Origin of the sequence: Hymenobacter sp. 102, assembly GCF_049949205.1 — a bacterium.
Classification (GTDB): Bacteria; Bacteroidota; Bacteroidia; order Cytophagales; family Hymenobacteraceae; genus Hymenobacter.
Window position 1 is genome coordinate 286,821 of sequence record NZ_CP188172.1, and the last position, 56,915, is coordinate 343,735.

A 56,915-nucleotide genomic window follows, 5' to 3' on the forward strand; every position below is an offset into this window, starting at 1 on the left:
GATTTTGTTGATGGCATCAGCAATGTTATAGAGCAAGTCCAAGTCGTGCGGCCGCAGAATATTGGCTCCATCCGGCCCGAGCCAGCCGCCGGGCATGGCCATGTACCCGATGGGGTAAATAGCCCAGCCCACCAGAATAAACCACGCCAGTGCCCGTACCCCTTTCTGTACCGATACCGAGTTGGACGCCGCGGCCAGCTGCGCCACTTCGCCCATCCAGGCCGCGTACAGAATATACACATAGCCCAGCGTAGATAAGGAGCCCCACAGCACCGAGTGGCGCATCGACCCATCGGTAAAGGCCTCGCCGATATAGCCGAACACCAGCATGATGAAGGCCGCCAGAATCAGTTTCCAGAGCAGGGAGGCCTTGGCCCCGGCCGCCCGCACCAGCAGGTAAAATTCTACTACCATCAGCGGCACGGTCAGGGTCCAGTCGATGTAGCGGAGGGCAATGGGAGTTTCGTGGGTGGTCACGTAGTAGTCGCGCATGTAGTAGTAGTGCACGGCTGCAATACCCGTAATCAGGCCCGAAACCAGGAGGGAGGTTTTCCATTTGTCGGCCACCGTACTCCGCTCAAACAGGAAGAATACGGAGGCTGCCGCCATGGCCATGTACCCCGTGAAGAACGTAAAAGCTACTGGGTCGTCAACCGGAATGCGCATGACGTCGAGTGTTAGCGTTTGCATGAGATAAGTGGTTGATGGTGAGAGAAAAAACCTTACTGCATTAATAGAATACTATGTTAAAATGTTTAAGATTTGATGACAAAAGATTAAACAGAATAATTGTTCAGTATCGAGGGTGGCCCCTCCTGTATTCTTCGTCCATCAACCGGCTAACCTGGTGCAAAAGGAAGCGGGGTCGGAACCAGGCAGCAGACTGGTTCCGACCCCGCGGAGGAGGAGAAATAGTTCGACTACCGTAGTCGATAACCCCTGAGCGAGTAATACAATAGATAGGCGTAGCACAGGGCCGGCAGTACAAAGGCTACCCGCAGGCCCCCGGCGTAGGTGGAAACAGCTCCCATCAGGAAAGGAATAAGGGCCCCACCCACAATGGCCATAATCAGGTAAGAGGAGCCCTGCTTGGTAAGCGGCCCCAGCCCTTTGATGGCCAGGGGGAAGATAACGGGCCACATAATGGAGTTGCACAGGCCGCAGAGTACCACCAGCCACAAGGCCGCTTCGCCGCGCACCAGCACCGCCGCCACCACGCTCAGCAGCGCCACGGCGCACACCAGCACCAGGGCCAGCCGGGCATTGATGCGGCTAAGCAGCGGAATACCTACCACCCGCCCAATCAGGGAGCCAAACCAATACGATGATACCAGCACCGCGCCAACGGCCTTGGTGAAACCCGCCGTGGTATCAATGGGGGCTGGCGCCTGTCCGAACAGGGCTGCGCCCCAGTTGGTAGCCACGCTCAGGCTGCGTACCAGGGCCTGAGTAAAGCCCGACAGCTGCTGAATATTCTGGGTTTCTCCGAAGCGGATCAGATAATCGCCCAACCCAACCTCTACGCCCACATACAGGAAAATAGCCACCACGCCCAGCACCAGGTGCGGGTACTGCAAAGCCGAGCGCCGGGCGGGTAGGGCCGTGTCGGCAGCGGCCGTTTCTTCGTCGGTGAAGGTTTCCAGCTCCGGCAGTTTCAGCAGGGCAAACACGCCCGCCAACACGGCCAGAAACACGGCCAGGCCAATGTACGGACCTTTTACCAGGGCGGCTTCCTCGCCCAGGCGCTGGGCCACGGGCATGGCCGCCAGCCGGGCCTTCAGCACTTCGGAGCCGCCAAACAGTAGCATACCGCCCAGCAGGGGAGAAAGGGTGCCGCCAAAGTTGTTGGCTACACCTACCAGGCTCACCCGCGACGCTGCCCCACTGGCCGGGCCCAGCACCGATACGTAGGGGTTGGCCGCCACCTGCAGCAGAGTAATACCGGCACCCAGAATGGCCAGGCCCAGCAGAAATACCCCAAATACCCGGGAGTTGGCCGCCGGAATGAACACCAGCGCCCCCACGGCCATAATCAGCAGCCCCACCACAATGCCGCGCTGGTAGCCCAGCCGTTTCAGCAGCACCCCGGCCGGCAACGACATCAGGAAATAGGCCCCGAAAAACGCTACCGATACTGTGGAGGACTGAAAATCAGTGAGCTGGCACACATCCTTCAGGTAGGGCATGAGTACCCCATTGAAGTTGGTAACGGCCCCGAACAGGAAAAACAGGCTGGTCATGGCTGCCATGGGCAGCGCGTAGCTACGCGCTGCGGTGCCAACGGTGGCCGAGCCGGAAGAAGTAGAAGGAATAGCCATGCAAAGGCGGAAATAAATAGAAAGAAGAAGCCGGCCCGAAAGGCCGGCTAAGCAATGCTACGGAGTTTTTTCGGGAAAATGGAAAGATGGAAGTTCGGCCACTTGTGCCTTGGCACGCTGGCCGGCGCGCTACAGCGGGAACTGCCGGCGCAGCTGCTGGTAGCCGGGGTGGTCGTCGAGGCTGGTGAGGCTTTCGAACATACTGATGAAGGTGCGTACCAGCTCGGGGTCGGTGGTTTGCAGGGCCCGGGCTTCGGCCACCTTATCGAGGTTGTACTGGCCCAGAAACACCACCAGCGCCCGGAACGGCTCCTTGGCCTCGGCATCGAAGCGCAGCAGCAGTTGCAACGGCAGCACCGGCACCAGCTGGTGTATGCCCAGGCCGGCGGCCCGCTGCTCGGGATGCTCCGAAAGCGTCTGGAAGGCGTCGTCGAGCTGGCGGAGGGTAGCCAGGTGCTGGGCCCGGTGCTCCTCCCAGTACTCGGGGGCAATGGCGTCGGCGTCGGGGTGAAACTGCTGCCACACGCCCTGCACGAAGTGGTGCAGGCGGCCGTGCTGGTCGGGGGTGGGCGGCAGAGTTTCGGGGGCTTCGTCGGCGGCCAGGGTAGCCAGGTAGAACTCGCGCGAGTCGCGGGCCCGGTCCAGCAGCAGGTCGTGAATCCGGTCGGTGAGGGCGCGCATTTCGCGCTGGTTCAGCTCGGGGCGGTGGTGGCGGGCGTAAAAGGTGCCAATGGCGGCCGAATCGGTGAGCAGGGCCAGGTACTCGCTGCCGGCCGCTTCCTCCAGGAACTCGGCCATGCGCTGCGTAATCGGCTGAAAGCCCTTGTACAGCTCCCGCGTGGCGTCGCTGATGGTTACTACGGCGCTCTGAATCTGCTCCTCCACGGCGTTGGAGCGTTCTACCAGCTGCCGGGTTTCCTGGGCCAGCTGGCGCGTTTCGCTCGTGAGCCGGTGCATCTGCTGCATGGCCTGGTCGGAGTTACGGGAAGCATCATCGGCCGCCTTCCAGCTCTGAAACGCCACGAACAGCCCCAGAAAGGAGGCTACGCTGCCGATAATGGAATAATGGCCGTTCAGCGCGTCGTAGGCCGTCAGGCCCAGCACAGCCAGGGCCAGAAACAGCACCAGGTAAAACCGGGAGTTTTTATTGGGGTCGAATAGGAAGGAGGCGCGCATAGCACAAAGATGCAGATTGCCGTTGGTTACGGCCGACCCAGACCAGGCCCGCCGGCCAGCTAGGTTGCCCCGGCCGTATTCCCGACCTTTGCCGCTTCACTCTACTGCCACCCCATGCCCGATAACCGCCGCTCTGCCCCGTTCTACATGACCGCCACCACCCAGTTCGGGCTGGAAGAAGTGCTGGCCGAGGAGCTGCGCCAGCTCGGGGCCAAAATTGAGAAAGTGGGCCAGCGTGCCATTGAGTTCGTAGGCGACACCCAGCTGCTCTACGAAGCCTGCCTGTGGTGCCGCACGGCCATGCGCATCCTCAAGCCCTTCGCCGGCTTCTACGCCGCCGACGAGAAAAGCCTGTACCGCGAAGTCGGCCGTATCGACTGGAGCCGCTACATCCGGCCCGACCAGACGTTTGCCATTACGGCCGTGGTCAACAAGTCCACCTTCGACCACTCCCTGTTTGTGGCCCAGCTCACTAAGGATGCCATTGTGGACCAGTTCCGCAACCGCACCGGCTCGCGCCCCAGCGTGGACGTGAAGAACCCCGATATCCGGCTGCACCTGCACATGATTGAGAACGAGGTGGTGCTCAGCCTCGACGCCTCCGGCGAATCCTTGCACAAGCGCGGCTACCGCCAGCAAACCAACGTGGCCCCGCTCAACGAGGCTCTGGCCGCCGGCCTGCTGCTGCTGGCGGGCTGGGACGGCAAAAAGACGCTCATCGACCCCATGTGCGGCTCGGGCACGCTGCTCACGGAGGCCGCCCTCATTGCCCAGCGCATTGCCCCCGGCCTCTACCACCAAGGCAAGTTTGGGTTCGAGAACTGGGCCGATTTCGACGCCGCCCTCTGGGAATCGGTGCAGCTGGATGCCCGCCAGGCCCGCATCGAGGAGCCCCAGGCCTACCTGGCCGGCTCCGACCTCTCGCGCGAGTTCATTGAGCTGGCCCGCCAGAACGTGGCCGCCGCCGACCTGGAGGACTACATCCGCTTCGGGGTGCGCGATGTGAAGGAGGCCAAGGCCCCGGCCCGCGAGGAGCCTGGCATCGTCATCATGAACCCGCCCTACGGGGAGCGAATCGGGGAGGAGGCCGAAATGGATGCCCTCTACAAAACCATCGGCGACACGCTCAAATCGGGGTTCCAGGGCTACGACGCCTATATCTTCACCGGCAACCTGGAGGCCGCCAAGCGCATCGGCCTGAAAGCCAGCCGCCGCATCCCGCTCTACAACGGCCCCATTGATTGCCGCCTGCTGAAATACGAGCTGTACCAAGGCACCCGCAAGGTGAGCAAGCCTGAGTAATATTTCTCGCAGTGTAGCGCAGTGGAAAGGCGCAGGGTTTCGCAGTGTCGTTCAACGGACCACTGCGAAACCCTGCGCCTTTCCACTGCGCTACACTGCGAGAAACCTCGTCGACCCCGTATCTTCCGGTCCCCAATTTCCCCCGAAGATGAAAAAGACGCTCTACACGCTGCTGCTGGCCGCCGCGCTGCCATTTACCGCCGCGGCCCAGTCCATCACCCGCCTGAACCCGACCAACTGGTGGGTGGGTATGAAGCACAACACTGTGCAGGTGCTGGTGTACGGCCCCCAGGCCGGCACGCTCACCTACACCGTGAACTACCCCGGCGTGAAGCTGGTGAAAACCAACACCGTCGGGAACCCCAACTACGCCTTCCTCGACCTGGTAATTGCGCCCACGGCCAAACCCGGGCAGGTGGCGCTGGTGGGCAAGAAGGGCACGAAAACCGTGACCCAGAACTGGGAGCTGAAGGCCCGCGACAACGCGGTGAAAGCCCAGGGCGTCACGCAGGCGGATTTCATCTACCTGGCCATGCCCGACCGGTTTGCCAACGGGGACCCCTCGAACGACAAGTTTGCCGATATGGCCGACCCCAACTCAGACCGCGCCAACCCCTTCCTGCGCCACGGCGGCGACCTGCAGGGGGCCGCGCAGCACCTCGATTACCTGAAGGAGCTGGGCGTGACGGCCGTGTGGTTTACGCCCGTCATCGAAAACAACCAGGGCCTCACCGACGAGGGCGGGGCCAAACGCTCGGCCTACCACGGCTACGGCTTCACCGACCACTACACCGTGGACAAGCGCCTGGGCGGCAACGCGGCCTATAAGGCCTTCGTGCAGAAAGCCCACGGTATGGGCCTGAAAGTGGTGCAGGATGCCGTGTACAACCACATCGGCAACAACCACTGGTTTATCCAGGACCTGCCCATGAAAAGCTGGCTGCACCAGTGGCCCGCCTACACCAACACCAGCTACCGCCAGCAACCCATCACCGACCCCCACGCCGCCCAGATTGACCGCAAGGTGACACTCGACGGCTGGTTTGTGCCCTTCCTGCCCGACCTCAACCAGCAGAACCCCTACGTAGCCAACTTCCTCATCCAGCACGCCCTCTGGACGGTGGAGAACTTCGGGGTGGATGCCTGGCGCATCGACACCTACATGTACAACGACCAGCCCTTCATGAACCGCTGCAACGCGGCCCTGCTGCAGGAGTACCCCAAGATTCACATTTTTGGGGAGTCGTCGGTGACCAGCATTGTGGACCAGGCCTACTACGTGCGCAACAAGATTGACTTTTCCTTCAAGTCCAACCAGCCCGGCGGCCTCGATTTCGTGCTGGAAAACGCCATGCTGGCCGGCCTGAAGGAAGTGGGCACGCCCGGCGCCACCGGCTGGGACAACGGCGCCCAGCGCGTGTACCAGGCCCTGGCCCAGGATGCCGTGTACCAGGACCCCACCAAGCTCGTGACCTTCATCGACAACCACGACCACAACCGCTTCCTCTCGGAAGTAGGCGAGGACGTGGCCAAGTATAAAATGGGCCTGACCTGGCTGCTGACTACCCGCGGCATCCCGAGCATGTACTACGGCACGGAAATTCTGATGAAGAACTTCAAGGACCCCTCCGACGCCGAAGTGCGCCGCGACTTCCCCGGCGGCTTCCCCGGCGACCAGCAGAACAAGTTCACGGCCGCCGGCCGCACCGAGGCCGAAAACGACGCCTTCCGCTTCGTAAGCACCCTGGCCAACTACCGCAAAACGCACCCGGTGCTCAGCTCCGGCAAGTTGATGCAATACCTGCCCGAAAACGGCCAGTACGTGTACTTCCGCTACGCCGACGCCGGCACCGTGATGGTGGCCTCCAACACCACCTCTACAGCCGCCAGCCTGCCCACCGCCCGCTTCGCCGAGCGCATGGCCGGCTTCACCAAAGCCCGCAACGTGCTAACCGGCGAAACCATTTCCGACCTCAAAACCCTGCAGCTGCCCGCCAAAACGGCCGTAGTGCTGGAGCTGATGAAGTAACCAAAAACCGTCATTGCGAGCAGAGCGAAGCAATCCTTCCTCTACAGAGCGCAAAACCCCAACCTATTCAAAAGCCCCTGACGTGTACACGTCAGGGGCTTTTAGGTGTAGAAACGCGACACTTCGTGTCTCGTCGTTGAACGGTAATGCACATCGTTCTAACGGGAGACGCGAAATGTCTTCAGCATAAGGTTTGCGAACAGGTCAGGGCTGGGAGCACGGAAAAGGACGGATTGACGCCGCTTGATGCGCGGAATATCGTACCTCCTCGTAATGACATTCACTTACCCCGCGTACTGCTGGCAGGCCTCGGCGCAGGCGCGGCAGGCAGCGGCGCACTGCTGGCAGTGGGGGTGGTTGTGCTTGGCGCATTCGTTGGCGCATTTCGTGCATACCTCAATGCACTCTTTGATGAGGTGCTTGGCGTGCTCGGAGCCGCGGGCCACGAGGCGGGCTACCAGCGCGCAAATGTCGGCGCAGTCCCGGTCGAGGCGGATGCAGTCGGTCATGTGCTGCACGTGCTCTTCGCCCAGGCAGGCGGTGGCGCAGTGCTCACAGGCGGCTACGCAGCGGTTGAGGGCGTCGAGCAGGGTCTGGTTCTGGGTGGCGGAGGCGGGGGAGTTCGTCATGGAGGAAAAAGGATGAAGGAAAGAGGAATGCCAGGTTGTACGTAGCTGGCCGGAGCCATGGTCGTGCACGATTCGGGCCGGCTGGGTGTACCATTTTCGCCCGGGCAGGGTTAACTTCCTGCTTTTACCCCGCCCGCTTTAGCCGTATCTTTACCCCATGTTATTTGCCGCCGAACCACTCGCTCCCACGCTCGAATCAGCCCGTAAAGTCCTTAAGCAGTACTACGGCTATGATTCCTTCCGGCCCATGCAGGAAGACATCATCCGCAACGTGCTGAGCGGGCAGGATACGGTGGTGCTCATGCCCACGGGCGGGGGTAAATCGGTGTGCTTTCAGGTGCCGGCCGTGGTGCAGGAAGGCGTGTGCGTGGTGGTGTCGCCGCTCATTGCTTTGATGAAGGACCAGGTGGAGGCCCTGAAGGCCAACGGCATTTCGGCCGCCTACATCAACAGCAGCGTGGGCCAGAGCGAGCAGAACAACATTGCCGCCGACTGCCTCAACGGCTACCTCAAGCTGCTGTACGTGAGCCCCGAAAAGCTGCTCTCCGAAGGCTTTCTGACGTTTTTGCGTCGGCTGCGCATCAGCATGTTCGCCATTGATGAGGCCCACTGTATTTCCAGCTGGGGCCACGATTTCCGGCCTGAGTACACCCAGTTGCGGGTGCTGCGCGAGCAGTTTCCGCAGGTGCCCATTATTGCCCTCACCGCCACCGCCGACCGCCTCACCCAGCGCGACATCCAGACCCAGCTGCGCCTGAACAATCCGCGGGTGTTTCTCTCGTCGTTTGATAGGCCCAACCTCAACCTGATTGTGCGGCCGGGCCAGGACCGCGTGGGCGGCATCCTGGAGTTTCTGGAGCGCCACCCCGGCGAGTCGGGCATCATTTACTGCCTCTCGCGCAAGCAGTGCGAAACCCTGGCCCAGAAAATTCAGGCCAAGGGCGTGAAGGCCGGCTTCTACCACGCCGGCATGACGCCCAACCAGCGCGCCGCCGTGCAGGAAGGTTTCCTCAAGGATGATCTGCAGGTGATTGTGGCCACCATTGCCTTCGGCATGGGCATCGACAAGAGCAACGTGCGCTGGGTGATTCACTACAACCTGCCCAAGAACATTGAGGGCTACTACCAGGAAATCGGGCGGGCCGGCCGCGACGGGGCCCCGGGCACGGCCGTGCTGTTCTACAGCTTCGCCGACGTGATGAGCCTGCGCGACATGCTCACCAAGGAAAACCCCAACCTTACCCAGCTCAACCTCACCAAGCTGGAGCGCATGCAGCAGTTTGCCGAGGCCGCTGGCTGCCGCCGCAAAATCCTGCTCAACTACTTCGGCGAAACCCTGCCCCAGGACTGCGGCAACTGCGACATCTGCCGCAACCCGCCCACCACCTTCGACGGCACCGAGCTAGCCCAGAAGGCGCTGTCGGCGGTGGTGCGGGGGCGGGAGCGGCTCAGCATCAGCCTGCTGATTGACGTGCTGCGGGGCATGCGCAACCAGGCCGTGCTCAGCCAGGGCCTCGACCAGATCAAAACCTACGGCGCAGGCCGTGACCTGCCGTACTTGGACTGGTACAGCTACGTGCACCAGATGCTCAACGACGGCCTCCTGTACATTGCCTATGAGGAAGGCTACGCGCTGAAAATGACGAGCTTAGGCCGGGAAGTGCTGCAGGGCCAGCGTCCGGTATCCATGAAGAAATTCCAGCCCGCCGAAAAAGCCGAGAAGCCTGCCAAAGGCCGCAAAGCCGCCGCGGCCAAAGCCACCGCCACCACGCCCGAAGCGGGCTTGTTCGAGGCTCTGCGTGCCCTGCGCAAGCGCATTGCCGACGAGCAGGGCGTGCCGCCCTACGTTATCTTCACGGATACCACCCTGCAGGAAATGGCCGTGGAGCGCCCCGTCAACCGCAATGCCATGCTGGCCATTTCGGGGGTGGGCATGAAGAAGTTCGAGAACTACGGCGAGGCCTTCATCCGGGAAGTGCTGGCCCACGGCGGCAACCCCGCGGCCCTGGCCGACCTGGACGAGGACGATGTGCCAACGGATCTGGGCTTCGATGCGGCAGCTCCGGCCCGGGCCCCGCGCAAGCGGGCCGCCAAGGCCGCCCCCGAGCCGGCCGGCGAAACCACGGGCACCCTGGAAACCACGTTTCAGCTGCACCGCATGGGCCTGAGCGTGGAAGCCATTGCCGAGCGCCGCGACCTGGCCGTTTCTACGGTGCAAACCCACCTGACCACCGGCTACGCCAAAGGCCTGGCCCTGCGGATAGAAGAATTTCTGAAGCCCCAGGAGCTGGCCGAAATCCAGACGGCCCAGGCCCAGCTCGGCGGCAGCCCCATGCTCCGCGACCTGTTCGACCACCTGCGGGAGCAGTACGATTACTTCCGGTTGCGGCTGGCACTGCTGTATTTCAAGCGGATGCGGGGTGAGTAGCGCAGAGCTCCAAAGTCAGTTATAACGCATCGGCCCTGGATACTTTCCTCTCCGGAAGGTGTCCAGGGCCGGTCTGATTCTACCGATGGAATTTTCTAGCTTTATTCTGTCTCGCTCAGGTCTTTACTTATGCTTTCTCTCTACCCGCTCCTGAAACGCTCCGTGCAAGTGCTGGCGTTTCTGGCGGTGGCCGCTTTCAGCCTGCGGATGCTCACAATGGTGCTGCCGTACCTGGGTTTCGAGAAGGGCATTTTGTTCCTGACTACCAAGCCGGCCGCCGTAAATGACAACCTGTGGTTTCGGGTGGGGTTTTACGTGCACATCACCAGTAGCTGGTGGGTGCTGGTAGCGGGGCTCGTGCAGCTGGTGCCGGCTGTGTACCGCCGCTGGCCGCGCCTGCACCGGCGGCTGGGGCAGGTGTATGTAGTGAGCATTCTGGCCCTGGCGGCTCCTTCGGGACTGGTATTGGCTTTGTATGCCAATGGCGGGCTTTCGGCTAAGGTGGGATTTACCCTGCAATGTGTGGTATGGTGGCTGGTGACCTGGCAGGCATACCGCATGGCCCGGCAGCGGCGCTGGCTGCTGCACAGCGAGTGGATGCTGCGCGCCTACGCCGTAACCTTGGCCGCCATGAGTCTGCGGCTGGAAAGCTACGGCCTGTACTACTTCTTCCATACCCGGCCCATCGAAACCTACCTGACCGTGGTGTGGCTTTCCTGGGTGGGCAACCTATTACTGGTCGAAGTGCTGGTACAGGCCGGCCTGGGCCGCTGGTACCTGCGGGCGTTTGGGCCAGCTGCTGCTCCTGTACTGACCCGGCAACGGCCACTGGTTGCGGAGGGTATAGTATAAGCTGTATATTTCTTTATTAATTCTCTCACACTACGCTATCAGCCTTACCAATGCGCTTCGCCTATTACTCAGCCCTTTTAGTGGTTCTGTTGGCTGGTTGCCAGCAAAAACCGGCCAGCATGGTTTCTTCTCCAGCCGCCAATTCCAGCGCTGTAGCCACTCAAACTACACCCACGGCGGCGGCCTCGGTAGCCACTCCCACTCTGTCGGCGGAGGAACGGAAGTTTTTTGCAGAATACGATTTGAGCAGCCTGATTGCCAAGGAGCCCGACGACCACGAGGTGATGAACGGCTTCTACGGCCCCGACCACTACCGCATCGAGTTTGCCCTGCTGGAAGTGCGCCGTGACCCCGCCAATCCGGCGCACTATTTTGTGAAGGGTAAAAACCGGTTCAAGAAGGCCGTGACGCCGTTTGAGGGCGACATTCTGTTCACGCAGTTGGGTGGGCAGACTCCCCTCACCAAAGCACCCGAGTATTATCCGGCCAAGGACGGCAAGGAGTACCTGGCCGAAGTCAACGCCGTAAACGCGTATTCCTCCTTGGGCACCTTTACCCTTCGGGAAGAGGCGAGCTATAAAGGAGCCGGCGTTTTTAAAGGCGAAGTGCTGGTTGATTTTGCGGTGGGGGATGGGGGCGAAATACGCCCCTATTGCCGGGACGACAAGCAAAACACCCGGGGTGGCTATGTCGTGTTCGATGGCACTTGGACGAATTCGGAAACCAAGCAGCAAAAACCCGTACTCTGGGTTCAGAATATTTTTGAGTACCAGCAGGATATTTTACGAAACTTCCTGATTGGTGAGCGGGACCCGGATTTTAACCCCAAATACGCCAAGCTGGGCTGGGACACTTACTGGCAAAATGAAGAATGGTGGGCTGAACCGGGGCAACTAACTGTCACGGAAGTCGAAACGGCCCATAGCAGTGCCGACGTAGCAGCTGATAGCAGCGCCGGAATATGAGAGCCGGCGGGTACATCCTGTTCAGCCTGGGGCTGGGGGCCTGCAATTCCGCCAGTGTACCCAGGGTAAACCCCGCGCCGGTGCAGGTGGTAGGGGCTGAGTTTGGCAACGTATCCTTACCCGTACCCGATTCGGGCTCTACGGCCGCGCTCCGGCGCTTCCTGGCCCGGCATCCCCTTACTGAGTACGTCGAGTACTTGGATGCGCCTAACTTTCCGAACATGGCTATGCAGGGCTTTTCCGGGCCCGAGAACCGCCGGATTGAAGTGCTGTTCGAGGACCTGCAGCCCGTGGCGGGCAGCCTGAATGTGTGGACGCTGAAGGGGAAAACCCGTTATCGGGAAAATATCCAGCCAATAACCGGGCAAATAGTACTCAACCGGATGCGGCGACTGGCTCCCCGCCGGCCCACTGAGCCCAACCTCGAAACATACCAGGTAAGTGAATCGGACGGAGAAGGGCTGCTGGGCGCGTTTCCGCCGCCGCCGGGTTTTGAAACCGTAGCCAGCTATACCATTCGGGGGGCATTCTGCTGGGCGCAGCCCCGGCAGCCAGGCAACGGCTACCTGTATGGTCTGGTGGATATTGATTTGGCCCAGTGCCGTAATGGGCGCTACATGCCGCAGTCGGTGCGCTTTACGGAAGGGGCCAAAGGGGGGAATGCAAAGTTTGAGGGCGTCTGGACGAGTTACGCCACGGGTCATACCCGGCGGGTGGTGTTCGTACAGGACGTTCTGCTCTACGGCACGCGGGTATTCCAGCGCTTCACCCTGGGCCAGCGCATGCCCGAGTTCAATCCCCAATACGCCCGGCTGGGCTGGAGCGGCTACTGGAGCGGGGAGGAATGGTGGGCGAATCCGGTAGCTGCGTCGGAAACCAAGTTGTAGTCGCCTAAAATTTTAGTAAAAATTTCGGCTAATTGAATTAGTATTCGCGTAAACGGGTTCGTATCTTCGTGAGCCGGTACTTGCTTGCCGTCGCAGCCCTATTCCCCGGCTCCCCTGCGTTATGATTAACACCAACCTCAAATTCTGGCGGCGCGAGCTGAGCCTCACGCAGGCCCAGATGGCCGAAAAACTTGGCATCAAACGCTCCCTCGTGGGTGCGTACGAAGAAGGCCGGGCCGAACCCAAGCTAACCACGCTGGTAAATATGGCCCGCCTGTTCGGTATTACCCTGGATGCGCTGGTAACCACCGACTTCACTAAAAAGAAGAACGCCAAGGCCGCCGCGCAGCTACAGGCCCAAACGGCTCAGGCCGCCGCCGAGCAGAGCAACCGCGGCAACGGCCTGCGTATTCTGGCCCTGACCGTAGACCGGGACCAGAACGAAAACATTGAGCTGGTGCCCCAGAAAGCTGCCGCCGGCTACCTCAACGGCTACGCCGACCCGGAGTATCTGGAGGAGCTGCCCAAGTTCCGGCTGCCCATGCTGGGCAACACCGGCACCTACCGCGCCTTCGAAATTGCCGGCGACTCGATGCTGCCCATTGCCAGCGGAACCGTTATTGTGGGCCGCTACGTGGATGATTGGCTGAGCATTAAGGATGGGACGCCCTGCATTGTAGTGTCGGGCAAGGAGGGCATTGTGTTCAAGCGTGTGTTCAACCGCCTGAAGGATGCCGCCCGCCTCACGCTGCACTCCGACAACACGCTGTACTCGCCCTATGAGATTGAGGTGGAGGATGTGGTGGAAATCTGGGAGGCGAAAGCCTACATCAGCAGCACCTTCCCCATTGCCGACCTCTCGCTGAACCGGCTGGCCAGCATTGTGCTGGATCTGCAGCAGCAGGTCTCAACAATGAAAAAGGTTTAAGCACGAGCCTATACCGCTCGTTATTCAGCAAAAAAGCCTCCCTACCCGGAGGCTTTTTTGCTGGCTGCCCATCGCGCCGGTCTGGTTCTGGTTGCGCGGCTGCTATTAACCGCAAGTGCATTGCTTGCGTACAGCGGGGTATTCCATCAACCAGACTCCCGATGCTCAAGCTAATCCCCTCCACCGACCGTCATCACGCCGCACCCGTGGCTTGGCTCAACAGCTACTTCCTGTTCAGCTTTGCCGATTACTATGACCCGCAAAACGTGCATTTCGGGCCTTTACGGGTGTTTAACGATGATACGGTGCAGGGCAACGCCGGCTTTCCTCAACACCCGCATTCCGAAATGGAAATAGTAACCCTGGTGCTGGATGGCGAGCTGACCCACGAGGACACGATGGGCAACAAGCGCACCATCACGAAAGGCGAAGTGCAGCGCATGACGGCCGGCACCGGCCTGGCCCATTCTGAGCTGAACCAGACTGAGCAGCCGGTGCACCTGTATCAGCTGTGGTTTCTGCCTAACCAAAAGAATCTGGCCCCGAGCTACGAGCAGAAAGACGTAGATTTTCTGGATACCAAAAACGAATTGGTACCCCTGGTTTCGGGGCAGAAGGTGCTGGAGGACGTGGTGTATATGAATTCTAACAGCACCGTGTACTGGTGCAATCTGCGGGAAGAGAAATCAGTAAGATTTAAAACATTTCCCATCCGCAACACCTTCCTGTACGTGAAAGAGGGTAAACTCTACGTGAACGGCGTCGATATCGGACCCAATGATCAAATCCGGGCAACGGACGAACACGTACTTGAAATTCAGGCAACTGCCGATGCCCAGTTTATCCTCATTGACCTGCCCGGCAGCGAAGCCAATTACTAAATCTGCTGCATGACTTCTGCTTTTCCCGGCCAACTGGTACCGGCCAACGAGGCAACCCGTCTTCGTACGCTGCATCTGTATCAGATTGCCAATTCCACGCCTGAGAAAATTTTTGACGAGTACGTAGCCTGGGCCGCGCAGCTGTTCAACACCCCAATTTCCCTGATTTCGCTGGTGGATGAGGAATACGTGCATTTCAAGGCAGTAGCCGGGGCCGAAGGCGTACCGGGGCTGCCGCGCGAGGAAAGCATGTGTTCAGCTGCTATTCTGTTAGATACGCCCATCATCACCTCCGACTATAAGGCCGAAAGCTGCCGCCTGATTAAGCCTGATGTGGCCCAGGCCTTGGGCCTGAACTTCTACGCCGGGTCGGCGCTGCAGATGCCCAACGGGGCCCGCATTGGTATGATGGCGGTAATTGGGCGCGAGTACCGGACCCTGACTACGGTTGAAGAAGAAGTGCTGAAGCACCTGGCCGATCTGGTAAGCCGGACTATTGAGCTGCGGTTTCAATATCTGAACGCTGACCTGGCAGATGAGTGGGAGGCTGCTCAACAGGAACTGTCAGCCACGCTGGACGATAACGCCGCCCTGACCCGCTACCTGTCCACCCGTAACAACGGGATTAACCTCGACGACGAGCAGGTGCTGGACTTGGTGCAGCGCCGTCTGGCTGGCGTGGATAAGGTGCTGGACCGCCGCATGAAAGCCGCTTCACACGCCGTCTAAAACCAATATCGGCCCTACACCATGACGACCAGCCCGCACAGGTTGGTCGTCATGGTGTAGGGCCGATTCTGGCCTAGTGGAATCCGGCTTCCGGACCGGGTTGCTACATGGTGTACTTACGGCCTTTGTTTTGCTGTTTCAGGTAGGTCATCAGCGGCTGGAAATATTCCACCATGGCGCGGGCCGAGAGGTCTTCGCCGGTTTTTTCCTTCAGCACGGTGCGCCAGTCCTTGCTGGCCCCGGGCCGCATGATATCGGCCAGGAACGCGCCTACTTCCTTGTTGCCGTAGTAGTTGGTGGCGTGCGGGTCCTGCTTGAGAATCTGCTTGCTGATGTGGTCGTGCAGCTGGAACAGGATGACGTACGAGAGGGCGTAGTCGTAGTACTGCGCGGGGTCGTCGTTGATGTGGGTTTTGGTGGCCGGGTCGAGGAACTGCTCGCCGCGGGTAGTCGGGGGCACAATGCCCTGATATTGCTTGGCCAGCGCCCACCAGCGGGCGTTGAGCTGGTCGGCGGGTAGCTTATCGGCGTAGAAGCTGTTTTCCCACTCGCTCATCACCCCCGAAGCAAACGGGATGAATACGGCGTAGTTCAGGGCTTCTTTCAGCAGCGTCTGCGTCTGGTCGGTTTTGGCTTTGGCGTCCACCAGGCCCAGGCCCGCGAGGAAAGGCTTCTGAGTAGCGGCCAGGCCCATGAGGGAGCCCATGGCCTCGTGGTAGGCGCGGTTGGCCCCGCCGCGCAGCAGGGGCGGTACCTCGGGGTTGGTGTAGGTGAGGTAATAGTAGATGTGGCCCAGCTCGTGGTGGGTGGTTTCATACCACTCGGTGTTGCCTTCCACGCTCATCAGGCTGCGCACGTCCTGGTTCAGGTCCATGTGCCAGGCCGAGGCGTGGTTGTTCTTTTTATAAGTCGCGCCTTTGGGCAGTGGGTACAGGCTCGATTTCTCGTAGAACGAGCCGGGCAACGCCGGGAAGCCCAGGCTCTGGTAGAACCGTTCGGCCTGTTGCACCTGCCACTCGGGGCCTTTTTTCGCCAGCACGGGGTCAATGTTGAGGCCCTTCACGTCTACCATGGCGCTCCAGTCCTGACCCCAGCGGTTGGGCAGCCAGGAGGCGGGCAGGTAGTCGGGCACCTGCTTCACCCCGTACTTTTTGGCCAGCTCGTAGCGGGCGTAAGTGTGCAGCTCCCGGTACAGGGGGCGCAGCTCCTCGTTGATTTTGCGCACCAGCGTCATCATCTCCTCCCGGCTCAGGCCGTAATCGGAAGCCTGGTAGCTGAAGTAGTCGGGGTAGCCCAGGGCCTGCACCGTCTGGTTGCGCAGGTCGCGCAGGTTCAGTAGCCCGTCCTTGAGGGTGGGGCCGATGGCCTTGCTGGCCTCCCAGATCTGCTGGCGCTTTAGTGGGTTGTTTTCCTTGCGCAGCAGCTCGTCCAGGTCGTTGGTAGTTACCGATTTGCCCTGGTACTTGTAGTCGAAGCCGTAGAGCTTCTCGGTTTGCTGGGTTTCGGCCTTGATGCGCTGCTTCACCACCTCAGCAATGGTCTGGGGCGAGTTGGCCGCGTTGTACAGGGCCGTTTGCAGCTGCTTCACCTGAAGGTCGGACAGCTCGGCCTTGTGCTCCAGCAGTTCCCGCAGGCGCTGAATGTTCTGGGTAGAGCCGGTAAAGGCCGCCATCCGCTCGTTGGCCCGGGCGGTAGCCCCGGCGTTGGCCGTGTCGCCGGCCACAATGCGCGTATTGGAGCGCCATTCGGCCTCCGTGGACTGCGTGTACAGCCGCACGTACTCGGCTGAATACTCTTTCAGGAACGCCTCGGCCTGCTCCGGCCACGAAGGGGCGGTGGGTTGGGTGGCCGGCTCCGACCGGGTGGTATCGGGAGCGGTTGCCGTAGGCGTTTTGGCCGTGGGGGCGCAGGAGGCCAGCACGGCGGCCGTGAGGGTAGGCAGGAGGTAGCGTTTCATAGGGCAGGAAAAATAACTGGAACGTCCGTAAAGGTACACTGCCCGGCGCTGACCAAAAGGAGACGAGAAACGCCCGCCGACAACCAGCCAGAATCAAGGTTTTTCAGTCAGCGGCAGACCATCGGGCTGCAGGAAATGCAAGGGTACCGGGCCCGCCGGAAAATAAAAGTTGGTAGGCACCGCAAGTTTCTGCGGCAGTTGGGTCCCAAGGCAGTACAGTGCTCTTGCTGCCTCCATTGCTCCGGCCCGGAGCTACCTTTTTTCCGCCGCTTCCTATGACTTCTCTGCTTGGTTACCTGGTCTGGAGTCCGGACCCCGTCATTGTCCAGCTTGGTTCGGTCGCGCTGCGTTGGTACGGACTGTTGTTTATGGCGGGTTTTGTGGTGGGCACGCCCGTATTCCGGCATATTTTCCGTAGCGAGCGAGTCTCGCCGCATTGGGTGGATGTGCTGACCCTTTATGTGCTGGTGGGCACGGTGGTGGGCGCACGCCTGGGGCACGTGTTGTTTTACGAGCCCGAAATGCTGCTGCACAATCCGCTGGAAGTGCTGAAAGTGTGGCACGGGGGGCTGGCTTCGCACGGGGCTACAGTGGGCATTCCGCTGGCCTGCTGGCTGTTTGCCCGCAACAACCGGTTTGATGTGCTGTGGGTGCTCGACCGGATTGTGCTGGTAGTGGCCATTGGCGGGGCGTTCATCCGCCTGGGCAATTTCATGAACTCCGAAATTGGCGGCTACCCCACTACCGTGCCCTGGGCCGTGGTGTTTCCGCGCGACACGGGGCACCTGCTGCCCGCCACCCGCCCGCTGCCGGCCGGGGCCGTGCTGGTAGCCCGCCCCGAGCTGCTGCCCACCGGCGAGGTCCGCCACCAGATACTGCCCGCCGCCGCGCCTAGTGGCCCCGATTCCCTAATGGCCGTGCCGCGTCACCCTACTCAACTCTACGAAGCCCTGTACTGCGTGCTGCTGGTAGCAGTGCTTTTTTACTGCTGGAGCCGCACCAAAGAGCGCACCCCGCGCGGGGTGCTGCTCGGTCTGTTTCTGGTGCTGCTGTTCACGCAGCGCTTTTTGGGTGAATTTCTGAAGGAGGTCCAGGTGGCGTTTGAGCGGGATAATGTGCTCAACCAAGGCCAGCTGCTCAGTCTGCCGCCCATTCTGTGGGGCCTGTGGCTGCTGTGGCGCGCTGGCAAGAATCCGCAAAATCCGTACGGCTACGCCCCACGAGATGTAGACGAGCTTTTGCCAACCGGCCGGATAATCGGTTCTTTGCCAGTCGCCAACCACGTGTAGGGCGCGCTATGAATATGCTTTACCTCAAAACTCTGCCTGCGCTTCATTCCCGCTCTTTCATGGCCCTTCAGCTGCTGCCCGCGTGAGTAGTTTCCCCACCGATGCGGAGTTGGTAGCCCAGCTGCAGGCGGGGCAGGCGGCGGCCTTCCGCACGCTGGTCGAGCGGTACCAGGGACCTGTGTACCGCACGGCCCTGAGCCTGCTTCGCTCACCCGAAGAAGCCGAGGACGTGGCCCAGGAGGTGTTCGTGGAAGTCTATCAGACCATTGGCCGGTTTCGGGGCGAGGCGGCCCTCAGCACCTGGCTTTACCGCCTGGCTCTACCGCCTGGCCACCTCCCAGGCGCTGAAACAGCGGCGAAAGGCCCGGACCAAGAAGCGCTTTGCCTTCCTGACTTCCCTGCTGGGGGCCAACCAGGAGGTGCTGCACGAGCGGCCCGACGACCAGCACCCGCTGGCGCTGCTGGAAGGCCGGCAGCAACAGCAGCAGCTCCTCGATGCCATTGTCCGCCTGCCGGACAGCCAGCAGGTAGCTTTCACCCTGCGCCACGAGCAGGAGCTGAGCTACGAGGAAATAGCCGCCGTGCTGGACATCAGCCGGCCCGCCGTCGAGTCCCTGCTGTTTCGCGCCCGGCAAAGCCTGCGCAAATTCCTCCATCCCCATCTAGCCTAATCTGCCATGTCTACTTCCCCCAATCTGCCCGAAGACGATGAAGCTTGGACCACGCTGTTGCGCTCATGGTCGCCGGGGCCACCGGAGCCGCGGCCATATTTCTTTACCCGGCTTCAGGCCCGTCTGGAGGCTCAGCAGCCCCAGCCTCCCGCCTTGCCCACATGGCTGCGTCGTTCGGTGTACGCTTTTTCCGCGGTGGCTCTAGTGCTGGTGCTGAATGCGGACACAACTTTATCAGCTGTGCGCTAAACGACGCATCCGGACGAGTAGGCTGGCTGCAATGCCCGGCTACGCGGCGACGGATTCCTGCAGTTGGTGGCACTCTTTGTACTTCTTGCCGCTGCCGCAGGGGCAGGGGGAGTTGCGGCCGAATTTGCGGCGGCTGCGCAGCTGCTTCAGCCACTCACGCGGGTCGGTGGCCCGGCGCAGGAAGCTGCTTTTGGGGTTCTGGCGGAAAGCCAGCAGCAACAGGCCGTACAACTCAGGGTGATGCTGCTGCAGCTTCTCGGGCTTCTCAAAGAAATACTCCGTTACCACCGCAAAGAACTCCGCCTCGTTGGTGCCGGCGTAGTCGTTGATTTCGGAGTTGCCGGCCCGAATGGCGGCAATTTCGCGCTGCATTACGGCCTCCCACTCGGGGCGCAGGGCGGCGGGCAGGGCCAGGCCGGGTACCCCGTCAATCTGGCCGTCGGCCTCATCCAGCAAGTGAGCAAACTCATGAATACCCACGTTCTGGCGGTCCAGCGCGTCGCGGAAGCCCTGTTCCAGGGAGGTCTTGGACAGGCGCATGTACTGCGAGGTCTGAAAGCCCTGCACTGAGCCCAGCAAGGTACCTTCCAGGCCCACGTATTCGTTTTTAGGGTCACGCTGCTGGGCCCAGGCGTCGGGCACAATCAGCACTTCGCTCAGGCTGGCGTACTCCCAATCGGGAAACCCGAACACCGGAATAATAGCCGAGGCCGCCACCAGCAGGCGGGTAGTATCATCCACCTCGGTTTGAACGCCGGTAATGCGCGTGCGGGCCAGAAACACCTGCACGCGCTGCTCGAACCGTCGTTGGGCCTCGGGGGGCAGGGCCAGGTAAAAGGCCACCCGCTCGGCGAGCATTTGCCGCCAATCGGCCGGAAATTCGGTGGCCAGGGCGGCCCGTTCCAGACGGGACTCGCGGGTGAGGTAGTGGTAGAAGGCGTAGCCGACAACGGCTACCAAAGCGGCAAATAGGTAAGGCATGGTGCAGGCTCAACGCAGGCGCGGGCTACGGGGTTGCCGCGGGGCTACCACACCAGGCCCAGCTGCTCGGTGAGCCGCTCCCGCAGCAAATCCTGCAGAATGTGGTCCATAAACTGAAACTTGTCGGGGATGCGCAGGGTGATGAGGCGCTTGCCGGCTAGGGCATCGGGGAACTTCTGGCGGAGGTAGTCGGCGTGCTTGCGCTCCATCACCACCACCGTATCGGCCCAGCCCAGGTGGCCGGCCGTGACGCGCACCCGGGCCCCCGGCTCTGTGCCGGCCGAGCGGGCCGTAATGGCAGGGTACTGGTCGAACAGCCGCTCGGCCGTGAGGCTGCGCCAGCGGTTCTGGCTGCAGATAAATAAAAGCTTCATGAATAGAACGCCGGGCGAAATCAAGCCGGCGCAGGCCGTAAACATACGCCGGGCGGCGGTGCGGCCCCGGTTGTTCCAAAAAAAATGGGGGTGCTGCCAGCCCTTCTCGGGCCACCGACGATGCCCGTTACATCACACGCGTAACGGGATTTAGGTGGTTGGTAACTGGTTGAGGACCTGCAAATTTAAGGAGGAGCCGGGGTAGCGTGAGCACCCGGGCAAACGGCCTGCCTGCACTTACGTCACACGTACCCGCCCGGACCCGGAGAAGGCGGAGCCGGCACCTGCCCGGCCCCCCGGCTGGCGGGTTTGGGCCACTCCGCCGGATTGGCTAGGTTTGTACATAGCCGACCTGCCGCTGCGGGCTTGGCTGGGCCCCCCTGCCGGCGGCCCGCGCCCGATTGCCGGCCCTGCCCGGGCCTTGCCGCGCCTCCCTTGCTTTCCCACACACAGTTTGTACTAGTACCCATGAAACGAGTTTTTCGAAACGCGCTGCTTTGCTCATTGGGCTTGCTCACGCCGGCGTTGCAGGCCCAACAGTCGGTCCCGGCCGCCACAATCCGCCCCGCGGCTGATGACCCGAAGATGACCAGATTCATCGACGAGCTGCTCCAGAAGATGACGCTGGAGGAGAAAATCGGGCAGCTGAACCTGCTGGCCGTGGGCTTTGATGTAACCGGGCCGGTAGTGAGCAAGGACGTGGACGCCAGCATCCGGCGCGGCGCGGTGGGGGCGGTGCTCAACACCTTCACGCCCCAGGCCGCCCGCAAACTGCAGGAAATGGCCGTGAAGCAAACCCGCCTGCACATCCCGCTCATCTTCGGCTACGACGTCATCCACGGCCACCGCACCATCTTCCCCATTGCCCTGGGCCTGGCCAGCAGCTGGGATTTGCCGGCCATGGAGCGCAGCGCCCGCATTGCCGCCGAAGAAGCCTCCGCCGACGGTATCAACTGGGTGTACTCGCCCATGGTGGATATTGCCCGCGACCCGCGCTGGGGCCGGATTTCGGAAGGCTCGGGTGAGGACCCCTACCTGGGCTCCCAGATTGCCCGCGTGATGGTGCGCGGCTACCAGGGCGACGACCTGAGCAAGAACAACACGGTAATGGCCTGCGTGAAGCACTTTGCCCTGTACGGGGCCGCCGAAGCCGGGCGCGACTACAACACCACCGACATGAGCCTGGTGCGCATGTACAACGAGTACCTGCCGCCCTACAAAGCCGCCCTCGATGCCGGGGCCGGCTCGGTTATGTCGTCGTTCAACGACATCAACGGGGTGCCCGCCACCGCCAATAAGTGGCTGATGACCGATTTGCTGCGCAATCAGTGGGGCTTCCGGGGCTTTGTGGCCACCGATTACACGGCCATCAACGAGATGACCAACCACGGCATGGGCGACGACCGGCAGACCTCGGCCCTGGCCCTGAACGCCGGCATCGACCAGGACATGGTGGGGGAGGTGTTCCTCCGAAACCTGGCCCAGAACCTGAAGGACGGCACCGTCACCCAGGCCCAGATTGACCAGGCCTGCCGCCGCATTCTGGAAGCCAAATGGAAGCTGGGCCTGTTCGAAGACCCCTACCGCTACACCAACGAGAAGCGGGCCAAGGCTACGATGATGAAAAAGGAGTTCCTTGCTGATGCCCGCGACATTGCCCGCAAAAGCATGGTGCTGCTCAAGAACAGCAACAACACCCTGCCCCTGAAAAAGCAGGGCACCATCGCCCTTATCGGCCCGCTGGCCACCCGCCAACGCGACATGATCGGCTCCTGGAGCGCCGCCGGCGACTGGAAGCAGGCCGTGTCCCTGGAGCAGGGCATCCGCAACGTGGCCGGCAGCGGGGTGAAGATTGTGACGGCTCAGGGGGCCAACTTCACCGACGATGAGCAGATGATTACCCGCCTGAATGAGCACGGCGGGGAGCTGAACGTGGATAAGCGCAGCGCGGAGGAACTGATTCGGGAGGCCGTGCAGGTAGCTCAGCAGGCCGATGTGCTAGTGGCCGCCGTGGGCGAAAGTCAGGGTATGACCGGCGAGGCCGCCAGCCGCGCCGATATCGGCCTGCCCGGTCAGCAGCTGGAGCTGCTGAAGGCGCTGAAGAAAACCGGCAAGCCGCTGGTAATCGTGCTGATGAATGGCCGCCCCCTCACGCTGCCTTGGGAGGATAAGAACGCCGATGCCATGCTCGAAACCTGGTTTGCGGGCTCCCAGGCCGGCAACGCTATTGCCGATGTGCTGTTCGGCAACTACAACCCGGCGGGCAAGCTCACGGCCACCTTCCCGCAGCATGTGGGCCAGGTGCCGCTGTACTACAACCACAAAAACACCGGCCGCCCCTACACCAACGGCACCCCCGACTGGTACAAGTCGCGCTACCTGGACGTGCCCAACGACCCGTTGTACTCCTTCGGCTACGGGCTGAGCTACACCACCTTTGAGTATGGCAAGCCCGAGCTGAGCACCACTACCCTGGCTATGAACGGCGCGCTGGAGGTAAAAGTAACCGTGCGCAACACCGGCAACTACGACGGTGAGGAAGTAGTGCAGCTCTACACCCGGGATATGGTAGGCTCCATCTCGCGGCCGGTGCAGGAGCTGAAGGGCTTCCAGAAAATCATGCTCAAAAAAGGGGAAAGCCGCACTGTAAGCTTCCGGCTCACGCCCGAGGACCTGAAGTTCTACAACGCCGACCTGCAGTTTGTAGCCGAGCCCGGCGACTTTCAGGTGATGGTAGGCGGCAACTCCCGCGACGTGCAGATGGCCACCTTCAAGCTGGCCGCTCAGTAAGCCGTTGGCCAACCTGCGCCTCGTGTGGGACGAATGCGCGGGGGCTCCCGGAAAGCAGCCGGCCAGCTAGATAAGGGCAGGCCGCTAATCCGGGGGCCGAACAACAAAAAGCGCGACGCCTGAGCAGGCGTCGCGCTTTTTGTTGGCCGATGTATGCCAGGTGTCTTGTTACAGGATGGGGTATTGCCAAAAAAGAAGTCACTGGGTAGGAAGTACCACTGCCCCAATTTAATTCACCACCATCGTCAGGATGGAATGAGCGGGGCTGGTGGTGGGAGCGGCCTGGCCTTTAATCCAGAGCTGGAAAGGCTGCTCTTTCTCGGTCTGGTTCATCACCACCACGGCCACTTTGCCATCGGTATTGAGAAAAGCCGTGGCCTGCAGCACGTCGCGGCTGGCGGTAACGGCTACGCGCTTGGCCCCGGGCCGGATGAACTTGGAGAAGTGGCCGATGTAGTAATAGGCGTTGGTGTAGATGAGCTTGCCGCTTTTGGTGTCGCCAATAACGGGGGCGTAGCAGAAGTTGCCCACGTGGTTGGGGCCGCCGGTTTCGTCCAGCAGCACGTTCCAGTCGGTCCAGGCTACGGTGCCGGCGTTGAAGTCGTTGATCATGGAGTTGCCGTACCGCTCACCCAGCGTCCAGTCCTGCACGTTGCTGAAGTCAAATTTCTCTACGCACCCTTCTGTGAACACCAGGTTTTTATCGGGGTAGGTTTCGTGCACGCGGCGCAGGTTATCGAACTGCATGGCCGAGCCGGTCCAGGTTTCGTACCAGTGGTAGCCCAGCCCCCAGTAGTACTTGCTGGCCTCGGGGTCGTCGAAGAGAGTGCTGGCGCGCTGGAACATCAGGTCCCGGTTGTGGTCCCAGCCGATGAGCTTTTTATCCCCCATACCGCCCTTTTTGAGGGTGGGCCCGAGGAAATTCTTCACGAAGTCCCGCTCTTCCTCCGCCGTGAAAATGCAGGACTCCCAGCGCTGCTTGGCCATGGGCTCGTTCTGCACCGTGAGGCCCCACACCGGCATGCCCAGCTTCTCGTAGGCCTGAATAAACTTCACGTAGTGGTTGGCCCAGGCCTGGCGGTATTCCGGCTTGAGCTTACCGCCCTGCACGAGGCTGTTGTTGTCCTTCATCCAGGCCGGGGGGCTCCAGGGGCTCACATACAGCGGCAGCTTGCCGCCCGCCGCCTGAATGGCCTGCTTGATGAACGGAATGCGGTACTGCTCGTCGTGCTTTACCGAGAAGGTTTTCAGTTCCTTGTCTCCCTCCTGCACGTAGGCGTAGCTGCCGCTGCTAAAGTCACAGCTGGCAATGTTGGTGCGGGCCAGGGTGTAGCCAATGCCATTGGTGGGGCTGTAGTACGCCTGCAGAAGCTCCTGCTGCTGGGCCTTCGGGAGCTTGGCAAAGGTTTCGGCCGAGGCATCGGTAAGTGCCCCGCCAATGCCCAGCAGGGTTTGGAAGGTGTGAGTGGGGTCCACAAAAACGGTGGGCTGGGTTTCCAAGGGTTGCCCCACCTGCTGAAACGTGAGCTTAATGCCCGCCGCCAGCCGCTGTTGGGTGCCGCTGGCGGTGGTGTACACCTGCACTTGCCTGCCGGCAGCCGAGTAGGGTTTGCGGGTGCTGTTAGTGGCAGACCGAGCGGTGGCCATCGTACTGAAACCAGCGGCCAGCAAAGCAGTAAAAAGTACTTTTTGCATGGGAAAGGAAGGAAGAATCATGATGAGGACTTACCACACGTAGGTACCGGCGGCTCCGGCCTCCAAAGAGGTAGTGGCCGCTTTACCCCGGTATGTAATGTCGAAAGTCTGGGTACTGCCGCCCGTGTTCATCACCAGCAGTACTTTTTGGCCCCCCGGGTTTTTGAAGGCCACATTGGGCAGGTTAGTGGGCGTATTGGTGTTGATGCGCACTGAACCGGGCCGTACAAATTTGGCGGCGTGGGCCACCGTGTAGTAGGTGGCGTTGCGCGTTACCGTGTTGCCGCTGATGGTAACGGCGCCCATGCAGGAGCTGCACCCGCCCGGCGTGTGCGGCCCAAAATTCTGGTCCGAGGCCAGGTTCCAGGCAATAACGTTGCGGCTCCAGTTGCGCGGGGCTCCAATCATGAGGTTGCTCATGTGAAAGCGGAAACTCTCACTAAACGGAGAATTTCCATCGGTCCATTGCTCCGTGAAGTACACGTTCTTGGCGGGGAAGGCATTGCGCACAGTGGTCATATCACTGATGGCGCCGCCGTACAGGTGAAATGCCGAGCCGTCCACATACGGATTGGCCTGCGGGTCACGCAGCACCGCCAGCGGATAATCGGTCCGGTCCAGGTTATGATCGTAGGCAATAATTTTGGTGGTGATGCCCGCCGCCCGGAAGGCCGGGCCCACATGGTCGCGGATGAAGGCAGCCTGCTCGGCGGCCGACATGAGCATACTGGGGTTGTTGCCGCCGTACAGGGGTTCATTCTGCAGCGTTACCGCATCAATTGTGACGCCTTCCGCCTTCATTCCCTGGATGTACTTTACGAAATACTGAGCGTACGCCGCGTAGTACTCCGGTTTCAAAGAGCCACCCACCGAGTTGTTGTTGGTTTTCATCCAGAGCGGGGCCGTCCAGGGCGAGCCCATAATCTTGATGCCGGGGCTGATGGCCAGAATTTCCCTGAGCACCGGCAGCAGGTGCTGCCGGTCGGGGTCGAGGGTGAACTTGGCCAAGGTCGGGTCGGGGCCTGCCTCATCGTAGGTAAACACCCGCGGGTCCAGGTCGGAGGCCCCGATGCTCAGGCGCAGGTAGCTGGTGCCGATGTTGGCGCCGTCGGTGGCAAACAGTTCCTTCAGCAGTGCTGCTCGTTCAGCGGCACCCATCTGGTGCAGCAACTGGGCGCTGCCCCCGGTAAGGGCGTAGCCAAAGCCATCAATGGTTTGATAGGCTTGGGTGGTATCCACGAAGATGGCCGTGTTCTGACTACTGGTGGCCGCAAAATTGAGCGGAGTAGTGCTCTTGGAAAACCGGGCGGCTGGGTTCGTGGTCGTAAGCCAGAGCTGCACCTGCGAAGGCCCGGTGGATACTGGCGGCAACGGCGGCTCGGGCGTGGGTCCAGGCTTGTCGTCTTTGCCGCAGCCGGCCAGTAGACTCACTGCCAGCAATCCTGTCAGGCCGAAGGTAGGCGCAAAAGATAAGTTCATAGAGAAATGGAATAGAAGCGGAGCAGAAGGCGGCGCGGAAGGCGCGCCGCTGGAATAGGGTGGTTACTGTGACCAGGAATCGGAGCGGAAGGGCGGGGCCGGCAAACCGGCTTTGTTGTAGAGCGTGGCCGGTCGGTTGTTGCCCCAGGCGTAGCGCACGGCTACGGGGTTGGGGACAACCTCGGCCTGTAGCACCACGGTGTTGCCCTGCACTTCGGCCCGGGCCCACACGAAGCGTTTGTCAGGCCCCGCAATGGCGAAGGAAGTAGCGCCATCCGCCGTTGGTTTGAGTACCAACCCGCCTCCCAGATTACTAAAGCTGAGCGTCAGCCTGTTGCCGGTGGTTGTCAGTTTCTCAAACGTGGGGCCTGAGGATGTTACGGTGTTATCCGAGTAGGCTGCGCGGCGGGCCTGCAGGGCCAGGCGGTGGCCCACGTCCTGCTTGTTGCGGGGGTGAATGTCGTCGGCATTACCCAGGTCGAGGGCTACGGCCATACCGGTGTGCGGCACCGTGCGGCTGGTCTGGCGCTGGGCTTCCCGCAGGCGTGCCCAGTCGGGGTCCGAAGGCGAGTCGGGGTCATATTGGTAGCCGGCCAGCTGCACGAACAGGAACGGCAGGGCCGGCTGCTGCCAGCGCGTACGCCAGTCCTGAATCATCGTCGGAAACAGCGTCTGGTACTGCTCGGCCCGCTCGGCGTTGCTTTCCCCCTGATACCAGATTACGCCCTTGAGGGTGTACGGCAGCAGCGGCGCAATCATGCCATTAAATAGCGCAGTCGGCTCGTTCTGGGGGCCGCCGGGGTAGGGTGGGCGGGGCCGGGAGCCGGGGGCGAAGGCGGGGCGGTACAGCCACTCGCCCGCCAAGGGTACCACGGTGCCACCCACGGTGGCCGACATATCACTGGGTTTACCCCAGATGCCGCCGCCGCTGCCGGTGTCCGTTACGCGCACGGTTACCACGTTACGGCCGGCGCGCACCAGGTTAGCGGGCACCGTGTAGCGGCGCAGTGCGGAGTAGCCCCGGATACCCCCCACAGCCACCCCATTGAAAAAGGTGCTGTCGGCATCATCTACCTGGGCCAGACTGAGCGTGAGCGGCTGCCCGGCCGCCGAAGCCGGCAGCGTCAGGTCGCGGCGGAGCCAGACGATACCGTCAAAGTCGTGCAGCTCCGGGGTAGAGGCTTCCCACTGGCCAGGCAGGGGCATGGTTTTCCAGGTGGCGGTGGGTAGGTTGGGGTCGGCCCAGGTAGGCTGGCCGGGCAGCAGGCCCTGGTCCTGGCCCTCGGGGCTGCGCTGCCAGGTGCTGAGGCGGGTGACGTAGGCGGTTTGTTCCTGGGCAAAAGAGCCGGTTTGCTGGGCCAGGGAAGCCAGGCGGGATTGAAATTCGGGTAGCTTCCGCAGGGCCTCGGCGCTGGTCCAGGCCTCGGCTACGGTGCCGCCCCATTCGGCCGCAATCAGGCCCACGGGCACCTTATACCGCTCCTGCAGCTCCCGCCCGAAATAATAGGCCACCGCCGAAAACCCGGCCGCCGACTGCGGGGTACACACCTGCCAGTCGCCACCAGCCAGCTCGGTCTGGGGGCGTAGCTCGGCGCGGTTAGGTACGTTGAACAGGCGAATTTGCGGATGATTAGCCGCCGCTGCGGCGGCCGCGCCCCCCGCCGCATCCCGCAGCGGCCATTCCATGTTCGATTGGCCCGAGGCCAGCCATACGTCGCCCACCAGCACATCGGTCAGCTGAATGGTATTCGTGCCTTGGATAGTCAACGCAAAGGGCCCGCCCGCCGGCTGCGCCGGCAGAGTCAGAGCCCAACGCCTGTCACTGCCCGCTTTCGTCTGGGCGGTTTTGCCCCGAAACGTCACCTGCACGGCCTCGCCCGGCGCGGCCCAGCCCCACAATGGGAGTGGGGCGCTGCGCTGCAGAACCATGTGGGAGCTTACCAGTCGGGGCAACCGCACCGTGGCCCGGGCCGCTGGCGGGGCCGCCACGAGGAACAGGGCCAGCAGGGAAAAGCGGGAGGAGTAAGTCATTGTCAGAAGGAAACCACGGCGGCCGGTATTCAATTCCGTGAGCTGGGAGCCAGGCAGCCGGGGAGGCGGTAAGTGGCGTAAAGTTGAATCGATAGGCAGATGAATAATGCCAGCCCCGGCCAGTTGCCGGGGCTGGCAGCGGAGGTTTATTCGTGGCGGATGACTACCCGGCGGGTGAGCTGGCCGGCAGGGGTATCCACCTGCAGCAGGTAGATACCCGCCCGCAACGAGGCCACGGGCAGCTTCAGGAGGTTTTCACCGGTGGTGACGGCCCGCTCAGGTTGGTTTACCACCAAGCGGCCCGTCAGGTCGAGCAGGCGCAGGTGCAGGCGCTGGGCGGCCGGGGCGCTGTAGTGCACGCTCAACTCGGCATTGGCGGTGGTGGGGTACACCTGCAGGCGCAGGTCGTCGGCCGAGCCGGCCGCGGCCAGGGCCGTGCGGGCCGCGCCCTGGTCCGAGAACCACCAGCGCTGGTTGTTGCCGCCCCCGTAGGTCCATTGGTGGATGGTGGCGCCATCGGCGGTAGAGTTGTCTTTCACATCCAGGGCCTTACCGCTGTATTTGTTAATAATGCGGTAGGTACCGTCGCCGTTGCTCAGAATCTGCCAGAACTGGCTGTCCTGCGTCAGCCAATCCCACTGGTGGATCAGGGCGCCATCGGCGGTGGAGGGGCCGGCCACGTCCAGGCTCTTGTTGCTGTTCAGGTTCACGATGCGCACGTAGCCACCGCCGGCATCTACCAGCTTAAATTTCTGGTTGGCCGTGCCGGCCCAGGTCCACTGTTGCAGGCGGCCGCCGTTGGCCTGCGAGTTACCGTCAATATCCAGGGCCTTCCCGCCGTTCTTGGAGCTGATTTCGTAGATGCGCCCGATGGCCGGGCCGCTGTAGGTGCTGCCGGTGCCGTTGTAGTTGCCGCCGCCGGGGTAGTTCACAATGCCGTTCTGGTTGGGCGATACGGCCGCTACCGTGGTGTTCGGCACGCAGTTAGCAAACTGAATGTTGGTCAGCACCTGGTTGAGGCCGGCGGGCCCATCCACCACGTAGGGCGGGTTGATATGCATAAAGGCCGGGTTGCTGCGGTCCTCGAAACGCTTGTACGTCCAATGGCACCAGCCAATACCCACCGAGTTGAGGTTCCGGGCCGCGTCGCGCATCCAGGTGTCGGAGTTTTCGCCGGTTTCGCCCACCCAGATGGGCACGTTGTGGGTGTTGCGGAAGTTGCGCAGGTTGCCGATGAAGCGCAGGTCGTTGGCCCCGCCGCCGGTGGAGTTCACGCCGTTGTCCATCTCGTAGCCCGAGCCACTGTAGCGGTGCGAGTTGTACACCAGGTTGGCGCGGTTCGGGAAGGTAAACGGCTCCATGTAGTTGTAGTCGTTGCCCCAGCCGTTGCCCTCCACCAGAATCAGGTGGTTGTCGCCCTGCCCCCGAATGGTGGTAATCAGGCGCTGAAATACGTCGTGAATCTTCTGGTTGCTGGGGTAGTTGTTCGGCTCGTTGATGAGGTCGTACATGGCCACCCGCGAGTCGTTCTTGTAGCGGTTGGAAATAAACGACCACAGCCGGTTGAGCACATCCTGGTTGATTTGCCGGTTCCAAAGGTCATTGGCCACAATCTGGTCGGCAATGTTGGCGTCGGTGCCTTGGGAACCGGGCACGGCGTGCATGTCCAGCACCACGTACATCTGGTTGGCCTGGGCCCAGGCCAGCACGTTGTCAATCATGCCCAGCGCCGCCATGTTGTTGGGGTCGGTGAACAGCTGGTTGTTGTTGTACCAGCCCGTCAGCTGGCTCACGTAGGAGTCATAGGTCACGGTGCCGCGCATCACGCTGCTGCGCACGGCCCGCTGGCTCGGGGTCAGAAACAGCTCGTAGTGCAGGGGCAGCCGGATGCAGTTAAAGCCCTTGCTGGCAATGTAGTCGATGTCGGGCCGGGTGATGAAGTTGGCGCGGTAGTTCTGGTAGAAGGTTTCCACGGCCGCGTCGCTCATGCCCGCGTTGTAGAGGCTCTTTTTTACTGCGCCCTGCGTCTGCTTCGTGGCGCCGTTTATCGTGGCCCCAGGCCAGCCCACTTTCATCATGTAGCCCTCCTGCACGGCCCAGTTGCCCAGGTTCATGCCGTTCAGGATTACCTCCTGATTGCTGGCATTGACAATGCGCTGCCCATCGGCTCGCAAAAAGCTCTGCGCCTCGGCCGACTGCCCGAAGCCTAAACCGGCGAGTACCAGCGGCACATACCGCCACGCCCGGGCCCAGCGGCCTCCTGAAAATGTACTGGTGTTCATAAAAGTGGGAATTGGTTGTGAAAAAGGAACTGAAAAAAGGCCTTGGGATGGCCCGGAAAAGGTCAGTGGCAACCAGCCCGGGGGCTGGTTTATTTCGCTAGGTCACTACCATTTCCCACGCGGTACAGGAGGGGGCGGGGTACTCTGGGTATTCGGTTAATCAGGCAATGAGGCAGCTGAGGAGTGGCCCGGCTGCTTGGGGTTCAGCCGGGCCACTCCTCAGCAGGTTTACCACACGTAGGTGCCGGCCGCGCCGGGCTGCAGGGTAGAGGTGAGGGTGCGGCCCTGGTAGCGGAGGCTGAAGGGCTGGGCCTGCTTGGAGTTGTTCTGCACCAGCACCACCTTCTGGCCGTTGGGGGCTTTGAAGGCCACATTGGGCAGGGTTTCAGAGGCAGTAGAGGCAATGCGCACCGAGCCGGGCCGGGCAAACTTGCTGGCGTGAGCCACGATGTAGTAGGCATCCTCGCGCGTCACATTGCTGCCGTCAATGGTGAGGGCTCCCCGGCACTCGGTGCAGCCCCCGGGCGTGTGGGGGGTCTGCTGGGGGTCGGCGGCCAGGTTCCACTCCAGCACGGTGCGGGCCCAGTTGCGGGTAGCCCCAATCAGGAGGGTGCGCACGTGCCAGGGGAAATTCTCCTCAAACTTGCTCTTCGAGCCCACCCACTGCTCGGTGAAGTACACGTTCCGGTCGGGATGGGCGTCGTGCACTTTGCTCAGGGCCTCAATGGGGCCGGCGTAGAGGTGGAAGGCCGAGCCATCCACGTACTTCTTGGCCTCGGGGTCGTTGAGGATGGTCAGGGGATAGTCGGGCCGGTCGGCGTTGTGGTCGTACACCACAATCTTGGTATCGATTTTCGCCGCCTGGAAAGCCGGACCCAGGTGCTTTTTCACAAACTCGGCCTGCTGCTCGGCCAGCATCAGCAAGCTGGGGTTGTTGCCGGGGTGCAGGGGCTCGTTCTGCACCGTTATGGCGTCGATGCGCACGCCCTCGGCCTTCATGCCCTGCACGTACTTCACGAAGTATTGGGCGTAAGCCGGGTAGAACTCCGGTTTCAGGGAGCCGCCCTTGGAATTGCCGTTGGTTTTCATCCAGGTCGGCGGCGACCAGGGGGACCCCAGGATTTTGATGTTGGGGTTGATGGCCAGGATTTCCTTGAGCACCGGCAGCAGGTGCTGCTTATCCGGCGCGAGGCTAAACCTGGCCAGCGTGGGGTCGGTTTGCCCTTCGGGCAAATCGTCGTAGCTGAACACCGTGGCGTCCAAATCAGAGGCCCCGATGCTCAGGCGCAGGTAGCTCACGCCAATGTTGTTGCCATCGGTGGCAAACAGCTCCCGCAGAATGGCCTTGCGGGCCTCGGGCGTCATGCGGTGCAGCAGCTCGGCGCTGCCCCCGGTGAGGCAGTACCCAAACCCGTCGATGGTCTGAAAGGTCTGCTTATCGTCTACCTCAATCACCGGCGTGCCGGCCGCCGGAGTCGCACTGCTCCAGGTTGGGTCGGCCTGGGGCTGAAACAGCACCGATTTATCGGGGTTGGTGAGCCAGAAGCTGGCCGACCCCTTGGCCGGGCCCGACTGCGGCCCGCGCTGGCAGCCGGTGCCCAACCCAAGGGCCAGTAGTAGAAAAGCGGAGGAATAGGAGCGGGAAAGGAAGGACATGAGGGCGGAAGGAAAAGGCAAGCGGATGGCCGTCGGCCGGCGAAAACCGGCTGCACAGGCGCAAAATCCAGGAAGCAGAAAAAAAGGGCCGGCCTAGGCCGGCCCCTGGTTACTCGGCGGCTGGCTTATGGCCCCGGGCACCGTACCACATGATGTACAAGTAGCAGAGAACGGGCAGTACAAAGGCCCAGCGCAGGGCATGCACACCGCCGCCGCCAATGGTGCTGTCGGCAATCAGGCCAAACAGCGGCGGAATAACGGCCCCACCCACAATAGCGGCCGACAACAGACCTGACGCATCCTCGGTGTGACGCCCCAGGCCGGCTACTGCCAGCGTGAAAATTACCGGGAACATGATGGAGTTCATTAGCCCCACGGCCAGCAGGCTATACATAGCCACGGCACCAGTGGTATTAATCGAAATTAGCACCAGTATTACGGCTCCAATAGCGTTAAATGCCAGCACCCGGCCCGGCTTAGCAGCCCGCAGTATAAAAATACCTGCGAATCGGCCGATCATAGCACCTAGCCAGTAAATGGATACTTTATAACCTGCATCTAGCGGAGAGAGGTTAGCAACTTCCGATTGACCGAGGTAGCTTACGATGTGCGAGCCAATGGCTACTTCAGCTCCCACATAGGTGAAAATGCCAATCAGACCTAGCAACAGGTGCCGGTAATTCCAGGCGCGGCGAGTATCGCCTTCCACAGCTGGGGCGTGTTCAATTTTGGGCAATTTCAGAAAGGCCAGCAGCAGGCTAATGATAATCAGTACGATACCAATGCCAATGTAGAGCTTCTGGACGGGCGACACATCAATAGCGGCAGCCTGAGCAGCAGTCAGCTTTTTCAGATCGGGCAGATGTGAAAGAATGAGTTTAGAGCCCAGATAAGGAGCAATAGCCGTGGCCAGCGAGTTGAATGCTTGCGTGAGCGTGAGCCGGGAAGAAGCTGTTTCGGGTGGGCCCAGAATGGATACATAAGGGTTGCCGGCAACCTGCAGCGTTACAATACCGCTAGCTAGAATAAATAGAGCGCCTAGGAAAAGGGCAAACGTGCGGCTTTCGGCGGCTGGGAAAAAAAGGAAGCAACCCAGCGCCGCCACCAGAAACCCAATCAGCATACCGCCTTTATAACCCAGCCGTTTCACGACCAAGCCCGCCGGCACACCCATGATAAAGTAGGCCCCGAAGAAACAGGAGTTTACTAGGTTCACCTCGGCATAGCTCAGTGTAAACAGGCTCTTCAGGTAAGGAATCAGAATGTCATTCAGACAGGTGATAAAGCCCATCATGAAGAACAGCACCGTGAGCGAGGCCAGGGCCGGGGTGTAATTGGGCGTGGCTGCGCCGGGGGGCGTAGCGGGCGTTTTGGGAAGGGTAGAGGCAGATACGGGAGCAGCCATGTTGGGGAATGAAGGGGAAAAGGGTATCGGGGTAAAAAGGAGAGAACCTGCAAAATCGGCTCTTTTCAGCAAAGTAGTCGATTATGGGCGGATGGTTGCCGCGGCTCTCCCGGAAGGACCGGCCCCGCTCCCCTTTAGCGAAGCCGGCCCAAAACCCTGGTCAGTCTAGCGAAACCGGCCGGGGACGGAGAATCCCGGGTATAGCTAGCATAGCCGGGGACGTAGGATGAAGTGCAATGATGCTACGGAACGGTGCGCGCCAAGCGAGGCGGAAATTCCGCTTTAGGTGTAGGTGCCAACGGGCGCTCAGAAGCGGGTAAGCTGGTCAAATATATCGGCCGGGTTCATCAGAAAGCAAACCTGAAAAAGCGGTTATTTCTCAGCCCAAGCGGGTTTTATACACTTACCACACACGGCCAACGGGTTGTTTTTAGGGGCTGAAAAGCCAGATGCCCCCTCCTCAGACCTACCCGTATCGGATAAGAAACAACGAAAAAAACGCTGTATCAGTCACAGACAAGTGTCGGCGTTTCATCCAAACGCACAAAACTGTCCGAACAGTGAGCGTATCACCACCCGGACGGTTTTGCGGAGCGCGGGGCCGGGGCGGTTACGCCACCACCGACACGCGTACTTTCTTGCCTTTTACTTTGGCTCCGGCCAGCCGCTCGGCCACTTCCTGGGCCTGCTGGCGCGGCACGGCCACGTAGCTGTAGTAGTCGAAGACCTCAATGTGGCCGACCTCCTCGCGGGCCACGCCGCCCACGTTCACGAAGGCTCCTACCAAATCGTGAGCACTCACTTTATCCTTCTTGCCGGCCGATACGTGCAGGGTTACGTTTTCGGGGCGGGGGGCTTTGGGGGCGGCGGGCGGCAGCTTGGGGGCGTGCATCTGCTGCCACTCGATGCCGGCGGCCACGGGCCACTTCTTCACGTGGGCCAGTTCCTTATCCGTTACCAGAATGTGGGCCGTGCCCTCGGCTCCGGCGCGGGCGGTGCGGCCGGCCCGGTGCTGGAAAGCATCAGCCTTATCGGGCGCATCGTACTGCACCACCGTATCCAGCTGGGTTACGTCGATGCCGCGGGCGGCTACGTCGGTGGCTACCAGGACCTGGCTGGAACCGTTGCGCAGTTTCAGCAGCGCTTTGTCCCGCTCGGGCTGGGGCATTTTGCCGTGCAGCACTTCCGCCGCTACGCCCCGGCCCACCAGAAAGCGCGTCAGCTCCATGCACCGCTCCCGGGTGTTGCAGAAGATAAGGGCGCGGCCGGTTTCGGGCTTGTTGAGCAGGTGCAGCAGAGCCGCCGGCTTCTTCTCCAGCAAGCCAATGTGGCCCACCAGCTTCAGGTTTTCGGGCAGCTCATCGGTATCCTCGCCCGCATTCACCACCCGGGGGCGCGTCAGGTTCTTGCGAATCAGCTCCAGCACTTTATCCGACATGGTAGCCGAGAACAGCAGCGTCTGGCGGCGGCGGGGCAGGCGTTTCACAATTTCCACCAGCTCATCCTGGAAACCCAACTCCAGCAGCTTGTCGGCCTCATCCAACACCAGCACTTTCAGGTTGTTGGGGATGATGCTGCGCCGCTCCAGGTGGTCGAGGAAGCGGCCGGGGGTGGCTACCACCACGTGCGGGGCCTGGGTAAGGGAGGCGGATTCCTCGCGGAAAGCGTGGCCGCCATAGAAGGCCGCCACCCGCAGGTTGGGCAGGTACTTACCGAGTTTTTTGAGGGCGTCGCGCACCTGCAGGGCCAGCTCTCGGGCGGGCACCAGCACCAGCATCTGCACGGCATCGGTTTTTACATCCAGCTGCTGCAGCACCGAAAGGCCATAGGCAGCGGTTTTGCCCGAGCCGGTGGGGGCCTGGCCCACCACATCCTGCCCGGCCAGCGCCATTGGAATTACCTGCTCCTGCACAGCGGTGGGGGCCTGAAATTCAAGTTCGTTCAGCGCTTGCAGCAGTTCCGGGGCCAGACCCAGATCGGCGAAGGAAGGAGGGGTTACAGTCATAAAGCAGTAGTTCAGCCGACAAAGGTACGGTTTGTGAAGGGGAGTTAGGTGGTTAGGTGGGCAGGTGGCTGGAGTAATCCGTCCCGCTTAACGCACCGCAACCCCTGGCCGCACAAAGCCCCTACCATCTGCGCGGGCGTCAGGGGCTTTGTGCGGCCAGGGGAATTGCACTTCGAAAAGAAAGGGGTAGCTGCGCTGTCCTTCGGGTGCTCCGGACACTGGCTTGATGCGCCACGTGCCTCGCAATGACCGTTCAACCACCTCACCACCCAGCCACCTAACACCCAACTACCCCTCCACCTCTGCCACGTCCACCAGCTTGTAGCGTACGGCCGTTTTCTTGGGGCGGATATCGAAGCCCACGTAATGGGCATAGGCTTTGGTGAAGCAGGCCCCGAAATAGAAAATCATGGCCGAGTAAAACACAAACAGCAGCACCAGCACAATGCTGGACGCCGGCCCGTAAATGGGGCCCAGGTTGCGGGGCACCAGCAGCAGGCCCAGCACGTTCTCCCCCAGATCAATGAGTACGGCCGTGAGCAAGGCTCCGCGCCACACGGCCCGCGGTGGCACCTTGGCGCTGCTTAGGTTCCGGAACGTGACCCCGCACCAGGCCGTCAGAATGAGCAGGGAAAATACCTGGTTGCCAATCTGAAACAGCACCGACGAAAAGGCGGCCCCGAAATCCTGGGCGTAGTGGGAGATAAACGCCAGGGCCGCATCGGAGAGAAACGCCAGCATGCTCAGCAGCCCCGTTACCAGCAGCAGGCCCAGGGAGCGGCTCCGTTCCTTGAGTACCTTATGGAACTGCCCGGTGCTGCGGCGCACCCGCACCTGCCAGAGCTGGTTCAGGGAGTTTTGGATAACGCCGAACAGGGTGGTGGCAATAAATACCAGAAACCCGAAGCCCAGCCACGTTACCAGCCGGCTCCGCTCCACGTTGGTCACATTCTGCAGAATCTGCTCTACCAGCCCCGCCGCCGAGGACCCTAACAAATGGGAGAGCTTGGTGAGCAGTAGTACCCGCACCTGGGAGCGGGAATACAGGGAGCCCAGCAGCTGGATAAGGATAATTACGATGGGCGGCAGGGCAAACGTGGTGAAAAACGCGGTGGCCGCGCCCAGCCGCAGCGGGTCGTTGGCCGCAAACTCGCGGGCCGCCCGGCGCAGCAGAATCAGGATGTCGCGGAAGATGTGACGGCTGGCGTGGCCGGACTCGTGTACTTTTGTCATGGAATGCGCGTACTATCTGCAGGCGCGCCGCCAGCGCAGACATCGGGGGTACGAAGGTACTACCCGGTCTTGGCATCACCCAGCCCCCATTTTCGTCAACTCCTGTATTTGTGCAGCCTTCATCCTCTGGTTCTTCCAATTCAGCTCCCGCCGAAGCGCCCCACAGCTGGTGGCGACGCCGCCTGGTACACCCGTTGCTTAACCTGTTGAAGCAGGGCCTCACTCCGCACCAGCTGGCGCTCACGGCCACAGTGGCCACCGCCGCCGGCCTGATTCCGGTGCTGGGTACCACCTCGCTGCTCACCACGGCCGCTGCTCTGCGGCTGCGCCTGAATGTGGCCGCCGCCCTGCTGATTGCGCATTTGTGGAGTCCCGTGCAGTTGCTGCTCATGATTCCGCTACTGACGCTGGGCTCCCGCGTATGGGGCAGCAGCGGCCCGGCCCTGACGCTGGCGAAAGTAGAGCATCTCTTTACCCACAACCTGCTGGGTGCCTTTCATTTGCTCTGGCACTCTATTCTGGGGGCACTGGCCCTGTGGGCTGGGGCGTGCTGCGTGCTCGGGCCGCTGCTATATTTTGGCCTGCGCCCCATACTGACCCGGGTGATGCGCAGACAGGCCGCCGCCCCCAATGAGGTAGCGGCCTGATGCAATTACAAAAACGCACGAAATAAGAAAGGCCCCACCGTAATCCGGCGGGGCCTTTTTTCATATCCTCTAAGCTCTACGCTTCGGCGCGTTTGTACACGGGTTCCGAGTTGAGCAGGTAGTGTACCAGCGGCTCCTGAGAGGTGGGGTCAATCAGCATCATATCCACGAATTGGGTTTCGCCGATGTTGCCCTGGATAACCGGGCCCAGTTCCTGTAGGAAGGCGGGGTCCTGATCATCGGCCTGGAAGGCCAGCAGCAGGCGGCTTTCCTGGGGATTATGCTGCATGCGCATCTCCGTCAGGTACACGGCCTGGATTTTCTCATTGCCGGCGCTGTACTCGCGCAGAGCATCCTTAAGGGCGGTGGGCTCGGGCTCCGGGTCGTGCAGCGACACCTGAATGTCCTGCTGCGGGGGGGCCTCAAACAGCTGACCGGCCAGCAGAGCGTCAATTTCGGGGGCTTCCAGCAGCTTACCCACAGCCGAGAAGGGATTCAGAGCACAGTCAGCTCCTTTCACCATCGTGAAGAAGTCGTGGCCGCGCAGGCGCAGGTAGGCTACGCTGCCCTCAGGTACGGCACCGTTATCGAAAATGCGTTCTACGGCGGTGAAAACGGCAATTTTACCGTCGTGCAATGCCTGCAGCTGAATTTCCATGCCTTCGGTGGGCGTTACCTCGCCGGGCTCCTGGCCTTCCTGGGCCGCCATTACTACCACTACTTCCTCACCCAGCAGGGCCTGGTAGAAGGGGCTGCGGAACTGGGGCTCCACGGCGGCCTGCATCAGCAACTGCTCCAGAATGTTGAGGGGCTGGAAATCAGGCATCGGTGGAACCATGGGGCCATCAACGCCCGGCAGCGGAATGGGTGGAGCCGGCGGAATGTGTGGTACGGCCGCCGGGGCCGGCGTGGCTGGCATCTGGTAGTTGGAGCCTTTATAACGGGGGCCGGCAGGCTTGTCGGCTCCGGGGGCAGCAGGCGTGGGAGTTGCGCCGGGAGTGGGAGTGGAGGCGGGGGCGGGAGTGCCCTCGTCTTTCTTTTTCAGGAAGTCAAACAGACCCATAATAAAACAAACAGATGAAGATGCAAGCTAAGCAGGTTTAGGGGAAGATGCACGAAATAGTAGTTGGGTGGGTGGTTAGGTGGTTGGGTGGCTAGGTGGTTAGGTGGTTAGGTGGTTAGGTGGTTGAACGGTCATTGCGAGGCGAAGCCGAAGCAATCCTTCCTTTTCGAAGTGCAACTCCCTGACCTAGTCAAAAACCCCTGATGACTGGTTCTGGCGTCAGGGGCTTTCTGCAAAGCAAGGTTTAGCGCGTTAAAAAGGACGGATTGCTTCGGCTCCGCCTCGCAATGACCGTTCAACCACCTAACCACCTAACCACCTAACCACCTAGCCACCCAACCACCTAGCCACCTAGCCACCTAACCACCTAACCACCCAACTACACCTCTGGCTGCTGCCACTGGCGCAGGAACTCCTGCCGGAAGGCGGCCCCGAGGGGTACTACGGCCCCGGCAATGGTAAGCTGGTTACCCTGCAGCTGCTCAACGCGTTCCAGCGGCACCACAAACGACTTATGCACCCGCAGGAACCGGGCCGGGGGCAGCTCCGTGAGCAGCCGGCGCAGGGTATCGGGCACTACCAGCCGGCCGGTGGGGGTGTGCACTTTCACGTAGTTGCCGTAAGCCTCCAGGTAGGTAATATCGGCCAGGGGCACGCGGTGGGTGGTGGGGCCGTCGCGCAGGAGCAGGGCGGCGGGGGCGGCCGGAGGGGCTGAAACGGGGGCGGGTGGGGCCGCGGCGGGAGTTGGTTCGGGCGCGGGCAGGCGGGCAATGGCCTTCAGAAAGCGCGGGAACGGAATGGGCTTGAGCAGGTAATCAATGACCCCGTACTCGTAGCCTTCGAGGGCAAACTCGCTGAAGGCAGTGGTCAGGATTACGCGCGGGGCGTGGGGCAGGGCCCGCAGCAGCTCCAGGCCGCTCATTTCGGGCATCTGCACATCCAGCAATACCACATCCACGGGCTGCTGGTGCAGAAAGGTGAGGGCCTCCACAGCCGTGTAGCAGTGGCCGGCCACGCGCAGGTGGGCCACCCGCTCCACGTAGGTTTGCAGCACCTGGTGGGCCAGGGGCTCGTCGTCCACAATCAAAACCTGCAGCGGGGTCATAGCGAGAGGGTGAGTTGGGTGAGGAAGGCCGACTGGTCGGGGGTGGGGGCGGCGTGCAGGTGGTGGCGGCCGGGGTAGAGCAGGGCCAGCCGCTGGCGGGTGTTGCTCAGGCCGGTGCCCGTGCCGCCGCCCGCGTCGGTGGGCGGGGGCAGGGCGTTGCGCAGCGCCAGGTGCAGCTGCTGCCCATTGAGTGTCAGACTAATTTCCACGAAGCTGCCGCTGGCCCGCCGCGTGCCGTAGGTGAAGGCGTTTTCGATGAGGGCCAGAAACAGCAGCGGGGCCACGGTGAGGCTGGCCGCTACCTCCTCGGGGGGCAGACGCAGCTGCACCGGGCACCGCGGGCCCAGCCGCAGCTCCTGCAGCTGCACGTAGCTGCGCAGGTAGTCCAGCTCCTCCTGCAGCGGCACCTGGGCCCGGCGGGTGCTTTCCAGCTGGTAGCGCATCAGCCCCGACAGCGCCAGCAGCATATCGGGCGTTTGGGGGCTTTGGGTGAGGCTGAGGGCGTAGAGGCTGTTGAGCGTGTTGAACAGAAAATGCGGATTCACCTGGGCCTCCAGCAGCCGCAGCTGCTGCTCGCGCTCCAGCAACTGCCGCCGCAGCCGCTGCCGGTGCTGCGCCACCGACCGCCAGATGAGCAGCAGGCCCATGGCTATCAGCATCGTAAACAGGCAGTTGACGGCGGGCTGATGGGCCGCGGCGTGGACCTCGGGCCACAGCAGCCGACCCGCCATGTGCAGCAGCAGCGTCCAGCCCAGCAGGGCCAGCGCGTACCAGCCGTAGCGGCCCCGGTCGAACAGGGTGGGTACCAGCCCCAAGTTGTTGCCGTACACCGCCACCATGCTCAGCCCCACCGTCACCAGTACCGCGTGCTGCAGCTGGGCCAGGTTACCATTGGGCACCAAAGGCAACGTCCGCCACAGCAGCAGCAACAGCAACCCCCAGATAAAAGCGTCGCGGAGGACCAGCCAGGGCCAGCCAATCCGGGTTGGGGGAAAGGATGCGGAAGTGGAGTGCATAGGAATATGGGGGCAGCGGAAACCTGCTCTGCGAAGGTATCAGGCCGGCGGGCCGCGCCCAAATGCCCGGGACGAACCACGTTCGTCAGCCGCGGGGCCTTGGTCGTCAGCGGCCGGGCGGGGTTCGTCATTCTCTTTAGGGCCGGGGCCCGCTGGCAGGCACCTTTGTATCAGTTCTCTGGCCGGCCAGCAGGCCCCGGGGGCTGGTTTCTCCCTTCGTCTCCCTAATCCTTAATCTTTCTCGCTATGAACTCCACGTTCCGCCACCTCGCCCTTGCCGCCGCTCTGCTGACTGCCTCCGCGGCCACCGCCCAAACCACCCCGGCCGGCCTCTGGCAGGGCAGCCTTAGCGTGCAGGGCACCAACCTGCGTACCGTAGTGGAGCTTAGCGGCAGCGGCTCGGCGTGGCAGGGCAAGCTCTCGGTGCCGCAGCAGGGCCTGCAGGGAATGGCCCTGAGCAGCGCCGTAGTGCGCCACGACAGCCTGTTGCTGCGGGCCGATAATATCCAGGGGCGTTTTGCGGGCCGGTTTGCGGCCGATGGGCAGTCGGTGGCCGGCACCTGGTACCAGGGTGGGATGCAGCTGCCGCTCACGTTGCGCCGCAGCTCGGCGGCGGCCGAGGCCAGCGCCGCTCCCCGCCGCCCCCAGGTGCCGGTGGCACCCTTCCCGTACCATAGTCAGGACCTGACTTTCCCCAATGCCAAAGCCGGTATTCAGCTGGCCGGTACGCTCACGCTGCCCGCTGGTATGGGGCCATTTCCGGCGGTGGTGCTGGTGAGCGGCTCGGGCCCCGAGGACCGCAACGAAACCGTGTTCGGCCACCAGCCCTTTCTGGTGCTGGCCGACTACCTCACCCTCCAGGGCTTTGCCGTGCTGCGCTACGACGACCGGGGCACGGCCCAGTCGGGCGGTACGTTTGCCGGGGCGCTGACCACTGATTTTACTGCCGACGCCCAGGCGGCGCTGGCCTACCTGCGCACTCGCCCCGATATCCGCGCCAGGCAGGTGGGCCTCATCGGGCACAGCGAAGGCGGATTGATTGCCTGGCAGGCCGCCGCCCAGCCCGCCGGCCCCGATTTTGTAGTGTCGTTGGCCGGCCCCGGCGTACCCGGCGACGCGGTGCTGCTGCGTCAGCAGGCCGACCTGGCCCGCGCCGCCGGGGCCGATTCGGCCACCATTGGCCAGAGCCAGCGCCTGCACCGGGCCCTGTTCGCCGAGCTGCGCCGGCAGCCCGCTACACTCAGTGCCGATGCGCTGACCGCCAGGCTGGCCGCCGTGGTACAGCAGCGCGTGCCGGGCACCAGCGCCGAGGTGGCTCAGAAACAAGTGAAACCCCTGACTTCACCCTGGCTGCGCAGCTTCCTGCTCACCGACCCCGCTACCTATCTGCCCAAGGTAAAATGCCCCGTGCTGGCCCTCAACGGCAGCCACGACCTGCAGGTAGCTGCCGACCAGAACCTGCCCGCCATTGAGCGGGGCCTGCGCGCCGCCCACAACACCCGCGCCACCGTGCAGACGCTGCCCAACCTCAACCACCTCTTCCAGACCGACCCCGCCGGCACCAGCCAGTACGCCACTATTGAAGAAACCTTCGCCCCCAGCGCCCTCCAGGTCATCGGCAACTGGCTGAACCAGCAGGTGAAGTAGATGGGTGGTTAGGTGGTTGGGTGGTTGGGTGGTTGGGGGGAATGAACTGTCATCCTGAGCGCAGCGAAGGACCCTATTACGCTTGAACGACAACTGCCATAAAGGCTCGTTCAAGCGTGATAAGGTCCTTCGCTGCGCTCAGGATGACAGACGTTTTTTCAACACCCAACTACCCAACTACCCAACCACCTACCTATTGCCCATCCGAGCCGTTGCAACGGCTGAGTAGGTCGGAGGCTTCGCGGATGGTGTAGGGCTGGTTATTGTTGCCCCAGTTGGTTTGCAGGAAGTTGAGCAGGTTGGTGATTTGCGAGTCGGTGAGGTCCTCGTGGCCGGGCATTACCTGGTTGTACTCAATGCCGTTGACCACCAGCGGGCCCTTCATGCCCTTACGGATCAGGCAGGGCAGGTCGGCGCGGTGCCAGGCCACGTAGTCGGCGGCGGCTACGGGCGGGATGAGGCGCTGCAGGCCCTGGCCCTGGTCGCCGTGGCAGCTGGCACAGTGGGTGGCGTAGAGCTTCGCTCCCTCATTCTGGCGCTCCGTGAAGCAGCCGCTCAGGCTGGTGGCGGCCACCGTGGCGGTGGCTGCCACCAGCAGCCCGCGTTTCAGCCAGGTACCGGTGGCGTGGCTCATTTGGCGGCGGGGGCGGTTTCCAGCTGTTCTTCTTTCAGCAGCAGTGGCAGGTCTTTAATCAACTGGTCCACCTGGTCCTTCTCCATACCATCGTACACGCCCCGGATGCGGCGCTTGGAGTCGATGAGGGCGAAGGCACCGCTGTGGGCGAAGCCGCCCTGCACAGTTTTATCCACCTGCGCGGCCGTCATGTAGGCCTTGGCCAGCGCAAAAATGGTGTCGTGGGAGGCCGTGGCGAAGTGCCAGCGCGAGGCATCCTGGATACCCAGCCGCTCGGCGTAGTCGCGCAGCACCGGAATGGAGTCGTGGGCCGGGTCGATGGTGTGACTCAGGAACAATACGTTGGGGTTGCCCTCGAACTGCTTGTACACCCGCAGCAGCTCACTCTGCATTTTGGGGCAGATGCTGGGGCAGGTGGCAAAGAAGAAATCCGTCACGTACACCTTGCCGGCAAACGTCTGGTTGGTGATTACCTGGCCCAACTGGTTGGTGAGGCGGAAGGACGGCACCGGGTCGGGCAGGGTATCGGCGGGCGAGGTGGGGGCGTTGTGTTTGATTCCCAATACCGGCAGGCGCTCGGGCTGAGCGCCTGTGGAGGTCGAATCGGAGGAGCAGGCAGCCAGCAGGCTGCCGGCGGTCAGCAGGCCCGCCAGTACGGCGCGGCCCGCGGCGGAACGCAGAGGCATACAAGACATTACTGAGCAGAAGAAGGAGCCGACGAACCGGCTGCCAATACTAACCGGGCCGAGTCCTGGCTGGTTCGAAACAAGCTGGCCACCGAGTCGATACGCTGCTGCTGGGCGTCAAAATACGCCAACCGGCCTTCCACTGCCATCGTGTCGGCGGGCTTGCGGTAGTGGTGCATCCAGAACATCATGGCATTTTCGGCCCCGAGCAAAGCCCGGCGCTGGCGGCCGGCGGCGGCGGTATCGGTGCCCGGTATTTTCTGAAGTTGCTGGCGCAGGTCGTAGAGGTGGTCCATCTGGGCCATCAGCTCGTCATGACGGGCCAGCACGGCCTTTTCGGCCGCTTCGGCCTTCTGCTCCTCGCTCTGCAGCGAAAGGCAGCCGCCGAGCAGCAGCAGCAGGGGAATAAATCGGGGCGTTTTCACGGCCGCAAAGGTACAACAGGAACGCCTTAAACTCCGGTCCTGTCTGGCTTTCCTGCTGGGTTGGGCCGCTTACAGCCGGGCTGCCACCCAGTGCCAGAGCAGCCAGCCGACCCATACCAGCCCCGCCGCCAGTAGCAGCAGCACCAGCACAATCAGCAGCACCAGGCCTTTGCCCGAGCTCTGGTACCTACCCTCCTGGTAGTGGCGGCGCAGCAGCTCCACGTTGCGGTTGTTGGCTTTATAGGCGAAGTCGAAAATATTGCCGACTACCGGAATAGCTCCCATCAGCGTGTCGAGTAATACGTTCAGCACCATCCGTACTATTAGCTGGCCGCTGGCTCCGTGGCGGAGCATGGTGAGAATAAGCACGCCGGAAACCGCCAATGAGGGCAGCCCACCCACCACCGGAATCAGGCCCATAATGGGGTCGAGACCGAAGCGCCAAGAAGTGCCGGGACCCGAAACTGGCTGTCCAGCAAATGAGAAACGCGTTCTACCCAGTGGAGGCGGGCATCCTGATCGAAGGAGGAGGTGGACATGGCAGGCAGGAATGGGAGCAAGCAACGGGAGCTGTATACGTACCGTACAGAATCCCGGCGGTCGGGCAACGGCCGTGGTACAGGACTAACCTTCTTTTTATAGGTAAGATGAAAACACGCCAACTGGGCCAAAGCGGCCTGCGGGTATCCGCGCTGGGGCTGGGCTGCATGGGAATGTCGGACTTTTACGGAGCGCGCGACGAGGCCGAGAGCCGGCGCACGATTGCCCGGGCTCTGGAACTGGGCATTACCTTCTTCGATACGGCCGATATGTACGGCCCCTACACCAACGAGGAACTGGTGGGCCGGGCCCTGAAAGGTCAGCGGCAGAAGGTAATCCTGGCTACGAAATTCGGAATTCAGCGCGACGCGCAGGACCCCGCTAAGCGCGGCATCAACGGCCGGCCCGAGTACGTGCGCCAGGCGGTGGAAGGCTCTCTGCAACGCCTGGGCACCGAGTACATCGACCTGTATTACCAGCACCGCGTGGACCCCAATACACCTATTGAGGAAACGGTGGGAGCTATGAGCCGGCTGGTGGAAGAAGGCAAAGTGCGCTATCTGGGCTTGTCCGAAGCTGCTCCCGATACGTTGCGCCGGGCCTGCGCCGTACATCCTATTGCGGCGCTGCAAACTGAATACTCCCTTTGGAGCCGGGAGCCGGAAGAAGAGATTCTGCCCACCTGTCGGGCATTAGGGGTTGGATTTGTGCCGTATTCGCCGCTGGGCCGGGGCTTTCTGACGGGACAAATTCAGCGGTTCGAGGAGTTGGCCCCCGATGACTACCGCCGCCATACGCCCCGCTTTCAGGGGGAGAACTTTCAGAAAAATCTCGATTTGGTAGCCCGCATCCAGGAAATTGCCCACGAAAAAGGCTGCACACCGGGCCAGCTGGCTTTGGCATGGGTGCTGGCGCAGGGCGAAGACTTGGTGCCCATTCCGGGCACCAAGCGGGTGGCATACGTGGAGGAAAACGTAGGTGCCGCCGATATTCTGCTCTCCCTTGAAGACCTGGCCCGCATCAACCAGGCTGCCCCACCTCACAGCGCAGCCGGGCAACGTTACCCGCCCGCCATGATGGGCAGCGTGAACGGGTAACGATAAGGTGGAGGAATAAGGAAAGGTGATCTTATGCTGAGCCCTTGGGGCTAAGTGCCATAACCTAACGTCAGCTTTCCTTACTCCCCCGCCTTACCGCCGGACAGGCGGAAGCAGGTCAATCCAGCCGTCCTCACTGACTACTATGGCTAGTACCGGGTAGCGGCTGCTTTCCACGTAACGCAGAGCGGAATTGTAGCGGGAGCCGCGGCTGGAGTCGCCTTTCTCGGTGGCTAGACCGTCGAGGATGGCCCCAATGGCGTAGCAGGTACCAGCCGGGTCGATGAGTACGGCTCCGTCGATATTCGTAACCAGCCGCAGCACGGAGGGCGTCATCAGGCGAGGCGCTACCCGGAAGCACTGGCGCGTGAGCCGGGCCGCCTCCTGGGCTGCGCCTTCCGAAATTACCAGAATAGTGCCGTTTGATTGGGCCGTAGCCTTGAGCGTCAGCTCCCAGAGGTAGGCAATACCAGCGGTATCCACGGCCGGAAACACGCGCCGGATGGCTTCCGTGAAGTTATTCTCGTCCACAGTGCCCTGTGGGAGACGGGGCGTATTGGATACCACCTTCATCATCACCTGCGCATCGTGGCTGAGTTCCCAGCTGTAGTGCTTGGTGAAATGGACCGTAAACAGAGGTTCGTATTGCGGGTCGTTGGTCTCTACCAGGTAGCCGAGACCAAATACATCGGTGGCGTCGGTAATGAGGGAAGTGCGGTCTTCACTAAGCTCCAGTAGCTTTCGAATGCGGCGGTAGTCGCGCAGCGGGATAGGGGTTTCCAAGGTGAGCACCGGCACCACGGCCGGGTGGTTGCGGCGCGACACCAGCATGGTGCCCACGCCCTCGTCGCCCTCGTGGCGCAGGGCAGCAATGCCGTTGCAGGCATCGTACAGGCCGTGCGAGCCGGCCGCGGCGCGCAGCATAAAGCGGCGGCCCGCGGCGCGCAGTATCTCGTTATAGTCCCGGTCCAGCACTGGTCGGTCGTCGTCGGTATCCGACTCGCGTAGGGCGCGGGAGGCATCCTGCAGCACTTCCTGCACAGTGGAAGCCAGCAAGGACGCCGGCCGGGTGGGACTGGCCGTGCCAGGCAGGGAGTAATAGGCATTAAAGGCTTCCTGATTGAGCTGCAGCACAATTACCACCAGATACCCACCCACGCTCACGGGCTGGGAGCAAAAACTTACCCGCTCTTCTCGCCGGCTGCCTACCAGGTCGTTGAGCGTGTGTTCGGTTGCCCGGCGCAGTAAATCGTACCAGCGCTGTTTCTCAAACCGGTCGTGGTCGAGGGGGTGCAGGTGGTACACTACTTCACGGGGGCCATCGGGCTCCAGGGCGGCGGCCCGGGCCTTGAGAACGGCAAAATCCTGGGGTTGATACCGGTGCGCGCGGGGCTCCAGCACTACGGCCTCGGGCTCGTCTGCTTCCCGGGCCGAGGCCAGGCCCAGTAAAAATACCTCCGGCTTCAGCGTCCGGTCCAGCAAATTGAAAACACCATCAGCAAACAACTGGGCCGATACGCGAAACAGACTTTGATTTTCCCACATACGGGAGGGATATACAGAAAAAAAGGGCAGTAAGATGGTAAGTACGCAAAAAAGCCCCGCGGAGGTGGCAGGGGCGAAATAATTCAGTTTCATCGTCTATTCCGAAAACAACCGACTGGGTGCGCCGTTATTAGGAATGCGCCCGGCGCGGGGAGGAAAGGCCCGCGTTGGGCGGCCTCTCGTCGTATGCCTTCAGGGCCCCGAAATCATGGTACAAGACACCGAGATTGAGCAGTACGTCAAGCCGTTTTTTCTGGCAGTTGTGGCGGTGGCCCTGGTGATGGTGGCGCTGATTTCGGGTTACTGTGCCCGTAGCCACGGCCGCTCGTTCTGGCTATGGTTTGTGTTGGGCCTTGTGTTGCCAATGGTGTCGTATCTGGTGCTGTTTGCGCTGCTGCTGCATCAGGAGCTCAACCAGGGCCAGCGGCTGCTGAACGAGGCCCGCGCTATTCTGGCTGCCGCCGCTGCCCGGGCTGCTCACCCTGAGGAGCACTAATGAGCCCACTGTGCGCAAGCCATTGCCGCATACCCCGTGCCGCCCAGGCTCCGGTGCTGAAGCAGCCTTGTAGCAGGTAGCCGCCGGTAGGGGCCTCCCAGTCCAGCATTTCACCCGCCACGAAGGTTCCCGGGCGCTGCCGCAGCATCAGGTGGTCATCCACTTCGGTCCAGCCCACGCCGCCAGCCGTGCTGATGGCCTCCTCCAACGGGCGCAAACCACTTACCGGTATAGGCAGATCAGTCAGCAGCCGGGCGGCCTCAGCTGCTTCCGCCGGAAAGTCAAGCATGCCTAACTCCCGGAGCAGCGTAGGCACGGGCGGCCCCAGGCGCAAAGTTTCTTTCAGAAAAGAGGACCAGCTGCTGCCCGCGCGCCGCTGGCCAAGCCTGGCCATAAGTTGGGGTGGGGGTAGGTCGGGCTTGAGATTGAGGTGCAGGAGGGCAGGGCTGCTGGCCGCCAGGGCTGCCCGTAGGTGGGGTGTGAGGGCGTACACGGGTGTACCTTCCAGGCCGTACTCAGTCAGCATGATTTCGCCGCGCACGGTGTGGGGGCCGCAGCGCAGGGCCACGTTCTTGAGCGGCTGCCGCCCCACCTTCTCCCGGAAAAACACCGACCACGCTACCTCGGCGCCGCAGTTGCTGGGCGCGAAGGGCTCGCACTGGATGCCCGCCGTTTCCAAAATCGTCAGCCACTGGCCATCGGAGCCGGTTTTGGCCCAGCTGGCTCCTCCCAGGGCCAGCAGCGTGGCGGCGGGCTGCGCGGTAAACTCGGTGCCGGTAGCTTCATCGCGCAGGCGCAGGCCGGTTGCGCCCGCAAACCCCAGCCAGCGGTGCCGGGTCTGCAGCACCACGCCCAGCTGCTGCAGCCGCGCCAGCCAGGCCCGCAGCAGCTGGGCCGGTTTGTAGTCGGCGGTAGGGAATATCCGGCCGCTGGTTCCCACAAAGGTTTCGATGCCCAGCGCAGCGGCCCAGGCGCGCAGGCTGTTGGGTGAAAAGTGGTGCAGATACCGGGTGAAGGCCGGGGCGTGGGCCGCGTAGCGGGCGGCGAAACGGGTTTCTTCCTCGGCATTGCTGAGGTTGAAGCCCCCATGCCCGGCTACCAGAAACTTGCGGCCCACGGTGGCCTGGGCCTCAAACACGCGTACCCGCAGGCCTGCTTCGGCCAGGTGCTGGGCGGCCAGCAGGCCGGCCGGACCACCGCCTACCACGGCCACCCAGGAAGAAGAATTCTGCTGCATCAGGCAAAGGTACTACGGCCGGGCGGGTAGCAGGAAAACCGGGGGCACGGCCACCAGTCGGGGTTTCGCGTATAGGCCCCCAGTCAGTGTTGGGCTTAACTTCGCCGCATGGGTCCTTATTCTATTCTGATTGGTCTGAGTCTGGCCGTCATTCTTTCCTACCTGTTTGATCTGGCTGCGCGGGCTACCAAGGTGCCTTCGGTGCTGATGCTGCTGCTCTCGGGTATTGCCCTGCGCCAGGGGGCCGACTACTTCGACTTTACCCTGGGAATTCCGAAGGTAGTGCTGGAAATATTCGGCATCATCGGGCTGATTATGATTGTGCTGGAAGGGGCCCTGGACCTGAAAATCAGCCGCGACAAAGCGCCCCTGATCCGCCGCTCATTCCTGGCCGCTGCTCTGATTCTGGTGGTGCAGTCGGTGGTTATTGCCCTGATACTGCACGTGTGGCTGCGGGTGAGCTTTCAGAGCTGTTTGGTGAATGCCATTCCGCTGTCAGTCATCAGCTCGGCCATTGCCATTCCCAGCGTGGCCAATCTGTGGGGCGAAAAGCAGGAGTTCATCGTGTATGAAAGCACGTTTTCCGATATTCTGGGCATCATGTTCTTTAATTTCGCCCTGCAGAGCAATTTTGCGCAGGGAGCTTCCGTCATCACCTTCGGGGCCGATGTGCTGGCCGTGCTGGTGGTGGCGGTACTGAGCACGGCCGCGCTGGCCTTCCTGCTCGACCGGATTCGGCTGCACGTGAAGTTTTTTCTGATCCTGGCCTTTCTGATTCTGCTTTACAGCATTGCCAAAAAGCTGCATTTGTCGTCGCTGGTACTGGTGCTGGTGTTTGGCTTGGCCGTGAACAACGCCGAGCAGTTCCTGAAAGGCCCCTTGCGGCGCTGGTTCCGGCCCGAGCGCCTGGCCGAGGAAGTACACCAGCTGCGCAGCATTACGGCCGAGTCGGCGTTTCTGATCCGCACGTTCTTTTTCCTGCTGTTCGGCTTCAGCATCACGCTCAGCAACGTGCTAAACCCCCAGCTGCTGTTGCAGGGTGTGCTGATTGTGGCGGCCCTCACGGCCATCCGCTTTGTGTACCTGCGCTATATTGCCCGCACCGACCTGATTCCGGAGCTGTTTATTGCCCCCAAGGGCCTGATTACGGTGCTGTTATTTTATAGCATTCCGCAGCAGCACCTCATCGGCGAGGTCAGCGAGAACATCCTGTTTGTGGTCATCCTGCTCACCGGTGTGCTGATGATGGTGGGCCTGCTCATGAGCCGCCAGCAGCCGGAAATAGGGGAGTATTGAGGGAGAGGAGTCAGGAGTTGATTTTTTAATCACCTAACCCCTAGCTTCTGGCTCCTCAAAAGTTGGCCTTAAACAGCTTGATGGCAATGGCCAGCAGAATTACGCCGAACACGCGGCGCAGAATGTCCTCGCCGGCTTTGCCCAGCTTACGCTCAATCCAGGCCGAGCTTTTCAGCACCAGGTACACGAACACCAGGTTTACCAGGATGCCGGCCAGCACGTTGGGCAATTGGTAGGCGGCGCGCAAAGATAGCAGCGTGGTCATGGTACCGGCCCCCACGATGAGCGGAAACGCCAGCGGCACGATGGAGCCGGTGGCGGCCAGCGGATTGTGCTTGAATAGCTCCACTCCCAGAATCATCTCCATGCCAATAAGAAAGATGATGATAGCGCCGGCCAGGGCAAACGACTGAAAATCAACTCCGAACAAACTCAGAATGCTCTGGCCCAGAAACAGAAAGGCCACCATCAGCACACCCGCCACCAGCGTGGCCACCTCGGCATTGATACCACCTTCCCGCTGCCGGATCTGAATGATAATCGGGATGGAACCCAGAATATCAATGATGGCAAACAGCGTGAGCGTAACGGAGGCTATTTCCTTGAGGGAGAACATGCGGTGCAATTATGAATGTTGAGTGATGAGAGTTGAATTTGGGCGTTCAGAAGCGACTTAACCACTTCATAATTCAACTCTCATTACTCATAATTAATCAGGCGAATTCCCGGGCGAAGAACTGCACGAGCTGCTCGAAGGCAGCGTCAGGAATGGCGGGGAAGTTGGCGATGCGCAGGCTGGTGGGCTTCCAGGTGCCGTAGCCGCTGCCCAGCTGCAGCTCCTGGGCCAGGGCCCGGCGCTTCACCTCCTCAATAAGGGCCGGCGGGCCCTGCAACCCGATAACCGTAGTAGAGCGGGTTTCGGGGTTGGTAATGAGGGGCGTAAGCTGGGTGGCCTGGTCGAAGTAATCGTAGAGCTTGGTGGCGCGGTCCTGCAGGTGCTGGTGTACCTGCTTGATGGGTGCCCGGTCGGCCAGGGAGCGGCTCAGCAGGTAGATGCCCAGCACGTTGGGCGTGTGGGTGGTCTGGAAGTTGAGCATCTTCTCGTACTGGGCCGTGAGCGAGTTGTAGTGGCTCCGCTCATTGATCTTGCGCAGGCGCTCCACCGCTTTCGGCGACAACAGCATGATGGAGAGCCCCGCCGGTAGCCCGAAGCACTTCTGCACCGAGGCGTACCAGATATCGGCTTTGATGTACTTGAGCTGGATACCGGCCATAGAAGAAGTGGCATCTACGGCCAGCAACGCGTTGCCGGGCAGGCGGTTGTAGAGGTTCAGAATCACGCCGTCGCGCAGCTGGGTGGCGTTGCTGGTTTCGTTCTGCGTCACGCATACCAGGTCCGTGTGCTCATCGAGTCCGGGCAGGTGCTGCACGTTGGGCACCTCATCAATACCAAACTGCAGGCCGGTGCTGGCCGGACGCAGGGCTTTGGCGTACTCAAACCACTTCTCGCCAAACGCCCCGCTGTACAGGTGGAAGCTCTTGGTGGGCGTGAGGCTCTGCGTAAGCACTTCCCAGCACTCGGTGGCCGAGCTCATAAAGAACACGGTGTAGTCCTGGGGTACGTTGAGCTTGTTTTTTAGCTCCTGAATGGTCTGGCGCATGAGCTGCACAAACCGCTCGCCGCGGTGCGGGGCCGAGAGCCAGCCTTCATCAAAAGCATCCTGCAGGTAGCGGCGCACCTGCGGGTACACCTGGGAAGGGCCGGGATTGAACGTATACATAGGTTGGAAAGGCAAAAGGAAGGAGAACGTAAAAGTAGCACATGCTTTAGCTTGTGCCGAAAAACAACAACGCGCATTCGTGGGAAACCGACACAAGCTAAAGCATGTGCTACGTTACACCTTAAACCCCACGCGCTTGGGGCGCTGCCCATCGAAGTAGTGCAAGGCCAGCCGGTAGCTTTCCAGCTTGAAGCCGCTGATGCTGCCGATGCAGTTGCGGCCCAGCAGGCTTTTCTGCCGAAACTCCTCGCGGGCGTGCAGGTTGCTCAGGTGCACTTCCACCACGGGCGTGCCAATGGCGGCCACGGCATCGGCCAGGGCCACGCTGGTGTGAGTGTAGCCGCCGGCGTTGAGCACAATGCCGTGGTAGCTGAAGCCCACCTCGTGCAGCTTGTCAATCAGCTCGCCCTCGTGGTTGCTCTGGAAGTATTCCAGCTCGAAGTTTGGGAAGGCTTCGCGCAGCTCGGGCAGGTATTCCTCGAAGGAACGGGTGCCGTAGATGCCCGGTTCGCGGCGGCCCAGCAGGTTCAGGTTCGGGCCATTCAGAAGAAGAACTTTCATGTGTAGTGGGTAGTGGGTAGTGCCTGGTGCCTGGAACGCATGGGGCCGACCGAAGACAGAGTGTGTAGCTTGCGGAGGCAACTGTAGCCGCAAGCTACGGCTGTACGGCAAGTAAAGCGAAGTTTTGCCTGCTTGGCGGTGGCCGATATACCTATGCCAGGCACTACGCACCTACCCACTACGCACTACAATATGTCCACCTGGTCCATCACCATCAAGCAGTTTGCCGGGTACCTGCAGCTGGAAAAATCCTTGTCGCCGAACTCGGTACAGGCGTACGTGCGCGACGTGGAGAAGCTACGCCAGTACCTGGAGCTGGAAAAGCTGCCGGCCTCGCCCCAGCAGGTAACCACCCGCATCCTGCGCGACTTCCTCACCTGGCTGGGCAGCCTGGGCATGGAGGCCACGTCGCAGGCCCGTACGCTCTCGGGCATTAAGGCGTTCTACCGCTACCTCATTATGGAGGATCTGCTGACCATTGACCCCACTGATACGCTGGACGCCCCCAAAACCGGCCGCAAGCTGCCCGATACGCTCAGCTACCCCGAAATTGAGCAAATTCTGGCTGGCATCGACCTGAGTACGGCCGAAGGCACCCGCAACCGGGCCATGCTGGAGGTGCTCTACAGCTCGGGCCTGCGCGTGAGCGAGCTGACGGGCCTGCGCCTGTCCAACCTGTTTGCCGACCAGGGCTTTGTGCGCGTGACGGGCAAGGGCAACAAGGAGCGGCTGGTGCCCATCGGGCGCGACGCGCTGAAGCACCTGGGCTTTTACCTGCAGGGCATCCGGGCGCACCTGGATATCAAGCCCGGCCACGAGGATACTGTGTTTCTGAACAACCGGGGCAGCGGTATTTCGCGGGTGTCAGTGTTTACCATTATCAAGGCAGCGGCCGAGGCGGCGGGCATCCGCAAGAGCATCAGTCCGCACACGTTCCGCCACAGCTTTGCCACCCACCTCATTGAGGGCGGGGCCGACTTGCGGGCTGTGCAGGAAATGCTGGGCCACGAGAGCATCACCACCACCGAAATCTACACCCACCTCGACCGGGACTACCTGCGCCAGATTATCACGGAGTTTCACCCGCGCAGCTAGGCAATTTCGGGAGGAGTACTCCGGAGCTGTGCGCCGGAGCGCAGGTGCTGGCTGGTAGCTATGCCTCTTCCTGGGATTGGCAGCTGCTGAGCCATTCCACCGCCTCGGTAGTTGTGTCAAAAAGTTGGATTTCGAAGGCGGTGAACAGCATATGCACCGGTGTGGCCGTGAAAGAGGTAGCAAACTTATGAGCCTGCGTGACGTGGGCCACGTAGCGCAGGCCCGCCCGGGCCGCCGCGGGGCCCCACTCCCGGGTCAGCCAGTACACCGAGTCGAACCAGGGGCCTTCCAGCGCGCTGTTGTCGTTGAGCAAATAGGGGCAATGGTAGATATTCAGCATTTCCAGGCTGGCCACGCCGCCCTGCATAGCCAGGTCGGGCCCCACAAACCCCTGCCACTTCGTCCGGAGCCAGTGGCTTTTCGGATCATAGGTCAGTTGACAGTATACGGCGTCATCGGGGGTGGAGAGGAGACGTTGAAGCATAGGGGAAACGAAATATAGAGCAGTAGCTAGGTTGAACGCGGAAAGCCGGGTAAAGATGCTGTTCAGGCAACAACTATTTTTGCCGCCCTTACCATCTGCCCTTTGTTATGCCTGCATCCGCCGCATCTTTTCTGCCCGCCCGGCCCTTGTGGTGGTCTATTGGGCTTTTGCTGCTGCTGAGCATGGCCTACCTGGCACCAACGGGCCACACCTATATTCTTATTGATGATAACCTGGACACCGAGCTGACGGTGCCGTATCTGCTGGTGCAGGAGGGCAAAGCGTTGGATTACCGGCCCACCACCCGGGTCGAGCATCTGCTAAATGGCATCCCGCGCAACGCGCTGCGGCCGGGCCTGCAGCCGCTGGTGGGCCTGCTGGCGCTGCTGCCCCCATTGTCGGCCTACCTGGCGCACGAGTTGCTGGTCCGGCTGGTGGGGCTGCTGGGTATGTACGGGCTGCTGCGCCGCTACGGCCTGCGCCAGCCAGCTGAGGCCGGAGCCTGCGCCGCCCTAGCGCTGGCCTGGGCCACGCTGCCCGCGTACACGGCCTACGGAGTATCGGTGCTGGGGCAGCCCTGGGTAGTGTGGGCCCTGCTGAACCTGCGAACCGGGCGGCGGCGAGCCGCCAGCCTGGGGGCGCTGGTGGCGTTCGGGCTGTGGTCGAGCCTGGTGCTGGCGGGCGTGTTTGTGCTGGCAGTGGCCGGCGGAGCGGTGCTGGTTGATGCGCTGCGGACCCGCCGGATTTGCTGGGGGCCGGTGCTGGGCCTGGCCGCCTTAACGCTCACTTATCTGATAGTGGAGTATCCGCTGCTGTACTCGTTGCTGCTGGAGCGGCAGTTCGTGCCCCACCGCCTGGAGTTCGACTACGCCCGGTTAACTCCCGGTGGGGCAGGGGCGGGGCTGCTGTCGGCGGGGCGCTACCTGCTGCTGGGCCAGTACCACGCCGGGGCGTTTCTGCGGTTGGCCCCCCTGCTGGCGGCCGGGGCCGCAGCGGTGCTGGCGGCGCCCGGTCCGGTGCGGCAGCGGCTGCGCCGCCGCCTGGCCCTGGTGCTGGTTGGGCTGGGGGGGCTGGCACTGTTCTGCGGCTTCTACCCGCAGCTGGTGGCCGGGCTGCAGCAGGCCCTGCCGCCGCTGCGTGCGTTTAACCTCACGCGGTTTCACTTCCTCACGCCTTTGCTATGGTTTGGCGTGCTGGTGTTGAGCTTGCGCCACCTGCCGGCGGGCCGGGCGCGGGGGGCGCTTATCGGGCTGCAACTACTCATCGGGCTGGGCATGAATACGGAGTGGACGCGCAATGTGCAGCGCTTGCTGAACCGCCTGCCTGCCTCTGAGCCTACCTACGCGGCCTACGTGGCCCCCCGGCTGCTGGGCCTGGTGCAGCAGGATATCCGGCGGCGCACGGGGCAGGAGCCAAAAGATTACCGCGTAGCCTCGTTAGGACTGCCCCCGGCGGTGGCGTCCTTCAACGGGTTCTACACCCTCGATGCCTACCTGAACAACTACCCGCTGTCCTACAAGCACGCCTTCCGGCCGGTTATTGCGGGGGAGCTGGCCAAAAGCCCGGCGCTGGCCACGTATTTTGATGCCTGGGGCAACCGGTGTTACCTGTTTTCGGCGGAGCTGGGCAAGAACTTCCGGGTAGCGGCGTTACCGGAGCGCCGGATACAGCACTGGGCCTTCAACGCGGCGGCTTTCCGCCAGTTGGGTGGGCGGTACGTGCTGTCGGCGGCGCGGCTGGTCCGGCCGCAGGAGAGCGGGCTGCAGCTGTTCGGGCACTACACCAGCACCGGGGCCTACTGGCAGCTGTGGGTGTACGCGGCGGAATAGTGAAATGGTGGGGTGGCTGTTCAATTGAGCTACACCGGGCAAACCGCGCAAGTGGCGCAAGCAGAACAGCCACCTTACCATTTCACCACCCCACCATTTCTCCATTTCACTACTTCCCCATTTTACCACCGCTTCAACTCAGCGTTTATGCCTAGATTTGGTCTTTGGCGAGTATTCTGATGGCTAAAAATACCTACAAGCAACAACCCGACTCTGCCGCCGCCCGCTCCAACGAGCCCCGGCCGGTTTCTGAGCCTAAACCAGCTCGTAACCAGCCGCGCCCGGCCGCTGAGCCGGCCCGGGAAAACCGCCGCAACGAGCCCCGCACCGCCGCGCCCAAGCCGGCGCGCACGCCTCTGAAGCTGCCCGCAGTCCGGCTCGGCGGTCTGTTCGATTTCGTGCGCGACCGGCGTTTTCAGCTGTTTATGGGCTTTTTCTTCCTGATAAGCTCCATTTACCTGACCATTGCCTTCATTTCCTTCCTGTTTACGGGCCACGCCGACCAGAGCG

49 protein-coding genes and 1 pseudogene (2 of these 50 cut by a window edge) are annotated in these 56,915 nt (G+C 61.9%); 22 read left to right on the top strand and 28 right to left on the bottom strand.

What is annotated here, in order from left to right; translation table 11 throughout:
* The 3 genes from ACN19L_RS01235 to ACN19L_RS01245 all read right to left on the bottom strand — a co-directional run.
* Window positions 1–690, bottom strand: the 5' portion of a protein-coding gene (locus ACN19L_RS01235; RefSeq protein WP_426491734.1) for a bacteriorhodopsin-like. It extends 84 nt beyond the left edge of the window; the window shows 690 of its 774 coding nt (coding positions 1–690); its start codon is at window positions 688–690; its stop codon lies beyond the left edge, outside the window.
* A 230-nt stretch (window positions 691–920) separates the two neighbouring features.
* The gene (locus ACN19L_RS01240) at window positions 921–2,318 is read right to left on the bottom strand and encodes a sugar MFS transporter (protein ID WP_426491735.1); all 1,398 of its coding nucleotides are present in this window, start codon (window positions 2,316–2,318) and stop codon (window positions 921–923) included.
* A gap of 129 nt (window positions 2,319–2,447) precedes the next feature.
* Entirely contained in the window at window positions 2,448–3,494 is a 1,047-nt protein-coding gene (locus ACN19L_RS01245) for a hypothetical protein (RefSeq protein ID WP_426491736.1), read from the bottom strand.
* A gap of 114 nt (window positions 3,495–3,608) precedes the next feature.
* Here ACN19L_RS01245 and ACN19L_RS01250 point away from each other — a divergent pair, with 114 nt between their 5' ends.
* A complete protein-coding gene (locus tag ACN19L_RS01250) occupies window positions 3,609–4,796 on the top strand; it encodes a THUMP domain-containing class I SAM-dependent RNA methyltransferase (RefSeq protein ID WP_426491737.1) in 1,188 nt (395 codons plus the stop codon).
* 148 nt (window positions 4,797–4,944) lie between these two features.
* A complete protein-coding gene (locus ACN19L_RS01255) occupies window positions 4,945–6,825 on the top strand; it encodes a glycoside hydrolase family 13 protein (RefSeq protein ID WP_426491738.1) in 1,881 nt (626 codons plus the stop codon).
* A gap of 284 nt (window positions 6,826–7,109) precedes the next feature.
* Here the strand turns inward: ACN19L_RS01255 and ACN19L_RS01260 are convergent, their stop codons facing one another.
* Complete coding sequence (locus tag ACN19L_RS01260) at window positions 7,110–7,454, bottom strand: four-helix bundle copper-binding protein (RefSeq protein ID WP_426491739.1); 345 nt, start codon at window positions 7,452–7,454, stop codon at window positions 7,110–7,112.
* 157 nt (window positions 7,455–7,611) lie between these two features.
* Between ACN19L_RS01260 and recQ the strand changes: the two genes are divergently transcribed.
* The 7 genes from recQ (at window position 7,612) to ACN19L_RS01295 (ending at window position 15,124) form a co-directional block, all read left to right on the top strand.
* Window positions 7,612–9,882: a DNA helicase RecQ gene (recQ, locus tag ACN19L_RS01265; protein ID WP_426491740.1), complete on the top strand. Its 2,271-nt coding sequence runs from the start codon at window positions 7,612–7,614 to the stop codon at window positions 9,880–9,882.
* Window positions 9,883–10,011: 129 nt separating this feature from the next.
* Entirely contained in the window at window positions 10,012–10,734 is a 723-nt protein-coding gene (locus ACN19L_RS01270; RefSeq protein WP_426491741.1) for a DUF2306 domain-containing protein, read from the top strand.
* Window positions 10,735–10,853: 119 nt separating this feature from the next.
* A complete protein-coding gene (locus ACN19L_RS01275; RefSeq protein ID WP_426491742.1) occupies window positions 10,854–11,699 on the top strand; it encodes a hypothetical protein in 846 nt (281 codons plus the stop codon).
* Complete coding sequence (locus tag ACN19L_RS01280; RefSeq protein WP_426491743.1) at window positions 11,696–12,586, top strand: hypothetical protein; 891 nt, start codon at window positions 11,696–11,698, stop codon at window positions 12,584–12,586. Before ACN19L_RS01275 ends, ACN19L_RS01280 begins: the two co-directional genes overlap by 4 nt.
* A 121-nt stretch (window positions 12,587–12,707) precedes the next feature.
* Window positions 12,708–13,514 carry a helix-turn-helix domain-containing protein gene (locus tag ACN19L_RS01285; RefSeq protein WP_426491744.1) on the top strand — a complete coding sequence of 269 codons (807 nt, stop codon included), beginning with the start codon at window positions 12,708–12,710 and terminating at the stop codon, window positions 13,512–13,514.
* A 161-nt stretch (window positions 13,515–13,675) separates the two neighbouring features.
* Window positions 13,676–14,395, top strand: a complete 720-nt coding sequence (locus ACN19L_RS01290) for a pirin family protein (protein ID WP_426491745.1) — start codon at window positions 13,676–13,678, stop codon at window positions 14,393–14,395.
* 9 nt (window positions 14,396–14,404) lie between these two features.
* Window positions 14,405–15,124 (top strand): GAF domain-containing protein, encoded by a 720-nt coding sequence (locus tag ACN19L_RS01295; RefSeq protein WP_426491746.1) that lies wholly within the window; start codon window positions 14,405–14,407, stop codon window positions 15,122–15,124.
* Between the two features lie 103 nt (window positions 15,125–15,227).
* Here the strand turns inward: ACN19L_RS01295 and ACN19L_RS01300 are convergent, their stop codons facing one another.
* Complete coding sequence (locus ACN19L_RS01300) at window positions 15,228–17,081, bottom strand: M2 family metallopeptidase (RefSeq protein WP_426491747.1); 1,854 nt, start codon at window positions 17,079–17,081, stop codon at window positions 15,228–15,230.
* Window positions 17,082–17,356: 275 nt separating this feature from the next.
* Here ACN19L_RS01300 and lgt point away from each other — a divergent pair, with 275 nt between their 5' ends.
* The 4 genes and pseudogenes from lgt to ACN19L_RS01320 all read left to right on the top strand — a co-directional run bounded on the left by lgt (window position 17,357) and on the right by ACN19L_RS01320 (window position 19,290).
* Entirely contained in the window at window positions 17,357–18,370 is a 1,014-nt protein-coding gene (lgt, locus tag ACN19L_RS01305; protein WP_426491748.1) for a prolipoprotein diacylglyceryl transferase, read from the top strand.
* A 178-nt stretch (window positions 18,371–18,548) separates the two neighbouring features.
* Window positions 18,549–18,629, top strand: a pseudogene (locus ACN19L_RS01310) (sigma factor); the annotation flags it as partial.
* A 7-nt stretch (window positions 18,630–18,636) separates the two neighbouring features.
* Window positions 18,637–19,041: an RNA polymerase sigma factor gene (locus ACN19L_RS01315; RefSeq protein WP_426491749.1), complete on the top strand. Its 405-nt coding sequence runs from the start codon at window positions 18,637–18,639 to the stop codon at window positions 19,039–19,041.
* Between the two features lie 6 nt (window positions 19,042–19,047).
* Window positions 19,048–19,290: a hypothetical protein gene (locus tag ACN19L_RS01320; protein ID WP_426491750.1), complete on the top strand. Its 243-nt coding sequence runs from the start codon at window positions 19,048–19,050 to the stop codon at window positions 19,288–19,290.
* Window positions 19,291–19,329: 39 nt separating this feature from the next.
* Here ACN19L_RS01320 and ACN19L_RS01325 read toward each other — a convergent pair whose 3' ends face one another.
* Both ACN19L_RS01325 and ACN19L_RS01330 read right to left on the bottom strand, forming a co-directional pair.
* Window positions 19,330–20,271, bottom strand: coding sequence for a zinc-dependent peptidase (locus ACN19L_RS01325; RefSeq protein WP_426491751.1), 942 nt, complete (start codon window positions 20,269–20,271; stop codon window positions 19,330–19,332).
* A 44-nt stretch (window positions 20,272–20,315) separates the two neighbouring features.
* A complete protein-coding gene (locus ACN19L_RS01330) occupies window positions 20,316–20,645 on the bottom strand; it encodes a low molecular weight protein tyrosine phosphatase family protein (RefSeq protein ID WP_426491752.1) in 330 nt (109 codons plus the stop codon).
* A 468-nt stretch (window positions 20,646–21,113) separates the two neighbouring features.
* Here ACN19L_RS01330 and bglX point away from each other — a divergent pair, with 468 nt between their 5' ends.
* Window positions 21,114–23,435: a beta-glucosidase BglX gene (gene bglX, locus ACN19L_RS01335; RefSeq protein WP_426491753.1), complete on the top strand. Its 2,322-nt coding sequence runs from the start codon at window positions 21,114–21,116 to the stop codon at window positions 23,433–23,435.
* A 228-nt stretch (window positions 23,436–23,663) separates the two neighbouring features.
* Here bglX and ACN19L_RS01340 read toward each other — a convergent pair whose 3' ends face one another.
* The 8 genes from ACN19L_RS01340 to ACN19L_RS01375 all read right to left on the bottom strand — a co-directional run bounded on the left by ACN19L_RS01340 (window position 23,664) and on the right by ACN19L_RS01375 (window position 37,221).
* Entirely contained in the window at window positions 23,664–25,130 is a 1,467-nt protein-coding gene (locus ACN19L_RS01340) for a glycoside hydrolase family 30 protein (protein ID WP_426491754.1), read from the bottom strand.
* 30 nt (window positions 25,131–25,160) lie between these two features.
* Window positions 25,161–26,609, bottom strand: a complete 1,449-nt coding sequence (locus ACN19L_RS01345) for a glycoside hydrolase family 30 protein (RefSeq protein WP_426491755.1) — start codon at window positions 26,607–26,609, stop codon at window positions 25,161–25,163.
* Window positions 26,610–26,672: 63 nt separating this feature from the next.
* Window positions 26,673–28,640, bottom strand: a complete 1,968-nt coding sequence (locus ACN19L_RS01350; protein ID WP_426491756.1) for a sialate O-acetylesterase — start codon at window positions 28,638–28,640, stop codon at window positions 26,673–26,675.
* A gap of 146 nt (window positions 28,641–28,786) precedes the next feature.
* A complete protein-coding gene (locus ACN19L_RS01355) occupies window positions 28,787–30,922 on the bottom strand; it encodes an RICIN domain-containing protein (RefSeq protein WP_426491757.1) in 2,136 nt (711 codons plus the stop codon).
* A 228-nt stretch (window positions 30,923–31,150) separates the two neighbouring features.
* Entirely contained in the window at window positions 31,151–32,578 is a 1,428-nt protein-coding gene (locus ACN19L_RS01360) for a glycoside hydrolase family 30 protein (RefSeq protein WP_426491758.1), read from the bottom strand.
* A 109-nt stretch (window positions 32,579–32,687) separates the two neighbouring features.
* The gene (locus ACN19L_RS01365) at window positions 32,688–33,983 is read right to left on the bottom strand and encodes a sugar MFS transporter (RefSeq protein ID WP_426491759.1); all 1,296 of its coding nucleotides are present in this window, start codon (window positions 33,981–33,983) and stop codon (window positions 32,688–32,690) included.
* Window positions 33,984–34,593: 610 nt separating this feature from the next.
* Complete coding sequence (locus tag ACN19L_RS01370; protein WP_426491760.1) at window positions 34,594–35,988, bottom strand: DEAD/DEAH box helicase; 1,395 nt, start codon at window positions 35,986–35,988, stop codon at window positions 34,594–34,596.
* A 288-nt stretch (window positions 35,989–36,276) separates the two neighbouring features.
* Window positions 36,277–37,221, bottom strand: a complete 945-nt coding sequence (locus tag ACN19L_RS01375; RefSeq protein WP_426491761.1) for a YihY/virulence factor BrkB family protein — start codon at window positions 37,219–37,221, stop codon at window positions 36,277–36,279.
* 110 nt (window positions 37,222–37,331) lie between these two features.
* Between ACN19L_RS01375 and ACN19L_RS01380 the strand changes: the two genes are divergently transcribed.
* Window positions 37,332–37,868 carry a DUF2062 domain-containing protein gene (locus ACN19L_RS01380; RefSeq protein ID WP_426491762.1) on the top strand — a complete coding sequence of 179 codons (537 nt, stop codon included), beginning with the start codon at window positions 37,332–37,334 and terminating at the stop codon, window positions 37,866–37,868.
* Window positions 37,869–37,944: 76 nt separating this feature from the next.
* Here the strand turns inward: ACN19L_RS01380 and ACN19L_RS01385 are convergent, their stop codons facing one another.
* From ACN19L_RS01385 to ACN19L_RS01395, 3 genes are all read right to left on the bottom strand, one after another.
* Window positions 37,945–38,931, bottom strand: a complete 987-nt coding sequence (locus ACN19L_RS01385) for an enhanced serine sensitivity protein SseB C-terminal domain-containing protein (protein WP_426491763.1) — start codon at window positions 38,929–38,931, stop codon at window positions 37,945–37,947.
* A 379-nt stretch (window positions 38,932–39,310) separates the two neighbouring features.
* Entirely contained in the window at window positions 39,311–40,036 is a 726-nt protein-coding gene (locus ACN19L_RS01390; RefSeq protein WP_426491764.1) for a LytR/AlgR family response regulator transcription factor, read from the bottom strand.
* Entirely contained in the window at window positions 40,033–41,052 is a 1,020-nt protein-coding gene (locus ACN19L_RS01395; protein ID WP_426491765.1) for a sensor histidine kinase, read from the bottom strand. Before ACN19L_RS01395 ends, ACN19L_RS01390 begins: the two co-directional genes overlap by 4 nt.
* 246 nt (window positions 41,053–41,298) lie before the next feature.
* On the opposite strand from ACN19L_RS01395, the gene ACN19L_RS01400 reads away from it, so the two are divergent.
* Entirely contained in the window at window positions 41,299–42,699 is a 1,401-nt protein-coding gene (locus ACN19L_RS01400) for an alpha/beta hydrolase family protein (protein ID WP_426491766.1), read from the top strand.
* Between the two features lie 193 nt (window positions 42,700–42,892).
* On the opposite strand, the gene ACN19L_RS01405 is transcribed toward ACN19L_RS01400, so the two are convergent.
* The 4 genes from ACN19L_RS01405 to ACN19L_RS01420 all read right to left on the bottom strand — a co-directional run bounded on the left by ACN19L_RS01405 (window position 42,893) and on the right by ACN19L_RS01420 (window position 44,864).
* Entirely contained in the window at window positions 42,893–43,333 is a 441-nt protein-coding gene (locus ACN19L_RS01405) for a c-type cytochrome (RefSeq protein WP_426491767.1), read from the bottom strand.
* Entirely contained in the window at window positions 43,330–44,019 is a 690-nt protein-coding gene (locus tag ACN19L_RS01410) for an SCO family protein (protein ID WP_426491768.1), read from the bottom strand. The genes ACN19L_RS01405 and ACN19L_RS01410 overlap by 4 nt, the downstream gene beginning before the upstream one ends.
* An 8-nt stretch (window positions 44,020–44,027) precedes the next feature.
* Window positions 44,028–44,444, bottom strand: coding sequence for a hypothetical protein (locus tag ACN19L_RS01415; protein WP_426491769.1), 417 nt, complete (start codon window positions 44,442–44,444; stop codon window positions 44,028–44,030).
* A gap of 69 nt (window positions 44,445–44,513) precedes the next feature.
* Entirely contained in the window at window positions 44,514–44,864 is a 351-nt protein-coding gene (locus ACN19L_RS01420; RefSeq protein ID WP_426491770.1) for a DUF4112 domain-containing protein, read from the bottom strand.
* Window positions 44,865–45,091: 227 nt separating this feature from the next.
* On the opposite strand from ACN19L_RS01420, the gene ACN19L_RS01425 reads away from it, so the two are divergent.
* Window positions 45,092–46,081, top strand: coding sequence for an aldo/keto reductase (locus ACN19L_RS01425; RefSeq protein ID WP_426491771.1), 990 nt, complete (start codon window positions 45,092–45,094; stop codon window positions 46,079–46,081).
* A gap of 93 nt (window positions 46,082–46,174) precedes the next feature.
* On the opposite strand, the gene ACN19L_RS01430 is transcribed toward ACN19L_RS01425, so the two are convergent.
* On the bottom strand, window positions 46,175–47,626 hold the full coding sequence (locus ACN19L_RS01430; protein ID WP_426491772.1) for a diadenylate cyclase: 1,452 nt from the start codon (window positions 47,624–47,626) through the stop codon (window positions 46,175–46,177).
* A 208-nt stretch (window positions 47,627–47,834) separates the two neighbouring features.
* On the opposite strand from ACN19L_RS01430, the gene ACN19L_RS01435 reads away from it, so the two are divergent.
* A complete protein-coding gene (locus ACN19L_RS01435; protein WP_426491773.1) occupies window positions 47,835–48,122 on the top strand; it encodes a hypothetical protein in 288 nt (95 codons plus the stop codon).
* On the opposite strand, the gene ACN19L_RS01440 is transcribed toward ACN19L_RS01435, so the two are convergent.
* Complete coding sequence (locus tag ACN19L_RS01440; RefSeq protein WP_426491774.1) at window positions 48,073–49,359, bottom strand: NAD(P)/FAD-dependent oxidoreductase; 1,287 nt, start codon at window positions 49,357–49,359, stop codon at window positions 48,073–48,075. The two genes, ACN19L_RS01435 and ACN19L_RS01440, sit on opposite strands and share 50 nt — an antisense overlap.
* 108 nt (window positions 49,360–49,467) lie before the next feature.
* Between ACN19L_RS01440 and ACN19L_RS01445 the strand changes: the two genes are divergently transcribed.
* Window positions 49,468–50,655, top strand: a complete 1,188-nt coding sequence (locus ACN19L_RS01445) for a hypothetical protein (protein WP_426491775.1) — start codon at window positions 49,468–49,470, stop codon at window positions 50,653–50,655.
* 55 nt (window positions 50,656–50,710) lie between these two features.
* Here the strand turns inward: ACN19L_RS01445 and ACN19L_RS01450 are convergent, their stop codons facing one another.
* From ACN19L_RS01450 to aroQ, 3 genes are all read right to left on the bottom strand, one after another.
* Window positions 50,711–51,271, bottom strand: coding sequence for a MarC family protein (locus ACN19L_RS01450; protein ID WP_426491776.1), 561 nt, complete (start codon window positions 51,269–51,271; stop codon window positions 50,711–50,713).
* Between the two features lie 97 nt (window positions 51,272–51,368).
* Entirely contained in the window at window positions 51,369–52,436 is a 1,068-nt protein-coding gene (locus ACN19L_RS01455) for an aminotransferase class V-fold PLP-dependent enzyme (RefSeq protein ID WP_426491777.1), read from the bottom strand.
* A gap of 114 nt (window positions 52,437–52,550) precedes the next feature.
* On the bottom strand, window positions 52,551–52,997 hold the full coding sequence (gene aroQ, locus ACN19L_RS01460) for a type II 3-dehydroquinate dehydratase (RefSeq protein ID WP_426491778.1): 447 nt from the start codon (window positions 52,995–52,997) through the stop codon (window positions 52,551–52,553).
* Between the two features lie 192 nt (window positions 52,998–53,189).
* On the opposite strand from aroQ, the gene xerD reads away from it, so the two are divergent.
* The gene (gene xerD, locus ACN19L_RS01465) at window positions 53,190–54,092 is read left to right on the top strand and encodes a site-specific tyrosine recombinase XerD (RefSeq protein ID WP_426491779.1); all 903 of its coding nucleotides are present in this window, start codon (window positions 53,190–53,192) and stop codon (window positions 54,090–54,092) included.
* Window positions 54,093–54,150: 58 nt separating this feature from the next.
* On the opposite strand, the gene ACN19L_RS01470 is transcribed toward xerD, so the two are convergent.
* Window positions 54,151–54,576, bottom strand: a complete 426-nt coding sequence (locus ACN19L_RS01470) for a hypothetical protein (RefSeq protein WP_426491780.1) — start codon at window positions 54,574–54,576, stop codon at window positions 54,151–54,153.
* Window positions 54,577–54,683: 107 nt separating this feature from the next.
* On the opposite strand from ACN19L_RS01470, the gene ACN19L_RS01475 reads away from it, so the two are divergent.
* Both ACN19L_RS01475 and ACN19L_RS01480 read left to right on the top strand, forming a co-directional pair.
* Window positions 54,684–56,405 (top strand): DUF6044 family protein, encoded by a 1,722-nt coding sequence (locus tag ACN19L_RS01475; RefSeq protein WP_426491781.1) that lies wholly within the window; start codon window positions 54,684–54,686, stop codon window positions 56,403–56,405.
* 179 nt (window positions 56,406–56,584) lie between these two features.
* Window positions 56,585–56,915, top strand: the start of a protein-coding gene (locus ACN19L_RS01480; protein WP_426491782.1) for a DNA translocase FtsK 4TM domain-containing protein. 2,660 nt of this gene lie beyond the right edge of the window; the window shows 331 of its 2,991 coding nt (coding positions 1–331); its start codon is at window positions 56,585–56,587; the stop codon falls past the right edge of the window.

Coding starts and splice junctions, on each gene's coding strand:
- ACN19L_RS01440 (WP_426491774.1), bottom strand. CDS start 49,359: ATGCAGCAGAATTCTTCTTCCTGGGTGGCCGTGGTAGGCGGTGGTCCG.
- ACN19L_RS01255 (WP_426491738.1), top strand. CDS start 4,945: ATGAAAAAGACGCTCTACACGCTGCTGCTGGCCGCCGCGCTGCCATTT.
- ACN19L_RS01450 (WP_426491776.1), bottom strand. CDS start 51,271: ATGTTCTCCCTCAAGGAAATAGCCTCCGTTACGCTCACGCTGTTTGCC.
- ACN19L_RS01325 (WP_426491751.1), bottom strand. CDS start 20,271: ATGCCTTACCTATTTGCCGCTTTGGTAGCCGTTGTCGGCTACGCCTTC.
- ACN19L_RS01370 (WP_426491760.1), bottom strand. CDS start 35,988: ATGACTGTAACCCCTCCTTCCTTCGCCGATCTGGGTCTGGCCCCGGAA.
- ACN19L_RS01285 (WP_426491744.1), top strand. CDS start 12,708: ATGATTAACACCAACCTCAAATTCTGGCGGCGCGAGCTGAGCCTCACG.
- aroQ (WP_426491778.1), bottom strand. CDS start 52,997: ATGAAAGTTCTTCTTCTGAATGGCCCGAACCTGAACCTGCTGGGCCGC.
- ACN19L_RS01340 (WP_426491754.1), bottom strand. CDS start 25,130: ATGCAAAAAGTACTTTTTACTGCTTTGCTGGCCGCTGGTTTCAGTACG.
- ACN19L_RS01360 (WP_426491758.1), bottom strand. CDS start 32,578: ATGTCCTTCCTTTCCCGCTCCTATTCCTCCGCTTTTCTACTACTGGCC.
- ACN19L_RS01410 (WP_426491768.1), bottom strand. CDS start 44,019: ATGCCTCTGCGTTCCGCCGCGGGCCGCGCCGTACTGGCGGGCCTGCTG.
- ACN19L_RS01375 (WP_426491761.1), bottom strand. CDS start 37,221: ATGACAAAAGTACACGAGTCCGGCCACGCCAGCCGTCACATCTTCCGC.
- ACN19L_RS01320 (WP_426491750.1), top strand. CDS start 19,048: ATGTCTACTTCCCCCAATCTGCCCGAAGACGATGAAGCTTGGACCACG.
- bglX (WP_426491753.1), top strand. CDS start 21,114: ATGAAACGAGTTTTTCGAAACGCGCTGCTTTGCTCATTGGGCTTGCTC.
- ACN19L_RS01350 (WP_426491756.1), bottom strand. CDS start 28,640: ATGACTTACTCCTCCCGCTTTTCCCTGCTGGCCCTGTTCCTCGTGGCG.
- ACN19L_RS01390 (WP_426491764.1), bottom strand. CDS start 40,036: ATGACCCCGCTGCAGGTTTTGATTGTGGACGACGAGCCCCTGGCCCAC.
- recQ (WP_426491740.1), top strand. CDS start 7,612: ATGTTATTTGCCGCCGAACCACTCGCTCCCACGCTCGAATCAGCCCGT.
- ACN19L_RS01240 (WP_426491735.1), bottom strand. CDS start 2,318: ATGGCTATTCCTTCTACTTCTTCCGGCTCGGCCACCGTTGGCACCGCA.
- ACN19L_RS01455 (WP_426491777.1), bottom strand. CDS start 52,436: ATGTATACGTTCAATCCCGGCCCTTCCCAGGTGTACCCGCAGGTGCGC.
- ACN19L_RS01445 (WP_426491775.1), top strand. CDS start 49,468: ATGGGTCCTTATTCTATTCTGATTGGTCTGAGTCTGGCCGTCATTCTT.
- ACN19L_RS01475 (WP_426491781.1), top strand. CDS start 54,684: ATGCCTGCATCCGCCGCATCTTTTCTGCCCGCCCGGCCCTTGTGGTGG.
- ACN19L_RS01295 (WP_426491746.1), top strand. CDS start 14,405: ATGACTTCTGCTTTTCCCGGCCAACTGGTACCGGCCAACGAGGCAACC.
- ACN19L_RS01405 (WP_426491767.1), bottom strand. CDS start 43,333: ATGAGCCACGCCACCGGTACCTGGCTGAAACGCGGGCTGCTGGTGGCA.
- ACN19L_RS01365 (WP_426491759.1), bottom strand. CDS start 33,983: ATGGCTGCTCCCGTATCTGCCTCTACCCTTCCCAAAACGCCCGCTACG.
- ACN19L_RS01260 (WP_426491739.1), bottom strand. CDS start 7,454: ATGACGAACTCCCCCGCCTCCGCCACCCAGAACCAGACCCTGCTCGAC.
- ACN19L_RS01435 (WP_426491773.1), top strand. CDS start 47,835: ATGGTACAAGACACCGAGATTGAGCAGTACGTCAAGCCGTTTTTTCTG.
- ACN19L_RS01420 (WP_426491770.1), bottom strand. CDS start 44,864: ATGGGCCTGATTCCGGTGGTGGGTGGGCTGCCCTCATTGGCGGTTTCC.
- xerD (WP_426491779.1), top strand. CDS start 53,190: ATGTCCACCTGGTCCATCACCATCAAGCAGTTTGCCGGGTACCTGCAG.
- ACN19L_RS01290 (WP_426491745.1), top strand. CDS start 13,676: ATGCTCAAGCTAATCCCCTCCACCGACCGTCATCACGCCGCACCCGTG.
- ACN19L_RS01250 (WP_426491737.1), top strand. CDS start 3,609: ATGCCCGATAACCGCCGCTCTGCCCCGTTCTACATGACCGCCACCACC.
- ACN19L_RS01430 (WP_426491772.1), bottom strand. CDS start 47,626: ATGTGGGAAAATCAAAGTCTGTTTCGCGTATCGGCCCAGTTGTTTGCT.
- ACN19L_RS01400 (WP_426491766.1), top strand. CDS start 41,299: ATGAACTCCACGTTCCGCCACCTCGCCCTTGCCGCCGCTCTGCTGACT.
- ACN19L_RS01425 (WP_426491771.1), top strand. CDS start 45,092: ATGAAAACACGCCAACTGGGCCAAAGCGGCCTGCGGGTATCCGCGCTG.
- ACN19L_RS01270 (WP_426491741.1), top strand. CDS start 10,012: ATGCTTTCTCTCTACCCGCTCCTGAAACGCTCCGTGCAAGTGCTGGCG.
- lgt (WP_426491748.1), top strand. CDS start 17,357: ATGACTTCTCTGCTTGGTTACCTGGTCTGGAGTCCGGACCCCGTCATT.
- ACN19L_RS01280 (WP_426491743.1), top strand. CDS start 11,696: ATGAGAGCCGGCGGGTACATCCTGTTCAGCCTGGGGCTGGGGGCCTGC.
- ACN19L_RS01385 (WP_426491763.1), bottom strand. CDS start 38,931: ATGGGTCTGTTTGACTTCCTGAAAAAGAAAGACGAGGGCACTCCCGCC.
- ACN19L_RS01395 (WP_426491765.1), bottom strand. CDS start 41,052: ATGCACTCCACTTCCGCATCCTTTCCCCCAACCCGGATTGGCTGGCCC.
- ACN19L_RS01300 (WP_426491747.1), bottom strand. CDS start 17,081: ATGAAACGCTACCTCCTGCCTACCCTCACGGCCGCCGTGCTGGCCTCC.
- ACN19L_RS01470 (WP_426491780.1), bottom strand. CDS start 54,576: ATGCTTCAACGTCTCCTCTCCACCCCCGATGACGCCGTATACTGTCAA.
- ACN19L_RS01345 (WP_426491755.1), bottom strand. CDS start 26,609: ATGAACTTATCTTTTGCGCCTACCTTCGGCCTGACAGGATTGCTGGCA.
- ACN19L_RS01330 (WP_426491752.1), bottom strand. CDS start 20,645: ATGAAGCTTTTATTTATCTGCAGCCAGAACCGCTGGCGCAGCCTCACG.
- ACN19L_RS01355 (WP_426491757.1), bottom strand. CDS start 30,922: ATGAACACCAGTACATTTTCAGGAGGCCGCTGGGCCCGGGCGTGGCGG.
- ACN19L_RS01245 (WP_426491736.1), bottom strand. CDS start 3,494: ATGCGCGCCTCCTTCCTATTCGACCCCAATAAAAACTCCCGGTTTTAC.
- ACN19L_RS01275 (WP_426491742.1), top strand. CDS start 10,854: ATGGTTTCTTCTCCAGCCGCCAATTCCAGCGCTGTAGCCACTCAAACT.